Source organism: uncultured Zoogloea sp., from assembly GCF_937894855.1.
GTDB lineage: Bacteria > Pseudomonadota > Gammaproteobacteria > Burkholderiales > Rhodocyclaceae > Zoogloea > Zoogloea oryzae.
Genome location: NZ_CALAYQ010000207.1, coordinates 1 through 55,285, shown reverse-complemented (window position 1 = coordinate 55,285; position 55,285 = coordinate 1). Strand labels below are relative to the sequence as shown.

Annotated in this window: 54 protein-coding genes and 1 pseudogene; 21 read left to right on the top strand and 34 right to left on the bottom strand. The window is 69.0% G+C overall.

Annotated elements, in window-relative coordinates:
- Positions 1–44 precede the first annotated feature (44 nt).
- The 5 genes and pseudogenes from Q0672_RS22480 (at position 45) to Q0672_RS22460 (ending at position 5,192) form a co-directional block, all read left to right on the top strand.
- Positions 45–1,295 (top strand): hypothetical protein, encoded by a 1,251-nt coding sequence (locus tag Q0672_RS22480; RefSeq protein WP_298626237.1) that lies wholly within the window; start codon positions 45–47, stop codon positions 1,293–1,295.
- A 64-nt stretch (positions 1,296–1,359) separates the two neighbouring features.
- Positions 1,360–2,859, top strand: coding sequence for a YifB family Mg chelatase-like AAA ATPase (locus tag Q0672_RS22475; protein ID WP_298626234.1), 1,500 nt, complete (start codon positions 1,360–1,362; stop codon positions 2,857–2,859).
- A gap of 27 nt (positions 2,860–2,886) precedes the next feature.
- Positions 2,887–3,282 carry a hypothetical protein gene (locus Q0672_RS22470; RefSeq protein WP_298626232.1) on the top strand — a complete coding sequence of 132 codons (396 nt, stop codon included), beginning with the start codon at positions 2,887–2,889 and terminating at the stop codon, positions 3,280–3,282.
- A 48-nt stretch (positions 3,283–3,330) separates the two neighbouring features.
- Positions 3,331–4,533: pseudogene (locus tag Q0672_RS22465) on the top strand (multidrug effflux MFS transporter); the annotation flags it as partial.
- Complete coding sequence (locus tag Q0672_RS22460; RefSeq protein ID WP_298626229.1) at positions 4,530–5,192, top strand: hypothetical protein; 663 nt, start codon at positions 4,530–4,532, stop codon at positions 5,190–5,192. The pseudogene Q0672_RS22465 and the gene Q0672_RS22460, both read left to right, overlap by 4 nt.
- A gap of 51 nt (positions 5,193–5,243) precedes the next feature.
- On the opposite strand, the gene Q0672_RS22455 is transcribed toward Q0672_RS22460, so the two are convergent.
- A complete protein-coding gene (locus Q0672_RS22455) occupies positions 5,244–5,789 on the bottom strand; it encodes an NUDIX hydrolase (RefSeq protein ID WP_298626226.1) in 546 nt (181 codons plus the stop codon).
- A gap of 96 nt (positions 5,790–5,885) precedes the next feature.
- Here Q0672_RS22455 and Q0672_RS22450 point away from each other — a divergent pair, with 96 nt between their 5' ends.
- Both Q0672_RS22450 and Q0672_RS22445 read left to right on the top strand, forming a co-directional pair.
- A complete protein-coding gene (locus Q0672_RS22450; RefSeq protein ID WP_298626223.1) occupies positions 5,886–6,596 on the top strand; it encodes a hypothetical protein in 711 nt (236 codons plus the stop codon).
- A gap of 97 nt (positions 6,597–6,693) precedes the next feature.
- A complete protein-coding gene (locus tag Q0672_RS22445; RefSeq protein ID WP_298626220.1) occupies positions 6,694–7,644 on the top strand; it encodes a hypothetical protein in 951 nt (316 codons plus the stop codon).
- A 39-nt stretch (positions 7,645–7,683) separates the two neighbouring features.
- Here Q0672_RS22445 and Q0672_RS22440 read toward each other — a convergent pair whose 3' ends face one another.
- From Q0672_RS22440 to Q0672_RS22405, 8 genes are all read right to left on the bottom strand, one after another.
- Positions 7,684–8,223, bottom strand: a complete 540-nt coding sequence (locus tag Q0672_RS22440) for a putative metalloprotease CJM1_0395 family protein (protein ID WP_298626217.1) — start codon at positions 8,221–8,223, stop codon at positions 7,684–7,686.
- A gap of 30 nt (positions 8,224–8,253) precedes the next feature.
- A complete protein-coding gene (locus Q0672_RS22435) occupies positions 8,254–8,907 on the bottom strand; it encodes a hypothetical protein (RefSeq protein ID WP_298626214.1) in 654 nt (217 codons plus the stop codon).
- A gap of 210 nt (positions 8,908–9,117) precedes the next feature.
- The gene (locus Q0672_RS22430) at positions 9,118–9,837 is read right to left on the bottom strand and encodes an ABC transporter ATP-binding protein (RefSeq protein ID WP_298626211.1); all 720 of its coding nucleotides are present in this window, start codon (positions 9,835–9,837) and stop codon (positions 9,118–9,120) included.
- Positions 9,834–10,622, bottom strand: a complete 789-nt coding sequence (locus Q0672_RS22425) for an ABC transporter ATP-binding protein (protein WP_298626207.1) — start codon at positions 10,620–10,622, stop codon at positions 9,834–9,836. The genes Q0672_RS22430 and Q0672_RS22425 overlap by 4 nt, the downstream gene beginning before the upstream one ends.
- The gene (locus Q0672_RS22420; RefSeq protein WP_153160592.1) at positions 10,619–11,719 is read right to left on the bottom strand and encodes an ABC transporter ATP-binding protein; all 1,101 of its coding nucleotides are present in this window, start codon (positions 11,717–11,719) and stop codon (positions 10,619–10,621) included. Before Q0672_RS22420 ends, Q0672_RS22425 begins: the two co-directional genes overlap by 4 nt.
- A 14-nt stretch (positions 11,720–11,733) precedes the next feature.
- A complete protein-coding gene (locus tag Q0672_RS22415; RefSeq protein ID WP_298626202.1) occupies positions 11,734–12,666 on the bottom strand; it encodes a branched-chain amino acid ABC transporter permease in 933 nt (310 codons plus the stop codon).
- Positions 12,667–12,780: 114 nt separating this feature from the next.
- Positions 12,781–13,893 (bottom strand): branched-chain amino acid ABC transporter substrate-binding protein, encoded by a 1,113-nt coding sequence (locus Q0672_RS22410; RefSeq protein ID WP_298626199.1) that lies wholly within the window; start codon positions 13,891–13,893, stop codon positions 12,781–12,783.
- Between the two features lie 93 nt (positions 13,894–13,986).
- Entirely contained in the window at positions 13,987–15,111 is a 1,125-nt protein-coding gene (locus Q0672_RS22405; protein WP_298626196.1) for a branched-chain amino acid ABC transporter substrate-binding protein, read from the bottom strand.
- Positions 15,112–15,217: 106 nt separating this feature from the next.
- On the opposite strand from Q0672_RS22405, the gene bamE reads away from it, so the two are divergent.
- The 7 genes from bamE to Q0672_RS22370 all read left to right on the top strand — a co-directional run bounded on the left by bamE (position 15,218) and on the right by Q0672_RS22370 (position 23,162).
- Positions 15,218–15,703, top strand: coding sequence for an outer membrane protein assembly factor BamE (bamE, locus tag Q0672_RS22400; protein WP_298626192.1), 486 nt, complete (start codon positions 15,218–15,220; stop codon positions 15,701–15,703).
- Between the two features lie 230 nt (positions 15,704–15,933).
- Positions 15,934–17,454 (top strand): aldehyde dehydrogenase family protein, encoded by a 1,521-nt coding sequence (locus Q0672_RS22395; protein ID WP_153160596.1) that lies wholly within the window; start codon positions 15,934–15,936, stop codon positions 17,452–17,454.
- 86 nt (positions 17,455–17,540) lie between these two features.
- Positions 17,541–17,909 (top strand): DUF779 domain-containing protein, encoded by a 369-nt coding sequence (locus Q0672_RS22390; protein ID WP_298626189.1) that lies wholly within the window; start codon positions 17,541–17,543, stop codon positions 17,907–17,909.
- Positions 17,910–18,085: 176 nt separating this feature from the next.
- A complete protein-coding gene (locus Q0672_RS22385; protein ID WP_298626186.1) occupies positions 18,086–19,027 on the top strand; it encodes an NADH:ubiquinone oxidoreductase in 942 nt (313 codons plus the stop codon).
- Positions 19,028–19,034: 7 nt separating this feature from the next.
- The gene (locus tag Q0672_RS22380) at positions 19,035–20,570 is read left to right on the top strand and encodes a nickel-dependent hydrogenase large subunit (RefSeq protein WP_298626183.1); all 1,536 of its coding nucleotides are present in this window, start codon (positions 19,035–19,037) and stop codon (positions 20,568–20,570) included.
- The gene (locus Q0672_RS22375) at positions 20,560–21,090 is read left to right on the top strand and encodes a hydrogenase maturation protease (RefSeq protein WP_298626180.1); all 531 of its coding nucleotides are present in this window, start codon (positions 20,560–20,562) and stop codon (positions 21,088–21,090) included. The genes Q0672_RS22380 and Q0672_RS22375 overlap by 11 nt, the downstream gene beginning before the upstream one ends.
- The gene (locus Q0672_RS22370; RefSeq protein ID WP_298626177.1) at positions 21,087–23,162 is read left to right on the top strand and encodes an ATP-binding protein; all 2,076 of its coding nucleotides are present in this window, start codon (positions 21,087–21,089) and stop codon (positions 23,160–23,162) included. The genes Q0672_RS22375 and Q0672_RS22370 overlap by 4 nt, the downstream gene beginning before the upstream one ends.
- An 8-nt stretch (positions 23,163–23,170) precedes the next feature.
- Here the strand turns inward: Q0672_RS22370 and Q0672_RS22365 are convergent, their stop codons facing one another.
- From Q0672_RS22365 to Q0672_RS22355, 3 genes are read right to left on the bottom strand one after another with little or no spacing between them, the layout of a single operon-like run.
- Positions 23,171–23,494, bottom strand: coding sequence for a DUF2149 domain-containing protein (locus tag Q0672_RS22365; protein ID WP_228111802.1), 324 nt, complete (start codon positions 23,492–23,494; stop codon positions 23,171–23,173).
- The gene (locus tag Q0672_RS22360) at positions 23,491–24,009 is read right to left on the bottom strand and encodes a MotA/TolQ/ExbB proton channel family protein (protein WP_153160602.1); all 519 of its coding nucleotides are present in this window, start codon (positions 24,007–24,009) and stop codon (positions 23,491–23,493) included. The genes Q0672_RS22365 and Q0672_RS22360 overlap by 4 nt, the downstream gene beginning before the upstream one ends.
- A 3-nt stretch (positions 24,010–24,012) precedes the next feature.
- Positions 24,013–24,954, bottom strand: coding sequence for a hypothetical protein (locus Q0672_RS22355; protein ID WP_298626169.1), 942 nt, complete (start codon positions 24,952–24,954; stop codon positions 24,013–24,015).
- Positions 24,955–25,203: 249 nt separating this feature from the next.
- Between Q0672_RS22355 and Q0672_RS22350 the strand changes: the two genes are divergently transcribed.
- Positions 25,204–25,656: a regulator gene (locus tag Q0672_RS22350; RefSeq protein WP_298626166.1), complete on the top strand. Its 453-nt coding sequence runs from the start codon at positions 25,204–25,206 to the stop codon at positions 25,654–25,656.
- Between the two features lie 6 nt (positions 25,657–25,662).
- Here Q0672_RS22350 and Q0672_RS22345 read toward each other — a convergent pair whose 3' ends face one another.
- The 3 genes from Q0672_RS22345 to Q0672_RS22335 all read right to left on the bottom strand — a co-directional run bounded on the left by Q0672_RS22345 (position 25,663) and on the right by Q0672_RS22335 (position 28,849).
- Positions 25,663–26,298 carry a response regulator transcription factor gene (locus Q0672_RS22345; RefSeq protein ID WP_298626163.1) on the bottom strand — a complete coding sequence of 212 codons (636 nt, stop codon included), beginning with the start codon at positions 26,296–26,298 and terminating at the stop codon, positions 25,663–25,665.
- Positions 26,291–27,688, bottom strand: a complete 1,398-nt coding sequence (locus tag Q0672_RS22340; RefSeq protein ID WP_298626161.1) for an ATP-binding protein — start codon at positions 27,686–27,688, stop codon at positions 26,291–26,293. Before Q0672_RS22340 ends, Q0672_RS22345 begins: the two co-directional genes overlap by 8 nt.
- A 135-nt stretch (positions 27,689–27,823) precedes the next feature.
- Entirely contained in the window at positions 27,824–28,849 is a 1,026-nt protein-coding gene (locus Q0672_RS22335) for a PEP-CTERM sorting domain-containing protein (protein ID WP_298626159.1), read from the bottom strand.
- Positions 28,850–29,046: 197 nt separating this feature from the next.
- Between Q0672_RS22335 and Q0672_RS22330 the strand changes: the two genes are divergently transcribed.
- Together Q0672_RS22330 and Q0672_RS22325 are read left to right on the top strand one after the other, a co-directional pair.
- On the top strand, positions 29,047–30,531 hold the full coding sequence (locus Q0672_RS22330; protein WP_298626157.1) for a YdiU family protein: 1,485 nt from the start codon (positions 29,047–29,049) through the stop codon (positions 30,529–30,531).
- 189 nt (positions 30,532–30,720) lie between these two features.
- Positions 30,721–33,072 (top strand): PAS domain S-box protein, encoded by a 2,352-nt coding sequence (locus tag Q0672_RS22325; RefSeq protein WP_298626155.1) that lies wholly within the window; start codon positions 30,721–30,723, stop codon positions 33,070–33,072.
- A 9-nt stretch (positions 33,073–33,081) separates the two neighbouring features.
- Here Q0672_RS22325 and Q0672_RS22320 read toward each other — a convergent pair whose 3' ends face one another.
- The 4 genes from Q0672_RS22320 to Q0672_RS22305 form a co-directional block, all read right to left on the bottom strand.
- Positions 33,082–33,570: a hypothetical protein gene (locus Q0672_RS22320; RefSeq protein ID WP_298626153.1), complete on the bottom strand. Its 489-nt coding sequence runs from the start codon at positions 33,568–33,570 to the stop codon at positions 33,082–33,084.
- Positions 33,567–34,562, bottom strand: a complete 996-nt coding sequence (locus Q0672_RS22315) for a 4Fe-4S binding protein (RefSeq protein WP_298626151.1) — start codon at positions 34,560–34,562, stop codon at positions 33,567–33,569. The genes Q0672_RS22320 and Q0672_RS22315 overlap by 4 nt, the downstream gene beginning before the upstream one ends.
- A complete protein-coding gene (locus tag Q0672_RS22310; protein ID WP_298626148.1) occupies positions 34,559–34,951 on the bottom strand; it encodes a hypothetical protein in 393 nt (130 codons plus the stop codon). Before Q0672_RS22310 ends, Q0672_RS22315 begins: the two co-directional genes overlap by 4 nt.
- A gap of 72 nt (positions 34,952–35,023) precedes the next feature.
- Positions 35,024–35,533, bottom strand: coding sequence for a hypothetical protein (locus Q0672_RS22305; protein WP_298626145.1), 510 nt, complete (start codon positions 35,531–35,533; stop codon positions 35,024–35,026).
- Positions 35,534–35,702: 169 nt separating this feature from the next.
- Here Q0672_RS22305 and Q0672_RS22300 point away from each other — a divergent pair, with 169 nt between their 5' ends.
- Positions 35,703–35,999 carry a DUF2502 domain-containing protein gene (locus tag Q0672_RS22300; protein ID WP_298626142.1) on the top strand — a complete coding sequence of 99 codons (297 nt, stop codon included), beginning with the start codon at positions 35,703–35,705 and terminating at the stop codon, positions 35,997–35,999.
- On the opposite strand, the gene Q0672_RS22295 is transcribed toward Q0672_RS22300, so the two are convergent.
- From Q0672_RS22295 to Q0672_RS22250, 10 genes are all read right to left on the bottom strand, one after another.
- Positions 35,996–37,063: an ADP-ribosylglycohydrolase family protein gene (locus tag Q0672_RS22295; RefSeq protein WP_298626139.1), complete on the bottom strand. Its 1,068-nt coding sequence runs from the start codon at positions 37,061–37,063 to the stop codon at positions 35,996–35,998. The two genes, Q0672_RS22300 and Q0672_RS22295, sit on opposite strands and share 4 nt — an antisense overlap.
- Positions 37,064–37,086: 23 nt before the next feature.
- Positions 37,087–38,163, bottom strand: a complete 1,077-nt coding sequence (locus Q0672_RS22290; protein WP_298626136.1) for a PHB depolymerase family esterase — start codon at positions 38,161–38,163, stop codon at positions 37,087–37,089.
- Between the two features lie 157 nt (positions 38,164–38,320).
- On the bottom strand, positions 38,321–38,899 hold the full coding sequence (gene phaP, locus Q0672_RS22285; protein WP_153160617.1) for a TIGR01841 family phasin: 579 nt from the start codon (positions 38,897–38,899) through the stop codon (positions 38,321–38,323).
- 145 nt (positions 38,900–39,044) lie between these two features.
- Complete coding sequence (locus tag Q0672_RS22280) at positions 39,045–39,365, bottom strand: hypothetical protein (RefSeq protein ID WP_298626131.1); 321 nt, start codon at positions 39,363–39,365, stop codon at positions 39,045–39,047.
- Positions 39,366–39,369: 4 nt separating this feature from the next.
- Positions 39,370–39,945, bottom strand: coding sequence for a flavin reductase family protein (locus tag Q0672_RS22275; protein WP_298626128.1), 576 nt, complete (start codon positions 39,943–39,945; stop codon positions 39,370–39,372).
- 90 nt (positions 39,946–40,035) lie between these two features.
- Positions 40,036–40,386: an adenosylmethionine decarboxylase gene (gene speD, locus Q0672_RS22270; protein ID WP_153160620.1), complete on the bottom strand. Its 351-nt coding sequence runs from the start codon at positions 40,384–40,386 to the stop codon at positions 40,036–40,038.
- Complete coding sequence (locus Q0672_RS22265) at positions 40,383–40,523, bottom strand: hypothetical protein (protein WP_194271155.1); 141 nt, start codon at positions 40,521–40,523, stop codon at positions 40,383–40,385. The genes speD and Q0672_RS22265 overlap by 4 nt, the downstream gene beginning before the upstream one ends.
- Before the next feature lie 14 nt (positions 40,524–40,537).
- Positions 40,538–41,980, bottom strand: coding sequence for a DUF4178 domain-containing protein (locus tag Q0672_RS22260; RefSeq protein ID WP_298626122.1), 1,443 nt, complete (start codon positions 41,978–41,980; stop codon positions 40,538–40,540).
- Positions 41,981–42,038: 58 nt separating this feature from the next.
- Positions 42,039–43,055, bottom strand: a complete 1,017-nt coding sequence (locus Q0672_RS22255) for an SPFH domain-containing protein (RefSeq protein WP_298626118.1) — start codon at positions 43,053–43,055, stop codon at positions 42,039–42,041.
- 28 nt (positions 43,056–43,083) lie between these two features.
- Positions 43,084–43,470, bottom strand: coding sequence for a DUF350 domain-containing protein (locus Q0672_RS22250; RefSeq protein WP_298626114.1), 387 nt, complete (start codon positions 43,468–43,470; stop codon positions 43,084–43,086).
- An 82-nt stretch (positions 43,471–43,552) separates the two neighbouring features.
- Here Q0672_RS22250 and Q0672_RS22245 point away from each other — a divergent pair, with 82 nt between their 5' ends.
- Complete coding sequence (locus Q0672_RS22245) at positions 43,553–45,094, top strand: polyamine aminopropyltransferase (RefSeq protein ID WP_298626111.1); 1,542 nt, start codon at positions 43,553–43,555, stop codon at positions 45,092–45,094.
- Entirely contained in the window at positions 45,094–46,707 is a 1,614-nt protein-coding gene (locus Q0672_RS22240) for an NAD(P)/FAD-dependent oxidoreductase (protein WP_298626108.1), read from the top strand. The genes Q0672_RS22245 and Q0672_RS22240 overlap by 1 nt, the downstream gene beginning before the upstream one ends.
- 16 nt (positions 46,708–46,723) lie before the next feature.
- Here Q0672_RS22240 and Q0672_RS22235 read toward each other — a convergent pair whose 3' ends face one another.
- The 4 genes from Q0672_RS22235 to Q0672_RS22220 all read right to left on the bottom strand — a co-directional run bounded on the left by Q0672_RS22235 (position 46,724) and on the right by Q0672_RS22220 (position 52,316).
- Entirely contained in the window at positions 46,724–47,143 is a 420-nt protein-coding gene (locus Q0672_RS22235) for a hypothetical protein (protein WP_153160626.1), read from the bottom strand.
- Positions 47,144–47,152: 9 nt separating this feature from the next.
- Entirely contained in the window at positions 47,153–48,436 is a 1,284-nt protein-coding gene (locus tag Q0672_RS22230) for a hypothetical protein (RefSeq protein WP_298626104.1), read from the bottom strand.
- A 264-nt stretch (positions 48,437–48,700) separates the two neighbouring features.
- On the bottom strand, positions 48,701–51,634 hold the full coding sequence (locus Q0672_RS22225) for a response regulator (RefSeq protein ID WP_298626101.1): 2,934 nt from the start codon (positions 51,632–51,634) through the stop codon (positions 48,701–48,703).
- Positions 51,635–51,665: 31 nt separating this feature from the next.
- Entirely contained in the window at positions 51,666–52,316 is a 651-nt protein-coding gene (locus Q0672_RS22220) for a hypothetical protein (protein WP_153160629.1), read from the bottom strand.
- 168 nt (positions 52,317–52,484) lie between these two features.
- Between Q0672_RS22220 and Q0672_RS22215 the strand changes: the two genes are divergently transcribed.
- A complete protein-coding gene (locus tag Q0672_RS22215; protein WP_298626098.1) occupies positions 52,485–54,617 on the top strand; it encodes an EAL domain-containing protein in 2,133 nt (710 codons plus the stop codon).
- A 15-nt stretch (positions 54,618–54,632) separates the two neighbouring features.
- Here the strand turns inward: Q0672_RS22215 and Q0672_RS22210 are convergent.
- Positions 54,633–55,285 (bottom strand): ATP-binding cassette domain-containing protein (locus Q0672_RS22210; protein WP_298626095.1); only part of this gene is annotated, 653 nt, incomplete at its 5' end.

Here is a 55,285-nt window from a genome sequence, read left to right as displayed (position 1 = left end):
ACACCACAGCTACCCTGCCCGCCCCACCACCGCTCCCCGACGCCATGGTTCACCGCATCCGCTCCGGCCTCCTGATCCTCGCTGCCGCGTTGGGCCTCTCCGGCTGCGCCAGCGTCGGCCCCACCGCCCTCGACGACACCCGGCTGCAATACAACGAGGTGGTCAAGCGCACCACCGAGCAGCAGCTGCTGCTCAACATCGTGCGCCTGCGCTACACCGACACGCCCAGCAGCCTCGGCGTGTCGGGCATCGCCGCGCAGTTCGAGCGCAGCCAGAGCGTCGGCCTGCTGCCCTTCTTCACCGCGGTGGGGGGCGACGCCAGCCGGGGCAGCTTCACCGCGGTCCTGCCCCAGGCCCAGATCATGGGTGCGGACCGCCCCACCTTCAGCCTCACCCCGCTGGACGACCAGGAATTCACCCGCAAGCTGTTCACCCCGCTGCCCCTCGACGGGGTGATCTACCTCGCCAAGACCACCTGGCCCATCTCCAAGGTCTTCCGGCTCTATCTCGAAAACCTCAACTGGGTGCCCAACGCCCAGACCGCCAGCGGCCCCACCCCGCGGGAGGCGCCGCCGGTGAGCGATTTCCTGCGCGGCGTGGCAGCCCTGCAGACCTTGCAGGACCGGGGCGCCATCGTCTTCGGCCTCACCGAGCAGATCGACCAGGTGGGCGGCAACCTGCCGTCGGGCGTGGTGTCGGCCACCGACCTCATCGAAGCCAGCAAGAACGGCCTCGAATACCGCCCGGCCAGCAACGGACGCGGCTGGCAACTGGTCCGCCGCAGCACCGTGCCCGTGCTGCGCCTTGATCCGGACGCGCTCAGCACCCCCGAGATGCGTACCTTCGAAGAGGCCTTCCACCTGCGCCCCGGCGTCACCGAGCTGCGCATCACCCAGGAAGCCCTCACCCCCTTCCGCTCCGCCCTGCCGAAAGACGGCGTCGCCAGCCTCGACCTGGAAACCCGCTCCCTGCTGCAGGCGCTGTACTACGTGAGCCACGGCGTGGATGTGCCCGCCGAACACCGAGCCCGCGGTCTCGCCACCATCACCCGCGACGCCGCCGGCCGCGAATACGACTGGAACGAGGTGATGCGCGATCTCTTCCACGTGCGCACCAGCCCCGAGCGCCCCAACCATGCCCACGTGGCCGTGCAGTACAAGGGCCAGTGGTTCTACGTGGAAGAATCCGACCAGGACACCAAATCCACCTTCTCGCTGCTGGTCGAGCTATCCCGCCTCGAACTCGCCGGCAAGACCGGCCCCGGCCCGCAGCTCACCCTGCCGATCGGGCGCTGAGGCCCACCTGTAGAAATCCACAGCCCCAGGCGATACACTTCGCATTTTTAATGCGGAAGACATCATGAGCCTGGCCGTTCTTGCCAGCCGCGCCCTCGTCGGCCTGCAGGCACCCGAAGTGTGCGTCGAGGTGCATCTGGCCAACGGCCTGCCGGCCTTCACGCTGGTGGGCCTGCCCGACGTGGAAGTGCGCGAAGCCCGCGACCGGGTCCGCGCCGCCCTCCAGACAGGGCAATTCGAGTTTCCCCAGCGTCGGATCACGGTCAACCTCGCCCCGGCGGATCTACCCAAGGAAGGCGGCTGCTTCGATCTCCCCATCGCCCTGGGCATCCTCGCCGCCTCCGGGCAGATCCCCGCCGACAAGCTCGACCACTACGAATTCGCCGGTGAGCTCTCCCTCACCGGCGAGCTGCGCCCGGTGCGCGGCGCCCTGGCGCTGGCCCGGCAGGCCGCCGAGCGCGGACACATCCTGATCCTGCCCGCCGCCAACGCCCCCGAAGCCGCGCTGGTGAATGGCGTCACGATCCTCCCGGCCGCCAGCCTGCTGGCGGTGGTCGCCCACCTGTGCGGGCACACGGTCATCGAGCCTTACGCCGGCGCCCCCCTCGTCCAGGCCCCGGACTACCCGGATCTTGCCGACGTGAAAGGCCAGAGCCAGGCCCGCCGCGCCCTCGAAGTCGCCGCCAGCGGGCAGCATTCGCTGCTGTTCTACGGCCCGCCGGGCACCGGCAAGTCGATGCTCGCCCAGCGCCTGCCCGGCCTGCTGCCGCCCATGGGCGACGCCGAGGCGCTCGAGAGCGCGGCGGTGCAATCGGTCGAGGGCAGCTTCCGCCCCGAGCGCTGGCGGCAGCGCCCGATGCGGGCGCCGCACCACTCTGCATCCGCGGCGGCGCTGGTGGGCGGTGGCAGCACGCCGCGGCCCGGCGAGATCAGCCTCGCCCACCACGGCGTGCTGTTCCTCGACGAACTCCCCGAGTTCGACCGGCGCGTCCTCGAAGCCCTGCGCGAGCCCCTCGAAACCGGCCACATCACCATCTCCCGCGCCGGGCGTCGCGCAGAATTCCCAAGCCGGTTCCAGCTAATCTGCGCCATGAATCCTTGCCCCTGCGGCTATCACGGCCACCCGGACGGCCGCTGCCGGTGCACGCCAGACCAGATCGCCCGCTACCGGGGCAAGCTCTCCGGCCCGCTGCTCGATCGCATCGACCTGCTCCTCGAGGTGCCCACCCTGCCGGTAGCCGACCTGCAGGGCGCACCGGCAGGCGAAAGCTCGGCGGCAGTGCGCGCCCGGGTCGCCAGGAGCCGCGCCATCCAGCACGCCCGCCAGGGCAAGCCCAACGCCCTGCTGGCCGGCGCGGAGATCGACCAGTGGTGCCAACCGGACGAAAACGGTGTCAAACTGTTGCGAACGGCCATCGAACGCCTGCGTCTCTCGGCACGCGGTTACCATCGAATCCTCAAAGTCGCGCGTACAATCGCAGACATGAGCGAGGCCGAGGTCATCCAGGCCGCCCATGTGGCCGAAGCCATCCAGAGCCGCCGCGGCCTCACCGCTTTCATCTGATCAAATCCATCAAGCAGGAGTCTCCCCGTGGCATCCACCCCGTCCGCCGGCGCGCCCCGCGCCAAGAACTGGTTTCTGTGGTTCGTCGGCTTCGTCGTCGCCCTCGTCGCCCTGGCCGCCGCCTACACCTGGCTGGTGCTCAGCTGGGGCTATTCCTCGGGTGAACGCGCCGGTTACGTGCAGAAGTTTTCCCAGAAGGGCTGGCTGTGCAAGACCTGGGAAGGCGAACTGGCGATCGTCGCGATCCCCGGCAGCATGCCCGAGATCTTCAAGTTCACCGTGCGTGACGACAAGGTTGCCGCCGAGATCAACACCGTGATGGGCAAGCGCGTCGCCATCAGCTACGACCAGCACCTGGGCATCCCCTCCACCTGCTTCGGCGAGACCGGCTACTACGTGAGCAAGGTCCACGCCGTCGAGTAGGAACCCCGCCCCCTACGGGGTGTCGAATCGCACCCCGCCCCGGAACACCTCTCCATGCCCTATGTCCAGCTGGCGGCGCTGCTTGCAGCGCTCGCCACCGTCGGTCCATTCTCGATCGACACCTACCTCCCGGCCCTGCACGCCATCGGCGCCGACCTGGGCGCCACCACCGTCCAGACCCAGCAGACCCTCACCGCCTACATGCTGCCGATGGCGCTGATGGTGCTGTGGCACGGCGCTCTCTCCGACGCCTACGGGCGCAAGCGGGTGATCGTGGTGTCGATGCTGCTGTTCACCCTGGCCTCGGTGCTATGCGTGTTCGCCGGCAGCATCGAGATGCTGCTGGTGGGCCGGGCGCTGCAGGGCATCAGCGCCGGCGCCGGCATGGTGGTGGGCCGCGCGGTGGTGCGCGACCTGCACGACGGCCCCGCCGCCCAGCGCCTGATGAGCCACGTGAGCATGGCCTTCGCCCTCGGGCCGGCCATCGCCCCCATCCTCGGCGGCTGGATCTTCAGCGCCTTCGGCTGGCGCGCGGTGTTCGTCTTCCTCGCCCTGCTGGGCCTCGTGCTGGCGGCGCTCACGGTCTGGAAGCTCGACGAGACCCATCCGCCGGAAGCCCGCCACCCGCTGCATCCCGGCCCCCTGGCGCGGCGCTACTGGGGCGTGTTCACCTCGCCCGGCTTCCTGCTCCTCACCTTTGCGGTGAGCTACAACTTCAACGGTTTCTTCCTGTACGTGCTGTCTGCGCCGGTGTTCCTGATCCAGCACCTGGGGCTGCCGGAAACCGGCTTCGGCTGGTTCTTCATCCCCACCGTGAGCGGCATGATGGCAGGCTCGGCCCTGTCTGCCCGGCTGGCCGGCGCGCTATCCCCGGCCCGGACGATCGCCCTGGCGCTGGGCATCATGATCCTCGCCGCAGCCATCAATCTCGCCGTCACCAGTCTGATGGCGCCGGGCCTGCCCCAGTCGGTGCTGCCCATCATGCTGTACACCTTCGGCATGGCCATCGGCATGCCCAGCCTGACCCTCCTCGCGCTGGATCACTTCCCCACCCACCGGGGCCTCGCCTCCAGCTGCCAGAGCTTCCTGCAGATGCTGGTCAGCTCCATCACCGCCGGCCTCGTGGCCCCCGCCCTGTGGGATTCGGTGGGCAGCCTCGCCACCGGCATGCTGGCCAACCTCGCCGTCGGCCTGGGCTGTGCCGGGCTGTGGTGGGCCCTGTACCACCGCCGCGGAGGCCAGCCCGCATGAACTGGGCCGAGAGCATCGACCTGTACTGCGAGCGCACCGGCCCCGGCCTGTGGGCGGAGCCCTTAAACGCCCTCACCAACCTCGCTTTCCTCGCCGTGGCCGCCATCCTGTGGCGGCGGGCCGGGCGTAACGCGCCCTTCGACCTGCGCCTGCTGATCGGCCTGATCGCCGCCGTGGGCGTGGGCAGCGGGGTTTTCCACACGGTGGCGACCCGCGGCACCGCCATCCTCGACATCGGCTTCATCGCGATCTTCGTGGTGGCCTATTACCAGCGCTTCCAGGTGCGCGTGCTTGGCCGCAGCACCGCCGCCGCCTGGGCCGGCGTCGGCCTCTTCCTGATGCTGACCGGCGGCTTCGTCGCCGCCACCCGGCTGCTGCCACCCCTGCCCCTGAACGGCTCCGACATCTACCTGCCGCCTTTCGTGCTGCTGCTGGCCTGTGCGGCCCGGGCCCGACCACGGGCGCCAGCCGTCGCCCGCTGGCTGACGATGGCCTCCGCCCTCTTCGTGGTGAGCCTCACCTGCCGGGCGGTGGACCAGCTGGTGTGCGCCGCGTGGCCGGTGGGCACGCATCTGGGCTGGCATCTGGTGAATGCTGCGATGCTCTACTGCTGCATGGCCGGGCTGCTCGCCGCCCCCCGCTACCGCCGCTTCGGCTGAACACAAACAGGGCGCCCGAAAGCGCCCCGTCAAAGCAGCCACCGCAACGAATCAGCCCTTGCCCAGCTCCCGCTCGGCCCAGAACAGCGCGGTGATCGTCTTGCCGTCGGTGATGCGGCCGTCGAACACCGCGGCCCGCGCCTCGTCCAGCGTCAGATAGACGATCTCCAGAAACTCCCCCTCATCCCAGGCGTGGCCCACGTGCTTGAGGCCGGTGGCGAGGAAGATCTCGATGCGCTCGTTCGAGTAGCCGATGCACGGGTGCATCACGCCCAGGTGACGCCAGTCGTCGCCCTCGTAGCCGGTTTCCTCCTGCAGTTCGCGCCGCGCGCAGGCCAGGATGTCCTCGTCCGGATCGAGCTTGCCGGCCGGCAACTCGAGGAAGGCCCGGTGCAGCGGATAGCGAAACTGCCGCTCGAAGATCAGCCGGCCGTCGTCACACACCGGAATCACCAACACCGCGCCCGGATGCTTGATGTACTCGCGCACGCCGCTCTTGCCGTCGGGCAGGCGCACCTCGTCGCGAAAGACGTTCAGCAGGCGGCCCTGGAAGACCGGTTCGGAGGTGAGTTGTTCTTCGTGCAGTGGATCGTTCATGCCGGAGGCTCCGGGTAATGGCAAAGGGTGGAAGGATGGCACCCGTCCGCCATCGTGACCAGCCCCCGGGGCCGTCTCCGGCATAATCGCGGCATCGTGACCGCCACCCTGCCTCCCGCCCTCCCGACGCTGCGCGACCAGCTCCTCGACCCCACCGGCGGGCTGGTCTATCACCTGCGCGCGGCGCGCCACCGCCGTCGCCTGTGGGCGCCCTTTCATGCCACCGTGGCCGGCTGGCTGGGCAGCTGGCAGCCCGGACGGCAACAACTGGTGATCGTCGGCCCCAACGCCGGCTACGCCCTGCCGGAAGGCTTTCTCGCCCGCTTTGACCGCGTCACGGCGCTGGAGCCCGACCCCATCGCCCGCTGGCTGCTTGCCCGCCGGCCCGACGCTGGCCGGCTCGTCTTCGACCGCCTCGACTGCCTGACGACGCCCGACGGCCTGGCGCGGCTGGCGGCGCGATTTCCCGATGCGGCGGTCCTGTTCTCCAACGTCCTCGGCCAGCTCGACGCCCCCGGTGAAAGCTGGGCCGAACTGCTCGCCCGCCATCTGCCCGCGCACCCTTGGGCGAGCTACCACGACGTGATCTCGACCACCACGCCGCCCACCCGCGACACACCCTGCACGGTGACGGACGACGCAACGCTGGCCGACGTGATCGCTCGGTTCTGGACGGGGGGTGAGCTTGCGGTGACGGACCACGCCACCTTCCGCCTGGGCGGCGCCGGTCCGCGGCGCTACGCGGTGTGGCCGATCACCCCGCGGCGCTGGCATCTGGTGGAATGGGCGGAGCACGCCCCCGCCTGAAGCGCCGTTCATAAACTATGCAACGCCACTGCAGATCGGTTTGGTGAAACAATCCAGGGCTGCCTCCACCGCTCTGCTACGAAGCCCGCTCACCGCCATGACCAAGAAAACCGCATTCCTGCGCGCACTGTTCGCGCTCCTGGCCTGTCTCTCCGGGCTCGCCCACGCCGGCGAGTGGATCGCCGACGCAAACCAGTGCCAGGTCTGGAACCCCTTCCCCGCCCCCGGCGAAACCGTCGTGTGGAGCGGCGAATGCAAGAACGGCCGGATCTCCGGCCCCGGCACCCTGACCTGGTCCCGGAACGGCAGGTTCAGCTCGCGGGAAGACGGCAACTTCATCGACGGGAAACTTCAGGGTGAAGGCTCGGACACCCTCGCCAACGGCGACAGCTACGAGGGCGATTACGTCGACACCATGTTCCAGGGCTTCGGCGTCTTCAAGAACGCCTGCTGCGGCCCGAACAGCTGTCCCGACAGCTGCGTGAAGCGGGGCTGGTGGCAGGACGGCAGGCTTCAGCACGCCTGCGCGTCGCGGGAGGCCTGCCAGAAGATCGTGAAGCTGGAAAACCTCGTCCGCAAGGCCGAACGGGAACTTCGCTGCGACGATGCCCAGAAGCTCGACCAGGAACTCAAGGCCCTCGCCCGCGGCGTGCTGGACTACGCCAGCTGCGCCAGGGAGCGCCAGTTCAACCAGACCCTGAAAAGCAGCGATCCCCAGGAGATGTACCTGGCTGCCGGCCGCTACGAATCCGACGGCGACCGGGGTCGGGCCAAAGCGGTCTATCGGCGGATGGTCGATCGTTTTCCGAAGCATGCGATGGCCATCAAGGCCACCGACCGGCTGACCCGCCTGGCCGACGTGGAGTCGGTGGAGGCCTCCAACCAGAACGCCATCAACCGGATGGAAGATGCCCAGCGCGAGGCCCGCAGCGCCTCCTACAACCAGTGCCTGAACCGCTACTCCGCGTGTCAGAGCAGTTGCGACGGCCTGCGGGATTCGTCCTCGCGGAACAGCTGCCGGAGCGGCTGCGCCTCCTGTTCGCGCTGACGTTACCCGCGCGCTGACGGCACCGGAGCGCGCGACCGCTCAGGCGTAAGTATCGACGCGGCTGCCGCTGCCCGCACCGGCGCTGGTGATGGCCGCGTAGCTGGCGGCGAGGCCGCTGGCGTTGGCGGAAATTTCATTGTCCTGCGCATCGCCCGAAGGCTCGGCGGACGACATCTCCATCCGCGCCTCCATCGCCATCCGGTCGGCCTGGCTGGCGACCTGCCGATCCTGCGCCGACGGGTCGGCCGGCGCGAGGGCGGCGGAGCGGATGCGTTCGGCCCGGGCGAGGGTTTCTTCCGGCGTGCGGCCCTGGGAGACATCGATGCCCACCTCGCCACCGACGGCGTAGCGCTTGCCGTCCGGGCCGGTCTCGTAGGTAAAGCTGGCACCGTGGGTGATGAGCCCCGAACCGGCGGCCATGTGGGCCGATTCGTGGGCGCGGACGACCCGGTCGCGGGCCTGCAGGCGATTGACGACCTGCTGATCGGACTCGGACAGGGCCGATCCCGCCGCCTGTCCGGCGGCGCCTGTGGAACGCAGGGTGGGGGCCGAAGTAGCCCCGAGCGCGGAAACCGACATGCGTGGGAGGGAAATGCGCGTTACTGGCGCTTAAAGCCTAGACCGAAAAAAGCGCTTCGTCAGCTTTGCGCCCGCGATATTTCGCCGGGCACCCGTGCCCATGCGCCGCCGCGACAAGGCCAGCAGCCCCATGCCCAGCAGCAGCAGCGTGCCAATCGCCGGCTCGGTGACGGCAACGACCACTGGCGTCTGGGTGCCGGAAAAACGGCCCGCCCCGGTAAAGCCAAGGCCGGTGACAAAGGCGGTCGGGTCGGCCGGATCAAGCCCGGCGGAGACCTCGATGCCGGTCACCTGGAAGCGATCCACGCCGGCCGCGCCGAAATCGTAGGCCATGCCCCCGGCCAGATTGCCCGCCAGTAGCTGCAGCGCGCCAGCGGAATCGAAACCGAAGAGGTCATACAGGCCGTCGCCGATGCCGGCGGGCAGCAGCACCGAGCGAAAGTTGGGGTCGCCGGCGCCGGTGGCGTAGGTGTAGCCCACCGCCACGTAGGGGTCGATGTAGAAGGTTGCGCCGGGAACGACGGCCACATCGAAGCGAAAGCTGCCGTCGGCAACGGCCACCGGCAGGTGCACCGCCGGCCCGACCACGACGGACAGCGCCGGCAGCGGGGCCATGAAGACAAGGGCGAGGACCGCCGGACGGAGCAGGCGGAAGATCGGGTTGAGGGCGTTGAGGAGCGTCATGCACTGATCCGCTATTGTTGTCGTTTTCTGACATCCGCATGAAAGTTACGGGGGTCAGATCAACATCAAGCAATTTGCGCACCAAAGCGTGAAAAACCTGACACAGCGCGGCATACAGTTTTACACCGACACCCAAAATGGGCGTCGGTGTAAAAAATCCTGACAGCATCCACGGCCATCGGCGAGACCCGCCGGCGGCGCTGGACGGCGCTACACCTCGCCCAGATACGCGGCGCGCACCTTCGGATCGGCCAGCAGCGCATCGCCCGAACCAGTGAGGGTGATGTGGCCGGATTCCATCACGTAGGCACGTTGGGAGAACTCCAGCGCAAGGTTGGCGTTCTGTTCCACCAGCAGGATGGTCACGCCCTCGGCGGCCACGGAGCTGATCACCTCGAAGATCTTCTCGACTACCAGCGGCGCAAGACCCATGGACGGTTCGTCGAGGAGCAGCAGCTTGGGCCGCGACAGCAGCGCCCGGCCGATGGCGACCATCTGCTGCTCGCCGCCGGAGAGCGTGCCCGCCACCTGCTGGAGCCGCTCCTTGACCCGCGGCAGCATGGTGAACACGCGCTCCAGGTCGGCCTCGACGGCGTCGTCGTCGCGCCGGCAGTAGGCGCCCATGCGCAGGTTTTCTTCGACGGTGAGACGGGTGAAGATGCCGCGGCCTTCGGGCACCAGCGCGAGGCCCTGGCGCAGGCGCTTGTGGGCGGGCAGCTTTTCGATGCGCTGGCCGGCATATAGCAGCTCACCGCCGGCGATCGGCAGGGTGCCGGCGATGGCGTTGAGGGTGGTCGTCTTGCCCGCGCCGTTGGCGCCGATCAGGGAGACGAGCTCACCGGTGGCGAGTTCCAGGTCGATGCCTTTGACCGCCTCGATGGCGCCGTAGGCGATGCGCAGGTCGCGCAGTTGCAGGATAGGAGCACTCATGCCGCCGCCCCCGCCTTGGCGGTGCCTTGGCCGCCCAGGTAGGCGGCGATCACGGCGTCGTTCTGCTGGACCATGGCCGGCACGTCTTCGGCGATCTTCTTGCCGAAATCGAGCACGGCGAGGCGGTCGCACAGGCCCATCACCAGCTTCACGTCGTGCTCGATGAGCAGCACGGTCACGCCGTCGTGGCGGATGGTCTGGACGAGTTCGCGGAGCTTGGCGGTTTCGGTGGCGTTCATGCCGGCGGCGGGTTCGTCGAGGGCCAGCAGCTGCGGCTCGGTGGCCAGCGCGCGGGCGATCTCGAGGCGGCGCTGATCGCCGTAGGAGAGGTTCTTGGACACGGTGTCGGCAAAGCGCTCGATGCCCACGTAGCGGAGCAGTTCGAAGGCGCGTTCGGTGATCAGATGTTCCTCTTCCTTCGCCTGTCGGGTCTGCAGCAGGATCGAGAAGGGGTTGGCGCGGGAGCGGATGTGGTGGCCGGCCATCACGTTTTCCAGCGCGGTCATCTCGCGGAACAGACGGATGTTCTGGAAGGTGCGCGCGATGCCGGCGGCCACCACCAGGTGCGGCTTGCCGGTGGGCAGCTCGGTGCCGTTGAAGACCAGCTCGCCTTCTTCGGGCACGTAGGCGCCGGTGAGCACGTTGAAGAAGGTGGTCTTGCCGGCGCCGTTGGGGCCGATGAGGCCGTACACCTCGCCCTTGCGGATGGTCAGCGACACGTCGGACAGCGCGGTGAGGCCGCCGAAGCGCTTGGTGATGTTCCTGGCTTCGAGGAGGGTGATCACGCCTTGCCCTCCTTGCCCACGACGAGTTCGGGCTTCGAGTAGCGGCTGTGGGCGGGGATCAGGCCTGACGGGCGCAGCAGCATCATGAAGATCATCGCCAGGGACAGCAGCAGCATGCGCAGCACTTCGGGATCGAGGATGACCTTGTCGAAGACCGCCTGCTGCACCGGCACCGCCACGTAGCGCAGCACCTCGGGCAGCGCGGTGAGCGCCAGCGCCCCGACGATCACGCCGGCCAGGTTGCCCATGCCACCGAAGACGATCATCGTGAGCACCGCGATGGATTCCATCAGAGAGAAGCTCTCGGGCGACACGAAGCCCTGAAAGGCCGCGAACAGCCCGCCCGACACGCCGCCAAAGGTGGCGCCGAGCGAGAAGGCCAGCAGCTTCATGTTGCGGGTGTTGATGCCGATCGCCTTGGCCGCCAGTTCGTCGTCGCGGATCGCCGCCCACGCCCGGCCCACCCGCGACACCTGCAGACGCTGCACCAGCAGCACCGACAGCGCCACGAAGGCCAGGAACACGTAGTAGTACAGGAACAGCGAGTTGATGGTGATCTCGTCGCCCACCTTGAGGGGCTTCGAGATGTCCCAGCCGAACAGCACCAGCGGGTCGATCATGTTGATGCCCTGGGGCCCGTTGGTAATGTTGATCGGGTGGTTCAGGTTGTTCATGAAGATCCGCACGATCTCGCCGAAGCCCAGGGTGACGATGGCGAGGTAGTCGCCCCGCAGGCGCAGCGTGGGCAGGCCCAGGATGATCCCTGCCAGCGCCGCAAACGCCGCCCCCATCGGCAGCACCAGCCAGAAGGGCAGATGCAGCTCGAAGTGCGGCGAGGCGAGGAAGGCGAAGGTGTAGGCGCCCACCGCGTAGAAGGCGATGTAGCCCAGGTCGAGCAGGCCGGCAAAGCCCACCACGAGGTTGAGGCCGATCGCCAGCATCACGTAGAGCATGGCGAAATCGAGGATGCGCACCCAGGTCTTGCCGAACAGCATGGCGATGAGCGGCGCGCCGAAGGCGATGGCGAGCACCACCCAGCGGGCTGCCGCCGGGTTGCGCTTGCCGAGATACGGAATGGCGAGGGCGAGTTCGTTCATGGTGACAGTGGTCCTCAGGCGCGGTCGGCCACGCGTTCGCCGAGCAGGCCGGTGGGCCGGAAGATCAGCACGATGCCGAGGATGAGGAAGGCGAAGATGTCCTGGTAGCTGGAGTTGAGGAAGCCGAAGCTCATGTCCTCGATGTAGCCGGCGCCGATGGATTCCACCAGCCCCAGCACGATGCCGCCCAGCATCGCCCCGGCCAGGTTGCCGATGCCGCCCAGCACCGCCGCGGTGAAGGCCTTGAGGCCGGGCATGAAGCCCATCGCGTAGTGGGCGATGCCGTAGTTGGACGAGTACATCACGCCCGCCACCGCGGCCAGCGCCGAACCGATCACGAAGGTGGCGGCGATGATCTTGTTGGTGTCGACGCCCATCAGGCTGGCGACCCGGTGGTTCTCGGCGGTTGCGCGCATGGCGCGGCCGAGGCGCGTCTTGTTGACCAGCAGCACCAGCCCGATCATCAGCACCGCCGATACCACGAGGATGACGATCTGCACCGGGGTGATGAATACGCCGGCCACCGGCTCGATGGGCGTGGTGGAAACCAGCTGCGGGAAGGTGTGGTAGTTGCGGCCCCAGATGATCATCGCGAGGGTCTGGAGCAGGAAGGACACGCCGATGGCGGTGATCAGCGGGGCCAGCCGCGGCGCGTTGCGCAGGCGACGGTAAGCGGTGCGCTCGACGGTGTAGCCGAGGATCATGCACACCACGACCGAGATGCCGAGCCCGGCGAGCAGCGTGGGCACCAGGCCGAGCTCCGGATAGTGGGTCTGCAGCAGGCTGATGGCTTCGAGGGCCACCAGCGCGCCGACCATCAGTACGTCGCCATGGGCAAAGTTGATGAGGCCGAGGATGCCGTAGACCATCGTGTAGCCGAGGGCGATCAGCGCATACACGCTGCCGACCACGAGGCCGTTCACGGTTTGCTGGAGGAGGGTTTCCATGGACGATGCGACCCGGAGAGGATGGAGAAGCAGGAGGGCGATTGTAGTCCGGCGGCAATCAGGCGATGCCGCCGGGCCGGAGCGCGCCGAGGCCGCTCCGGCAGGGAACGCGTTTTACTGCACCGGCTCCCACTTGCCGCCCTTGAACTGATAGACGGTGACGGCGCCATCCTTGATGTCGCCCTTGGCGTCGAAGGCGACCGTGCCGATCACGCCGGGGAAGTTGACCTTGCCGATGGCCGGAGCGTACTTGGCCGGGTCGGACGAGTTGGCGGCCTTCATGGCCTCGATGATGGCCGAGGCGGCGTCGTAGGCGTAGGGCGCGTAGATCTGCACGTCGGCGTTGAAGCGCTTCTTGAAGCGGGCGTTGAAATCCTTGCCGCCCGGCATCTTGTCCAGCGGCAGGCCCGGCTGAGTGCAGTAGGCGTTGGGGCCGATGGCGTCGCCAGCCAGCTTGATGATCTCGCCGGTACAGCCGCCGTCGCCGGTGATGAACTTGGCGTTGATGCCCAGCTGCTTGATCTGCTTGAGCATCGGGCCGCCCTGGGTGTCCATGCCGCTATAGACGATCACGTCCGGCATCTTGCCCTTGATGCGGGTGAGGATGGCGAGGAAATCGGTGGCCTTGTCGCTGGTGAATTCGCGGGTGACCACGGTGCCGCCGCTGGCCTTGACGGCCTTGTCCACCTCGTCGGCGAGGCCCTGACCGTAGGCGGTGCGGTCGTCGATGATGGCAACCTTCTTGCCCAGGGTGGTGGCCGCGTACTTGCCGATGCCCAGCCCCTGCTGCACGTCGTTGGCGATGGTGCGGAAGGTGGCCTTGAAGTTCTGCTGGGTGAGCTTGGGGTTGGTCGAGGCCGGCGAGACCTGCGGAACACCGCCTTCGTTGTAGATGCGCGAGGCGGGGATGGAGGCGCCGGAGTTGAGGTGGCCGACCACGCCCTTCACGCCCGCATCCACCAGACGCTGGGCCACGGTGGTGGCGGTCTTCGGGTCGGCCGCATCATCTTCGGCCATCACTTCGAACTTCACCTTCTTGCCGCCCAGGGTCACGCCCTTGGCGTTGTATTCCTCGACGGCGAGGCGCACGCCGTTCTCGATGTCCTTGCCCAGGTGCGACTGGGTGCCGGTGAGCGGCGCGGCGGTGCCGAGCTTGACGACTTCCTGGGCCTGCACGGCGGATGCACCAAGACCGAGCACGGCAAGGGCGACAAGGGTGATTTTCATGCGGTTTTCTCCTCTGGAGGGTTCAGGCAAGGCGTTTCAAGCAAATTTGGCGCCACGCGCGCGGCGCCGTGTCGATCGTTTTGGCGCCGGACGTCAGGGCCGGACTTCCCACTTGCCGGCATTGAACTGGTAGAGCGCCACGCCGCCTTCACGCACGTCGCCGTTGGCGTCGAAGGCGATGTTGCCGGTGACGCCCTTGAAGGCCACCTTCTGCATCAGGGGCAGGTACTTGGCGGGCTCGGCCGAGTTGGCGAGCTTCATGGCCTCGATGAGGGCGCTGGCGGCGTCGTAGCTGTAGGGCGCATAGAGCTGCACCGGCACGTTGAAGCGCTTGGTGAAGCGCTCGTTGAAGGCCTTGCCGGCGGGCATCTTGTCCATCGGGATGCCGGCCTGGGTGCAATACACGTCGCTGCTCATGGCGGCGCCGGCGATCTTGATCATCTCGGCGGTGCACGCACCATCGCCTCCCAGATACTTGGCGGTGATGCCCAGCTGCTTCATCTGCTTGAGGAGCGGCGCGCCCTGGGCGTCCATGCCGCCGTAGAAGATGGCATCGGGCCTGGCGGCCTTGAGCTTGGTGAGGATGGCCGCGAAGTCGGTGGCCTTGTCGTTGGTGAATTCACGCCCCACCGGCTTCACGCCGCGCTGCTTGAGGCTGTCCACCAGCGCGTCGGCGAGGCCCTGGCCGTAGGCGGTGCGGTCGTCGATCACCGCGATGCGCTCGGCCTTCAGCACATCAACGGCAAAGCGGGCCATCGCGTTGCCCTGCTGGAGATCGTTGGCGATGACCCGGTAGGTGGTCTTGAAGCCCTGGCGGGTCAGCTTGGGGGTGGTGGACGACGGCGTGACCGCGGGCACACCGCCCTGCTCGTAGATGCGCGAGGCGGGGATGGCTGCGCCAGAGGTCACGTGGCCGACCACACCCTTCACGCCGGCATCCACCAGACGCTGGGCAACGGTGGTGGCGGTGCGCGGATCGGCCTGGTCGTCCTCGGCCATCAGCTCGAAGCGGACTTTCTGGCCGCCGAGGGTCACGCCCTTGGCGTTGGCATCCTCCAGCGCCAGCTGGGCGCCGAACTGCTCGTCCTTGCCCACATGGGAAATGGGGCCGGTGAGGGGGCCGGCAAAACCGATCTTCACCACCACGTCGGCGAGCACCGCGGTGCTCGCGGCCATCGTCACGCCGGCCACGGCCAGCATCGTCACGGAGCGTTTCACCTGTTCATCCTCCACAAAGGGTGTTCATGCCAGAATGGGCTGATTGTAACCAAGCCCGGCCATTTTGGCGGGTTGCCGCCACCTCGATACCGCTGGAGACCCTCCGATGCATAAACTGCTGTCTTTCCTTCTTGGCGCCCTGGCCCTCGTCGGGCTCGCGGGCTGCGACGCGGTCAACATGAAAGACCTCAAACCCGGCGTTTCCACCGGCTACGACGTGCGCGACAAGTTCGGCACGCCCGGCATCGAATGGCGCAACGACGATGGCAGCGTGACCTGGGAATACACCCGCCAGCCCCAGGGCACCGAATGCTTCATGATCACCGTGGGGCCGGACAACATCCTGCGCAGCATCGAGAACGTGCTCACCCCTGCCAACTTCGCCCGCATCCAGCCCGGCTGGACCAAGGACCAGGTGCGCCGCCTGCTGGGCAAGCCGCGCTCGGTGCAGAAGTTCGCCCTCAAGAAGGAAGAAGTGTGGGACTGGCGCCTGCCGCCGGAAATCAGTGTCGACGTCTTCTTCAACGTCCACTTCGACGAGGCCGGCGTGGTCACCGGCACCAGCCGTTCGACCGAACAAAAGAGCAGTTGAACCCGGGCAGGTGCTCCAGCGTGCACATGGCATGGAGCACCTGTTCAGATACTGGACACCCTGATGCACAGTTCGCGGCGCTGCAGCATTTTTCCGCCTTTCACCCAAGCGGCTGATAAACAAGACTTTTGACCGCATAGGCCGACTTGATTGCCTGCTGGCACGCGCCCTGCTGAATAGACGTCAACGCTGCACGAAGCGTTTTCGATCAAATTCAGGAGGAGACTTCCATGCTGTATGCACTGCCCGGTTCTGCTGACGCCAAGGTTCAATACAAGTCCCGCTACGACAACTTCATCGGCGGCAAGTGGGTTGCCCCGGTCAAGGGCGAGTACTTCGACGTCATCACCCCGATCACCGGCAAGCCCTACACCCAGGCCGCCCGCTCCGGTGCCGAAGACGTGGAACTGGCCCTGGACGCCGCCCACGCTGCCGCCGACAAGTTCGGCCGCACTCCGGCTGCCGAGCGTGCCAACCTCCTCCTGAAGATCGCCGACCGCCTCGAAGCCAACATCGAGAAGCTCGCCTACGCGGAGACCGTCGATAACGGCAAGGCCATCCGCGAAACCCTGAACGCCGACATCCCCCTGGCTGTCGACCACTTCCGCTACTTCGCCGGCTGCCTGCGCGCCCAGGAAGGTGGCATCTCCGAGATCGACGAGAACACCGTCGCCTACCACTTCCACGAGCCCCTGGGCGTCGTCGGCCAGATCATCCCCTGGAACTTCCCGATCCTGATGGCCGCCTGGAAGCTGGCCCCCGCCATCGGCGCTGGCAACTGCGTGGTCCTGAAGCCCGCCGAATCCACCCCGATCTCGATCCTGATCCTGACCGAGCTAATCGCCGACCTGCTGCCGCCGGGCGTGCTGAACATCGTCAATGGCTACGGCCGTGAAGCCGGCATGCCGCTGGCCACCAGCCGCCGCATCGCCAAGATCGCCTTCACCGGCTCCACCGCCACCGGCCGCGTGATCGCCCAGGCCGCTGCCACCAGCCTGATCCCCGCCACCCTCGAGCTGGGCGGCAAGTCCCCCAACATCTTCTTCGAGGACATCATGGCCGCCGACGACGCCTTCCTCGACAAGGCTGTCGAAGGCATGGTGCTGTTCGCCTTCAACCAGGGCGAAGTGTGCACCTGCCCGTCCCGCGCCCTGATCCAGGAATCGATCTACGACCGCTTCATGGAAAAGGTCATGGCCCGCGTCAAGGCCATCAAGCAGCTCAGCCCCCTCGACACCGACAGCATGATGGGCGCCCAGGCTTCCCAGGATCAGCTCAACAAGATCATGGCCTACATGGAAATCGGTCGTCAGGAAGGCGCCCAGTGCCTGACCGGCGGCGACCGCACCCACATGGACGGCGATCTGGCCGGCGGCTACTACATCCAGCCGACCCTGTTCAAGGGCCACAACAAGATGCGCGTCTTCCAGGAAGAGATCTTCGGGCCGGTGCTGGCCGTGACCACCTTCAAGGACGAAGCCGAAGCCCTCGAGATCGCCAACGACACCCCGTACGGCCTCGGCGCCGGCGTGTGGAGCCGTGACGGCAGCCGCGCCTACCGCATGGGCCGCAACATCAAGGCCGGCCGCGTGTGGACCAACTGCTACCACGCCTACCCGGCCCACGCCACCTTCGGCGGCTACAAGGAATCCGGCATCGGTCGCGAAACCCACAAGATGATGCTCGACCACTACCAGCAGACCAAGAACCTGCTGGTCAGCTACAGCCCGAACGCCCTCGGCTTCTTCTGATGTGTTTGTGTCGTCCCTGTTGTAAGTAAGGCAAGGTGTTGCGGGGCGGGAGGAATCCCGTCCCGCTTTTTTCTTGGAGGAGCCCCATGACACCGAGAATCATTGCCACCGACGCCGCCCTCGCCTTCATCAACGAGCTGCGCGGTGAATTCGGCCCCCTGATGTTCGTGCTCTCCGGCGGCTGCTGTGACGGCAGCGTGCCCAACTGCTACAAGCTCGGCGAGGTCATCCCCGGCCAGACCATGCTCCTGCTCGGCGAAGTGGGCGGCGCCCCCTTCTACCTGGGTCATCAGGAGTTCGCCTACTACGGTTCATCCCAGCTCACCCTCGACGTGCGGCCCGGCGGCGGCGGGGATTTCTCCCTCGACTGCGGCAAGGGACGTGCCTTCGTCACCCGCTCGCGGCTGTTCAGCGACGAGGAGCTTGCCGCCGCGGCGCCGGTTTCGGGCGGATAAACCACGCCCGACATTGCCCGGCGCCCGCTTCGCGTATATCTTTTTGTATAGACAACCTAAAGCTGCAGCGATTGGCTGACGTAACAAACGTCGAGCCCGGCCGTTGCAATCCGAAGGTCGGCTCGTCCGCGACCATCCCGGCGCGGGCAACACTCCAGCCCCGGCGGAACTCGAAGATGGCAACCCTTCTCTGGCTTCAGACTGGCGCATGCAGCGGCGACACCATGTCGCTCCTGAACGCCGACAGCCCATCGGTCGAGAGCCTCGTCCGTAGCGGCAGCCTCGACATCCTGTGGCACCCGTCCCTCAGCGCCAAGCCGGCCGGCGCCCTGGGCGAGCTGATCGCCGCCATCGAGGCCGGCACCCAGAGCCTCGACATCCTGTGCGTCGAAGGCAGCATGATCACCGGCCCCTACGGCACCGGCATGTTCGACAGCTACCGGGGTCGCGCCAAGATCGACATCACCCGCGCGCTGGCCGCGCGGGCGCGCCACGTGGTGGCGGTGGGAACCTGCTCGGCCTTCGGCGGCATCCCCGCCGCGCCGCCCAACCCCACCGACTGCACCGGCCTGCAGTTCGACCGCGAACAGCCCGGCGGAATGCTCCCGCCCGAATGGCGCTCGACATCCGGCAACCCGGTCATCAACCTGGCCGGCTGCCCGGTGCATCCCAACACCATCACCCGCAGCCTCGCGCTGCTGGCCCAGGACCAGCCCCTCGAGCTGGATTTCCTCAACCGCCCCCGCGCCTTTTTCAGCAGCACGGTGCACCAGGGCTGCACCCGCAACGAATACCACGAGTACGACATCGAGGAAAAAGACTTCGGCGGCCGCGGCTGCCTGTTCTTCAACCTCGGCTGCCAGGGCCCCAACACCCTCGCCAACTGCAACAGTGATCTATGGAACCGGCGCAGCAGCAAGACCCGCGCCGGCGTGCCCTGCTTCGGCTGCACCTCACCAGGCTTCCCGCGGGATGGCGACCTGTTCCGCACCGAAAAGATCGGCGCCGTGCCGGTGGCCCTGCCCCTGGGCGTCTCCCGTGCCCACTACATGGCCTACAAGAACCTCGCCCACGCCGCTGCGCCGCTGCGCATCAAGAACCGGGACATGGAGACCTGACCCCACCATGGCCCGCACCACCCTCAACGTCGATCTCAACCGCGTCGAAGGCGACCTGGAGTTCCAGGTGGACCTGGACGGCAACCGCATCGTCGACGCCCGCTGCGTCGGCACCCTGTTCCGCGGCTTCGAGCAGCTCCTGATCGGCCGCGCCCCCAAGGACGGCCTCGTCATCACCCCGCGGGTGTGCGGCATCTGCGGCACGGCCCACCTGTACACCGCGGCCCTCGCGCTGGAGCGCCTCGCCCAGCTGCCGGTGCCGCCCCAGGCCACGCTGATTCGCAACCTGTGCCTGATGGCCGAGAACGTCCAGAGCGACCTGCGCCAGAGCTTCCTGTTCTTCACGCCGGATTTCATCCATCCGCGCTACGCCGGCCAGCGCCTCTACCCGGACATCGAAGCCGCCTTCGCGCCCCTCAAGGGCAAGGTGGTGCGCTCCACCCTGGCGGTGTCCCGCAAGGTGGTCGAGCTGGTGGCAATCTTCGGCGGGCAGTGGCCCCACTCGTCGTACATGCTGCCCGGTGGCGTCACCCGCGGCGCCTCCGCCCGCGACCTGATCGACTGCCAGGACATCGTCGATCAGGCCATCGAGTGGTACGAGCAGGACGCCATCGGCGACAGCCTCGACAACTGGCTGGCCCTCGACAGCAGCGACGCCTTTTTCAGCTGGCTCGAAGCCGACGCCCACGCCGCCAGCGCCATCGGCCTCCTCACCCGCTTCGCCCGCGCCATCGGTCTTCAGAAGATCGGCGGCGGCGCCCGCCACTTCCTGTCAGCCGGCGCCTGGCACGACCCGCAGCGCTGGGCCCCGCCCTACACCGACGGCGCAACCCTGATGCCCGCCGGCATCTACCACGCCGACGGGGCCCGCCTCGAAGCCTTCGACCAGGCCCTCGTCAACGAGCACGTCCGCCACGCCTGGTATCGCCCCTACCCCGGCGGCCGCCACCCCTTTGCGGGGGAGACGGTGCCCGACTACCAGCCCGACACCGACCGCTACACCTGGGCCAAGGCCCCGCGTTACGGCGATCTGGTCGTCGAGACCGGCCCGCTGGCCGAGCTCCTCACCGGCGGCGACGCCCTGGTGGCCAGCCTGCTCGCCCTCGAAGGCCCCAACACCTGGCTGCGCCAGTTCGCCCGCCTGCGCCGCACCGCCCACACCCTGCACTGGATGAAGCACCATCTGGCCGACCTTGCCGGCCTGATCGGCACGCCCCACTACATCCCGCCCCCGGCCGACGCCTTCCAGAATGGCGAAGGCTACGGTTTCGTGCAGGCCGCCCGCGGCACCCTCGGCCACTGGCTGCAGATCGAAGACGGCCGCATCAGCCGCTACCAGATCGTCACCCCCACCGCCTGGAACGCCTCGCCGAAAGACAGCGCCGGCCGCCACGGGCACTGGGAGGAGAGCGTGATCGGCGTCGAGCTGGCCGACCCCGCCGACCCGATCGAGATCGGCCACATCGTCCGCTCCCACGACCCGTGCCTGGTGTGCACGGTGCATTTCGTCGGCAGCGGGGAGCGCCATCGCTATGGCGTCTGACCTCCCCCGAGAGGGACGGGGCCTTGCGCCCCGCTCCATTCACGTCATCTGCTTCGGCAACGAGCTGCACGGCGACGACGGCTTCGGCAACGAGCTGCACGGCGACGACGGCTTCGGCCCCGCAGTGCACGCCCGCCTCGCCGCCGCTCCGCTCCCGGCCGGGGTGCGCCTGATGCGCGCCGACCTGGCCGGGCTCTCCGCCATCGGCTGCTTTGAAGGCTGCGCCGAAGCCATCATCGTCGACGCCGTCGCCGGCTTCGGCCCGCCGGGCTCGCTGCACGAACTCGACGCCGACGACTTCGCCGACGCCGCCGCCCGCGACGAAGCCCCGGCCGGCTTCCACGGCGCCGGGGTTGGCGGGCTGCTCCGGCTGCTGCCCGCCGCCCTCGACCACCTGCCGGCGATCCGCCTGGTGGGCGTCGAGGCCGGCCAAATAGCTGCCTTCTCGCCGGGGCTGTCGGCCCCCGTGGCCGACGCGGTGGACGCCGCCGCCACCCGCATCCGGGCGCTGTGGTCATGACCCACACCGACGCCATCCCGATCCGCAACCTGCGCGAGGTCGTCGGCCGGCCAGACCGCCTGTGCGGCGTCGTCGCCCTGCCCGGGCACAACACGCCACTGCACATCCTGGTCGTCCAGCGCAACGATGGCTGGGTCGCCCTGCCCGCTGCCTGCCCCCACGAAGGCCACCGCCTCGACCACAGCCCCGAAGACAGCGACGGCCGCCTGATCTGCCCGGCCCACGGCCTGCAGGTCGAGACCGCCGACGAGAACGCCATCCTCCAGGTGCGTCAGGTGGGCGATGATTTCTGCATCGTGACGACCGACAGCAGCGCCATCACGCACCCCACCCGGGGCGAGGTCGCCCGCCTGCGCATGGAGGTCGAAGCCCTCCGCCAGGCCAACGCCACCCTCGAACAGCAGATCACGGCCGTCACCGGCATGATGGACGCCATGGTGGACGAGGTCAGCGCCAAGTCCCGCCTGCTCGAACAGCAGAGCGCCGAGCAGGTGCGCCTGAGCAGCTTCATCACCAACGTGATGGACACCATGGACAGCCTGCTGCTGGTAATCGACCGCTTCGGGCTCATCAGCCGCGCCAACGCCGCCGTCCGCCGCAGCCTGGGCATCAACCCGACCAAGCTCATCGGCGTCTCGCCCGACACCCTGCTCGCCGACGAGACCCTGGCCGGGCTGCGCGCAGCGTCCCCCAGCTTCGGCCCCGGCACGGTACTGTTCCGCACCATCCTGCAGCAGGGCAGCGTCGAGATGGAGACCTGCCTCGAGAGCCGGCTGCCCGGCATGGGCACGCGCCACTACATCCTGCGTGCCGCGCCCCTCCACGACCGCAGTGGCAAGCTCGAAGGCGTGGTCATCGTCGGTTCCGACATCACCACCCTGCGCCTGCGCGAGCAGGCCCTGAAGGACAGCGAGCAGCGCTTCCGCGACTACTCCGAAGTCTCATCCGACTGGTACTGGGAAACCGACGCCGACATGCGTTTCACCAGCTACATCGGCCGCGGCCCCGAGGGGCACACCATGATCGATCTGGTGCGCGGGCGACGGCGCGAGGAGTTCGCCGCCCCGGAAGATCTGGCCGACACCGAAAAGTGGGCCCGCTTCCACGCCGCGATCGCCGCCCGGCAGGAGTTCCGTGATTTCGAGTACCGCGTCCACCACCCGGTGAAGCTCATCAGCTGGCTGAGCCTGTCCGGCCTGCCGGTCATCTCGCCGGAAGGCGAGTTCCTGGGCTATCGGGGCACCTCCAAGGACATCTCGGCGCGCAAGGCCATCGAGGCCGAGCTGCGCAGCCACCGGGATCACCTCTCCGAACTGGTCGCTGCCCAGACCGCCGATCTCGTCTCCGCCAAGGAAGCCGCCGAGCGGGCCAGCCAGCTCAAGAGCGAGTTCCTGGCCAACATGTCCCACGAGTTCCGCACCCCGCTCCACGGCATCATGTCCTACGCGCGGCTGGGCGAAACCCGCACCGGCCAGGTGCCCAACGAGAAGCTCATCAACTACTTCCAGCGCATCCACCAGAGCGGCTCGCGCCTCGCCGATCTGGTGAACGACCTCCTCGACCTGGCCAAGCTCGAAGCCCGCCGGATCAACTTTGCGCTGCACCCGGGCGACATTGCGGTGGTCGTCGACCGCGTCCATGCGGATCTGGGGGCGCTGTTCAAGCAGCACGGGCTCAATTTCGCCATCGACCGCCAGACCCGCAACACCGTCGCCCGCATCGACCCCCAGCAGCTCCACCACGCGGTGCAGAACCTGCTCTCCAACGCCATCAAGTTCTCGCCGCCGGGCGGCACCATCACCGTCACCTACCGGGATTGCATGCTCGGCAAGCGCGAGGCGGTCGCCTTCAGCGTGCGCGACCAGGGCGTCGGCATTCCGACCGGCGAAGAGCAGCAGATCTTCGAGAAGTTCGTCCAGAGCAGCGCCACCAAGACCGGCGCCGGCGGCACCGGGCTCGGGCTGGCGATCACCAGCGAGATCGTCCGCGGCCACGACGGCAGCATCAACGCCCGCAACCACCCGGACGGCGGCGCGGTGTTCGAGATCCGCATCCCGCGCAGCGCCGAATAAGCCCGGCGCTACTCCGGCACGTACACCAGCCCGCCGTCGGGCATCCGGTAGGCGCTGCCGGCGCGCACCCCGCCCGCCGCCGACTGGCTCGCCCCGTCGCCGCGGAAGTGCTCGATCTTCCGGCCCTCCTTCACCACCACCTCCATGCCCGGCGTGCCCGGGTTGCGGACCACCGTCACCCGCTCGTCGGTGAAGGGGTTGAGCGGGTTCTTCGCCACCGCCAGCAACAGCGCCGCGATGAGCACCAGAAACACGTCGATCAGGTTCACCACCGACAGCAGCGGGTCGTCCCCGTCGGCATCTTCCGTCAGCCGGCGCCGCAGGCCGCTCATCGCGCCACCTCGGCGGCCATGGCGGACGGGCGCAACGCCAGATCGCCCTTCTCGATGGCCAGCAGGTCGTCGGCGTACCAGCGCCGGCGTACGTGGCCGACCCAGTAGGTCAGCGCCGCCGCGATCAACGCCAGGATCACCGCCGAGAAGGCCACCGTCAGGCTGCGCGACACGTCACCCAGATCGCCCTCACCCAGCGCCTTGAGGGCCGGGCCCATGGGGATCATCGTCGCCACCAGCCCCAGCATCGGCGCCATCCGGGTGGCGATGCGCACCAGCTCCAGCCGGGCCACGGCGATGGACTCCAGCTCGGCCGGCTGCAGGCGCGGGTCAGCCCGGCGGGCCAGGGCCAGCTCGAAGCCCGCCGCCACGCCCGCCCGGCGCTGGACCATCTGCCACAGAAAGGCGCCCAGCGCGTAGAAGGCGTACAGGAAGAGCAAGCCGATGGCGGCGAGCACCGGGATCAGGAACAGCTGGCTGGCCTCGTACATCAGGCCGTCGATGGAAGGGGGCATGGTTCAGGCTCCGGAAAGGACAGGGGAAGGGGCGACGCGCCGGCCCCGCAGGGCCTGCCCGAGGGCGCCGGCGGCAAAGGCGGTGAGCAGCACCGCCAGCAGGCCGGCGGCGGGTTGCGATGGGGCGGGCACGGCGGGCGAAGCCACCGGCTCGAGGCGCAGGCCGGCGGGTAGAGGCGGCGGGGCCGGATCGACGACAGGCCGGGCTTGGTCAGGCGCATCCGCCGGCGGCAGCGCTGGCGCGGCAACGGGGGGCAAGGCCGGCGTCTGGCTGAGCCGACGGGCCAGCGGCGCCGCCGGGCCCATGCGCTCCACCGGCCGCGCGGCCTGCTCCTGCAGTTCGCCCGGCAAGGGGCTGGCTTGCACCGGCGGCGGCACGCCCACGCCGCGGGTCGAGCCGTCCCGGTCGCCCACGTGGTAGCCGGTACGCAGGAATTCGATGGCGTCGGGGTTGCCCTCCGCCGCAGCGGCCTCGAACCACCGGCGGGCAGCGGCCTCGTCCTTCGGCACGCCCTTGCCCTCGTGCAGCGCACTGGCGTAGTGGAGCTTGCCCAGCACCGCGTAGGGCGAATCGCCGGATTCGGCGGCGCGACGCATCAGCTCGGCCGCGCCGGCCAGATCGCGGGGGATTTCGGCGCCATCCTGGAGCATCAGCGCCTTCCAGATCATTGCGCCGATGTAGCCGGCGGCGATGCAGCGGTCGAAGATCTTCATCGCCGTCGCGTGGTCGCCGCACTTCTCAAACAGGTAGCCCTTGCTGCACACCATCAGGCTGGCGGGCTGGTCGGCGAGGTATTCCAGGGTCTGGTCGCCCACCACATGGGCGAGGTCGGTGGGCTCGCCGGTCTGAGGCACCGGGCCGCCGCAGAACAGGTTGCCCGCCGCGGCCGCCGCGCCAGAGGCACACATCAGGGCCACAACAGCGGCCCTCTTCAGATCGAGCATGGTGGTTTCCGTCGGTTGCGGACAGGGCCACCGGGCACCCGTCTCCCGACCCACTCTAGGGCCGCGCCGGCGGGCGGTCTGCGGCATCCTGCCCTGGATCAAACGGGCAATTTGCCCGACCCCGGCCGCCCGCCAGAAACGGGCGCAATGCCCGGCACCCGGCGGGCAGATTGACCTCGGCGAGCCCGCACCAGGCAGGGTTTACTGGCAGCCGCCAACCGGCCAGACCCCATCACCCCAGGAGACCCCATGCCCCACGCCTTCAACACCGACGCCATCCGCTGGCAGCCCTTCGGCGACTTTCCCCACTTTGCGTATTCGATCCTGCAGGTGGACCTGCCGCGCCGCATCGCCGACGTGCTGTTCCGCTTCGACGCCGGCCAGCAGATCGTCCTGCACCGCCACAAAGCCCTCAACCACACCTTCGTGATCCGCGGCGAGCACCGGCTCTACGAGATGGACGGCCGCCTGCGCGAGGTGCGCCCCAGCGGCAGCTACACCGTCTCGCCCGCCAGCGAAGCGCCCCACCGGGAAGGCGGCGGCGCGGAGGACGCGATCGTGCTGTTCAGCATGCGGCCGCTGCCGGGCGAGATCCTCTACGAGATCCTCGACGACGCCGGCCAGACCATCGCCGAGCTGACGCTGGAAACCCTGCAGGCGCTGTTCGAGGCCCAGCAGGCCGCCGAGGCCGCGCCCGCCTGAACCGCCTCAGATCAGCCCGAGGCGCAGCGCCAGCCGGGTCAGCTCGATGTCGCTGCGCACACCCAGCTTGCTCTTGATCTGGTAGTGGCAGTTCTGCACCGTCTTGGCCGAGATCGACAGGCGCGTGCCGATCTCCTCCGGCCCCAGCCCATCGAGCAAGAGGCGCAGGATCTCGAACTCCCGCGGGGCCAGCTCGGCGAGCGGCTCCCGCGGGCGGTCGATGAGGGCCAGGGCCAGCTCCGGCGCGATGTCCGGGCTGATCACCTGACGTCGCGCCGCCACCTGATACACCGCGTTCACCAGCACCTCGGGCGGGCTGCTCTTGGTCACGTAGCCCAGGGCGCCGGCCCGCAGGGCCTGGGTGGCGAAGAGCGGCTCGCGGTGCATCGAGAACACCAGGATGCGTGCCCCGGCGTCCCGCTGGAGCAGACGCCGGATCAGCTCGACCCCGCCCATGTCGGGCAGGCTCAGGTCGAGCACCACCACGTCGGGCCCGTGGATGCGGAAGCGGTCCATCGCCTCCCGGGCGGTGGCCGCCTCGGCCACGATGGCCAGATCGGGCCGGGTTTCCAGCAGGCGGCGGTAGCCCTCGCGCACCACCGCGTGGTCGTCCACCAGCAGCAGGCGGGTCTGTTCAAGCATCATCGTGCTCCGTGGCCAGCAGCGCTTCGGGCGGAAAATCCGCCCGCACCCGCATCCCGCGGGGCGCCAGGGGTTCGAGGGCGAAGCGCCCGCCCAGTGCCTCGACGCGCTCGCGCATGCCCAGCACGCCCAGGCCGCTACCGGGGCTCGGCGGGGCATCGCCGTCGCCGTCGTCCTCCACCCGCAGCCGGCAGCCGGCGCCGTCGCGCTCAAGGCTCACCGCCACCCGGCCGGGCGTGCCGTGGCGCAGGGCGTTGGTGAGGCTCTCCTGCACGATGCGGTACAGGCTCACGGTCAGATCAGCGGGCAGCGCGTCGATCTCGCCTTCCACCACCAGCGCAAAATCGCAGCCGGGCTCACGCCGCCGCCAGCCGGCCACCAGCTGATCCAGCGCGGCAGCGAGGCCGAACTCTTCCAGCCCCACCGGCCGCAGCTGGTGCAGGATGCCCTGCAGGCTTTCCATCATGTGCCCGGTCACCGCCGACACCGCCCGGGCCGCCGGCAGCAGCGTGGGGTCGGTCGATTCGGCCCGCGCGGCGATGAAGGCCGCCTCGGCCCCCACCGACGCCAGGCACTGGCCGAACTCGTCGTGCAGCTCGCGGGCCAGCCGGCGGCGCTCCTCCTCGCGCACCGCCAGCAGGCGCTGGGCCAGCTGGCGCTGGGCGGCGAGAGTCTTCTGGAGCTGCTCGGCCAGGTGGTCGAAGCCGGCGGCGATGCGGCGCAGCTCGATCAGCCGCGGGCGCGGCATCCGCGCCGACAGGTCGCCGGCCTCCATCCGCCCGAGCACCGCCAGGATCTGGTCGGCCGGGCGCAGGGCGCGGCGCACCGGGCGGTAGATCAGCAGGTTGAGGAGCAGGATCGCCAGGCTCATGCCCAGCACGGTGCGGATCTGCACCCACGCGGCGTGGCCCTCGCTGTCCAGATCCGGCGTGACGACGAACTCGCCCACCTTGACGCCCGGGTACTGGCCGATCACCCCGCGATAGGCGAGATCCGGGCCGATCAAGCGCTCCAGCAGCCAGCGCACCGGGGCCGGCGCCGCGCCGTCTTCGTGGAAGCAGCGATTCACCACCGGACGTTTGTAAAGGTCTTCCACCGCCACGCAGATGCCCAGCAGCGGGCCGATGCCATCCAGCGACGACAGGGAGAGGCCGTCCAGGCTGCGCCGGAAGGCGTCACGCAGTTGGTCCGCCTCGCCGGCGATCAGCCGCTCGACGGTGACGCCGGAGCGGGAGATATGGCCCCGGATGCGCTCCCGCGTCTGGTGGAGCACCACCACGGTGGCCAGCACGCCGATGGCCAGCGCAAAGAGGCTCACCCGCAGGAGCAGGTGGTGTTTGAGATCCACCGCGGCCGGGGCGGCGGGCGGTGCGGGCGGGCGATCGGTCATGCAGGCAGAAGGGGGATGAGGACACCGCCCCGCCGTGGGCGGCAGGGCGTCATGCGCCCCGCAGATTACCCCATCCCCGCCGGGCAATTTGCCCGGATCGCCACGGCGGCGCGGCCTGCCGTGGCGTGGCGTCGATCAGCGACGGCGGCGCAGCAGGCCGCCCACGCCCAGCGCGCCCAGCAGCAGCGCCAGGCTGCCGGGCTCCGGCGCCTCATGCACCGAGAAGGCGGTGGCGTCGGGGCTGGAGAAGTTCAGCGCAAACGGGTCGCCGTTATAGAGCGAGACGCCGGCGAGGTGGAAGGTAGCCTTGTCGTCGGCCAGGCAGAACCAGCCGTTGTCGCGGTTGGTGCCGGGATCGCCGCAGCGCACGCCCACGGTGTAGGCCACGAAGGGGTCGATACCCAGCACGAAGTCGTTGTCGAAGCTGTTCACCAGCTTGATGTCGGTGAAATCGAAGGTCCAGTTGCCCCGCTCCGGCAGATACATGTAGAGGTCGCGGGCTGCGCCGTTTACGTCGAAATAGACGTTTTGCGACAAGACCGTACCGTTCTGGCTGGTGGCCTTGAGCACCGTCGACACCGCCTGCGGGGTGAATTTCAGGTTCTCCTGGATCTTCAGATCCACCCCGGCCTTCACGCTGCCGATGCCGATGTTGGCGCCCACGCCGGGCGAGGCGAAGGTCATCACGTCGCTGGCAGTGGTGACCTGATCGAGGGCCGGCCCGGTGGCCAGCGTGCCACTCAGGGAGTAATTGGCACAGATGATGCATACATCGCTACCAATCGCATGGGCGATCACATTGAGGCTGGCGCCGATCGACGACGTGAGCGACTGCCCGGCCGTGCCGTTGAAAGCAAAGGTGCCGCGCCACACCTCGCTGTCGCCACCGGCCCAGTTCATGTACGAACCGCTGATGGTGCCGGCGTAGGCGCCGGAAATCGTGCCCGTGCTGGCCGACACCGCGTACGAAATGCCCAGCCCGTCCGAACCGAACATGCGCGACGAACTGAAGCTCGCCGACGAGCCGCCGGGCCCCCAGAAGCTCTGGCTGGCGGCGTTGAAGACGAGATTCTGGCTGTAGCTGACGACGGTGGCGTGGGCAGCCGGCGCAACAGCGGCGCCGGCCAGCAGCGCGGCTGCCGTCCAGGATTTGAAAGACATGGTGAGACCCCCTGAAGCGTGTTGTTTTATCGACATGGCAGACCGCGACGCAAGCGCTGCCTGCGAAGCCCAGCCTATCCGACAAAGGGTTCCAGATCGGTTACACCCGGCTACCATCCGCCCCGGGCGGAACAAAGCCCCGGGCGCGCCAGTCCGACCCGCATACTTCAAATAACAATCATTCCCCCAACACGATCATGCCGACCCTCGAAACCCTGCCCTTCGACAACGCCTTCGCCCGGCTGCCGGACGCCTTCTACACCCGGCTGCCGCCCACCCCGTTGCCCGATCCCTACCTCGTCGCCGCCAGCCCCGCCGCCGCCGCGCTGATACAGCTCGACCCCGCCGAGTTCGCCCGGCCCGAGTTTGCCCAGATCTTTGCCGGCAACCAGCTGCTGCCGGGCAGCGAGCCCCTGGCCGCGGTGTATTCCGGCCACCAGTTCGGGATGTGGGCCGGCCAGCTGGGCGACGGCCGCGCCCACCTCCTGGGCGAAGTCGCCGGCGCAGGCAGCGGCTGGGAGATCCAGCTGAAGGGCGCCGGTCAGACGCCCTACTCGCGCTTTGCCGACGGCCGCGCGGTGCTGCGCTCGAGCATCCGCGAGTTCCTGTGCTCCGAGGCGATGGCCGCGCTGGGCATCCCCACCACCCGCGCCCTGTGCGTGGTGGGCTCCAACGAGCCGGTGCGCCGCGAGACCATCGAGACCGCCGCGGTGGTCACCCGCCTCGCGCCGAGCTTCATCCGCTTCGGCTCCTTCGAGCACTGGGCCGCCCGCAAGCGCACCGACGAACTCCGCCAGCTGGCCGACTACGTGATCGACCGCTTCCGCCCCGAATGCCGCGACGCCGCCAACCCCTACGCCGCGCTGCTGGCCGATGTGGCCCGGCGCACCGCCAGCCTGATGGCCCAGTGGCAGACCGTGGGCTTCATGCACGGGGTGATGAACACCGACAACATGTCCATCCTCGGCCTCACGCTCGACTACGGCCCCTTCGGCTTCATGGACGCCTTCGACGCCGGCCACATCTGCAACCACTCCGACGACCACGGCCGCTACAGCTACCGCGCCCAGCCCCAGATCGGCCACTGGAACCTCTACGCCCTGGGCCACGCCCTGTCGTCGCTGGTGGGCGAGCGGGCCGACGTGCAGGCCGCCATCGAGGACAACTACACCACCACCTTCGAGGCCACCTTCATGGCCCGGGTGCGCGCCAAGCTGGGCTTTGCCGATGCGTTGCCCGGCGACGAGGATTTCGTCGGCGAGACCTTCGGCCTGCTCCAGCGCCTGCGCATCGACTTCACCCAGTTCTTCCGCTTCCTGTCGGCCCTGCCGGCCGAGGTGGACGACGCCCACCGCGCCGCCACCGACGCCCCGCTGCGCGACATCGTGATCGACCGCTTCGCGCTGGACGCGTGGATCGACCTGTGGCGCGCGCGACTCAAGGCCGAAGGCCGGCCTGACGCCGAACGCCAGGCCGCCATGCGGGCCGTCAATCCCAAGTACGTGCTGCGCAACTGGATCGCCGAATCCGCCATCCGCGCCGCCCAGGCGGGGGATTTCAGCGAGACGGCCACGGTGCTTGCCTGCCTGTCGAAGCCCTTCGACGAGCAGCCTGATTTCGAGCGCTTCGCCGCCCCGCCGCCGGATTGGGCGGGGAGCCTGTCGGTGAGCTGTTCGAGCTGAAAACGCGCGCTGGCGCGGCTCACCGCCGCCAGCGCTCATGACCGGCGAATGACCGTCTGCACCAGGCGTGCGGACGGCATGAAAGGAGGCGTTTCACGCTTCGTGCAGCACGGCACGAATTGTAAAAAATCGGGTCAGATTTGCGTGGGCGGTGCCGTAAAGCCTGCCTGTCCCGATCGGAGCCTCCCCATGCCCCACGCGCCGCCGGCCCACATCGCGTCGGCCCTTTTCGTCCATAGCCCGGAAGCGCTCGTCTGCTGTCGCCAGGGGGGCGAGGTCGTCGCGGCCAACGAGGCAGCGTGCCGGCTGCTGGGCTACGCGACGGACGCATTGCTCGGGCGCAATGTTGCCGAGCTGTGCGACCTGCCCCAAGCCGGGCTCGACACCGCCACCGAAGGGGCCCGCTGGCAGGGTGAGTTCCGCTGCCGGCGCGCCGGCAACGCCGACTTCATCGCCGAATTCCACGCCAGCGCCTTCCAGACCGACGACGCGGGGCTCTGGATCTGCCTCGCCCTGCGCGACATCACGCGCCAGCGCACCGCCGAACAGCAGCTGCGCGCCAGCGACGAGCGCCACGCGCGGGTGCTTGAAGGGAGCAACCAGGGCTTCCGGGAATGGAACCTCAAGACCGGGGCCTTCGAGGTGAGCGCCCGCTACGAGTCGATGCTCGGCTTCGAGCTGGGCGAGCGCACGCTGGCGGTGGAGGCGTGGCCCAAGGCGGTACACCCGGATGATTTTCCGACGGCCGTAGCATCCATCGAGCGCCACCTCCAGGGCCTGGCGCCCTTTCACGAAGCCGAGCTGCGCTGCCTGACCAAGGACGGCAGCTGGAAGTGGATCCTGACCAAGGGCCGCGTCATCGAGTGGGACACCGATGGCTCACCGCTGCTGATGGCCGGCACCCACTCCGACATTTCCGAGCGCAAGCAGGTCGAAGCCGAGCTCGACCGCCATCGCAACCACCTCGAAGACCTCGTGCGCCAGCGCAGCGCCGAGATCGACGTGCTCTACAACCAGGCACCCTGCGGCTACCACTCCATCGACGCGCAAGGCCAGTTCGTCGCCATCAACGACACCGGGCTGCGGATGCTCGGCTACCGCCGCGACGAGGTGATCGGCAAACTCAACATCCGCGACGTCCTGGCGCCCCACGAGATCCCCCGCTTCGAGCGGCAGTTTGCCGAGTTCAAGGAAACCGGGCGGATCACCGACGTGGAGATCGACGTCCTGCGCAAGGATCGCAGCATGCTGCCCGTGCGGATCAGTGCCGAACTGATCCGCAACGCCGACGGCAGTTACGCCTTCAGCAGCACCACGATGAGCGACAACCGCGAGCGCAAGGCCCTGGACGCCCACATCGCCGCCCTCTACGCCGAGCTGCAGCGTCGCGCCGCCGAGGCCGAGGCCGCCAGCCAGGCCAAAAGCATCTTCCTGGCCAACATGAGCCACGAGATCCGCACCCCGCTCAACGCCATCATCGGCATGACCCACCTGCTGCATCGCACCCCGCTCGACGCCCGCCAGGCGGCCCAGCTCGGCAAGATCGACGCCGCCGGCCGCCACCTGCTGCAGGTCATCAACGACATCCTCGACATCTCCAAGATCGAGGCCGACCGGCTGCAGCTCGAACAGACCCCCCTGAACCCGGCCTCGCTGCTGCACGAGGCGGCCGCGCTGATGGAAAGCCGCGCGACCGAGAAATCCCTGCGCCTCGTCGTGGAGGCGCCGCCTGAGCCGCAACACCTGGTGGGCGATCCGACCCGCCTGCGCCAGGCGCTGCTCAACTTCGTCAGCAACGCCATCAAGTTCACCGACAGCGGCAGCGTCACCCTGCGCCTCGGCATCGCCGCCGACAGTGCCGAGGACGTGCTGCTGCGCTTCGAGGTGGAGGACACCGGCCCGGGCATTGCCCCGACGGTACTGGCCAGCCTGTTCAACACCTTCGAGCAGGGCGACAACACCACCACCCGCAAGCACGGCGGCACCGGCCTCGGCCTCGTCATCGCACGCCGCCTGGCCCAGTTGATGGGCGGAGACGCCGGCGCCACATCAACGCCGGGCGTCGGCAGCGTGTTCTGGTTAACCGCCCGTCTGAAGAAAGCCGTCGGCCCGGCAGCTCAGCCGGAACCCGAGGCCGACAACTTCGAGGCGCTGCTGGTAGGCGCCCTGCAGGGCGCGCACGTACTGCTCGCCGAGGACGACCCGGTGAACCAGGAGATCGCCCGCGAGCTGCTGGGCGAGCTTGGGCTGTCGGTGGATGTGGCCAGCGACGGCGCCGAAGCGGTCAGGATGGCCGCGGCGAGCGACTACGCGCTGATCCTGATGGACATGCAGATGCCGAAGATGGACGGACTCGCCGCCACCCGCGCCATCCGCGCCACCCCCAGAGGGCAACAGGTGCCGATCGTCGCCATGACCGCCAACGCCTTCGCCGAGGATCGCCAGCGCTGCACCGAGGCCGGCATGAACGACTTCCTCTCCAAGCCCGTCGAACCGGCGCTGCTCTACGCCACGGTGATCCGCTGGCTGCGCCAGCACTGAAACCGGCGCTCAGAACACCCAGCCGCCGTGGCTCCCGGCCACGGCGCCGACCACCACGATCAGGCTGACGGTCAGCAGCACCACATGCGCGCGCTGAATGCGCGCCATCGTGCCCAGCGGATCGCGGCGGGCGTGGGTCTGGAAGAGCTTGTGGAGCACGAAGGGCTCCAGCACGAAGAGCATCAGCGCAAAGATCGTCCACACCGCCACCATCCCGTGCATCCACCACCAGCCGGCGAAGTCGGCAAAGCGGCTCCAGGCGTCCAGCCGCCACGTCAGCCACAGGCCCGATGCGCCGGCCAGCAGCACACTCCAGCGGGCGATGGCGGCGAATCGGTGCTCCAGGCGTTCGAAGAGCTCCAGCTGGCTGGCCGCCTCGACCTGGGCCCGGCAAGCGGGGATCAGCACCATCGTCACGAAGGCCACGCCACCAATCCACAGCAGCACCGCCAGCACGTGCAGCGCCCGGGCGATGGCAAAGTCGTTGAAGCCAGTCACGGGGATTTCCTCTCCGGTTTCGGTGCGGCAAACGCCGCTTCGTTGTGACGCGCCGCCTCGCCGCTCACCCACTGGAGCAGCGGGCCGCGGGGGTTGTCCTGCTGGGTAGTCTCGCAGGCGCTCACGCACTGGGCGCATTGGGTGCAGGTGAACATCGTGCGCTTGATGTTGCGCGGCTTGAGGCGCATCGGGCAGACGTGGTCGCAGGCGCTGTAGCAGCTGGCGCAGTCGGCCGCCCGGTCGCGCTCGAAGCCGACCACCATCGCCTCCCGGTTGCCCATCCACGCCAGGCTCTGGAACATCCCCACCGCGCAGGCGTAGCGGCAGAACAGGTGGCGGGCGAAGAGAAACTCCGCCGACAGCACCACGGTGCCGGCGGTGATGAAGATGAACTCGTTGCGCGTCGGCGTGCCGGCCAGCAGGTGGCCATACACCTGGAAGGGCGGCAGCAGGTAGGTGAGCAGCACCACCGCCCACACGAAGGCAAAGCCCACCGCCAGGGGCACGGTGATGAACCACCAGCGGCTGTCGTAGCGCACCGGGCGGCCGTCGGGCTCGCGGGGCGGGAGCTGACGCGACTCCCACACGCTGGGCTTGCCGGTGGCCCGGCGCATGTAGGCGTTGATCGTCTCGACCACCGAGAAATGCGGGCACAGCCAGCCGCAGTACAGCCGCCCCCACTTCCACGACACCCAGATCAGCACCCCGCCGGCGACGAGGATGGGCAGCAGCACCCGGCCGATCACCCGCCCCACGGCGCCCAAAGCGTCGATGCGGCCGGCGGAGAAATCCTCCAGCCCGGCGTGCCATTCAAAGCCCAGCAGCCACGCGTGGCCAGCCACCAGGTCGTAGCGCAGCAGGTTGAACACCGGCGCCAGGACGAACAACACGAAGAACCCGGCCTGGGCCCAGCGCCGCAGCCGCTGACGGCCACCGTCGGGCGGCGCGGCGGCGGTGCCGACCAGCTTGATGGGGATTACCCGTGCGTTCATGCCGCAGGCCCGATGAGCGGAAAACGGAAGGGCTTGCCGGCCAGCGCCTTGGCGAGGCCAATGGCGCCGCAGAAGATCAGCGTGGAATGGCAGGTGGTGAAATACAGGATCACGATGATCCAGGTGTGGGGTGAGTCGTAGCCACCCGCCAGGATGATGGCGGCGTTGGCCACAACCAGCAGCGCGCCGGCCCACAGGCTGGCCGCCACCGTCTGGCGCAGGTGATTGCGGGCCAGCTCCGGCGCCCGCTGGCGCTCCCGGAACCACAGCACGAGCAGCGCCACGAAGGCGATGCCGGGGATGATCATCAGGTTGGTGAGGTAAAGCGCCTCCGCGGCGACGGCGATCTCGCGGCCGGGGGTGTTGAAATCAAGGCTGGGATCATCCATGGCAGGCCCAGCTTAGTGCGCGGCGGCCGGCGCGTAATTGATGCACCGCAAGACCGGCCAGCACGCCGGCGCTCAGATCACCTCGAGCAGCTTGCCGCGCAGGTGCTCGGCCTCGCGGCGGCCGTCGCGGGAGCTGACGATGGCGTAGTACCACTCGTCGAAGAGGGCGCGCAGGTCGGCCTGGTTGCGGGCGGCCTCGATGCGATCTTGTAGGGAGCTCGTGCCCAGCGCACCGACGAAGGCGTTGAGGGTGTTGAGCATGAAGTTGCGGGCCTTCTGCAGGCGCACCGGATCGTCGCCCGGCGGGTGCAGCCGGAAGGTCGTCATCGACGGCATGACCACCGGCGCCTCGTGGGCCCGTCCGCTCGGCCCGGCCACGCCGGCCATCTCGATGTAGCCTTCTTCTTCGAGCAGGCCCAGGGTGTGCTGGAGGTCGTCGTACTGGAGCATGTCGCGCAGTTCGGCAACCGTGCGTTTGCCATCCACGAATATCAGCACCCGACGCACGCGCGGACTGAGCCCCCCGGCCCGGCTGGTGATCTCGGCGTGACCGCGCTCGGTCTTGGTAAAAATGACGGCCATGCTGTCTGTCTCCCCGTGTCCCGTGGTGCCGGGTGGTGATTGCTTTTTTCGGGACATTGTAACGATGTCATGCCGATGCGGGCAGCCGCCCTTTCAGATTGTCGTCACCGGGCAGAACCGCCCGCCGGGCCGTATAGTCGGGGGGTCTTCCTCATCCTGCGAGCTGCTCATGCGTCCGATCCTCTGTCTGCCCTTCCTGCTTGTCGCCACGCTGGCCGCTGCGCCAGCCTCGGCCATCGACGTCGACCTGTCGATCCGCGCCCCCGGCGTGTCGCTCTACATCGGCGACCGCAACCGGGACGGCCGTTACTGGGACGGCGACCGCTGGCGCGACGAGGCCTGGTGGCACGACAACTGCCATCGCTACGAGGGCCGCAAGAACTTCCGCGGCCGCTGCGAACCCCACCCGGGCCGTGGCAACGAAGGCCACTGCCCGCCGGGTCAGGCCAAGAAGGGCCGCTGCTAGACCGCCAGGGCCAGCCGCTCGGCGAGCCCCACCAGCTCGTCCGAGCGGGCAAGGCCGGTCACGAAGCGCCGGGGAATCCCCGACAGCCCCGCCTGGGCCCCCGCCAGCGCACCGGCGAGCATCGCCCGGGCGAGGTTCTGCCCGCCGCCATTGACCGCGTGGAGCACCGTCGATTCAAAGTCGCCCGCAAAGCGCGCCGCCAGGTAATACGCCGCCGGAAACTGGTGATACACCGCGCAGGGCATGCCATACACCAGCGAGGCCTTCCACGCGGGCTCGATGCGCACGCCGGGGTCGAGCGCGGCGCGGGCGATGTTGGACGGGCCCAGCAGCGCGTCCGGCGACGGGAAGCGCCCCAGGGTGGGGGCTTCGGCGCCGGTCGGGGCCTGCAGGTTGCCGCTGGTCACCGCATGAAAGGGCAGCTCGCCAGATTTGACCCGCGCCATCAGCTTGCCCGACAGCTCGCCGTCGAGGATGTGGCCTTCCACCAGCATCCCGAGCACCGCGCCGAAGGCGACGGTCATCGCCAGCACCGTGCCGTCGGTCTGGGTGAGCGCCGTGTTGCGGGTGACCGCCGACGCCAGTTCGGCCGGCTGGCGGGCGTAGCGCACCGCGATGGCGAGGATGCGCTCGGCGGCTTCGGTGGTGTCAGCGTTGCCGCCGCAGGCGCCCCACGGCTGGCCGTCGACGACGCGCTTGCGCCAGGCTTCGCGGATCGACTGGCTGGTGTAGCCGCCGGGGCCGGCCATGGGCGTGCCGTCGATCTGCGGAAAGAATTCGGTTTCGAGGCGCTGGCAGAAATCCGCCTCGTCGTAGCCGCCGCGCTCCACCAGCGAGCGCAGGGTGAGCTCCAGCAGGATGCCGGCCTGGGACGGGTCGCCGGCCTTGAGCCCGGCGTGGTAGCGGCCGGGCCTGGGATCGGTGTAGCCGGTGATCCACTCGCCGAAGTCGGCGCGCAGCTCGTCGAGGTTGTAATACCAGTGGGGCCCGAGGGCGAGGGCATCGCCGATGAAGGCGCCCAGCAGGGCACCGGCGGCGCGGTCTTGGAGGCGGTCGGCAGGCATGGCGGTCTCCGGCTGAAAGCAGGTCAGAGCCGCGGCGCAGCCCCTTGTTCCATCGTAGCCGCGAAAAACGTCCATGCCAGGCGCAAGGCGTCCGGCCCCGTGGGGTCGGAAAACGCCTGCCCGGATGCGCCGCCGCTCCACGCATGGCCGAGGCCGCGCACCCGCAGCAGTCGCACGTAGGGCCGGCGGCCGGTCTTCCAGTCGTGGCGGACCATCGCCCGCCGGGTGCCGCGCTTCACTTCGTCTTCCTGCTCACGCGGGGTCACGCCGTCGGGCAGCAGGTCGACCCACAGGCCGGCAGCAGCGCGGGCGCTCTCGAAGGACACCACCGGGTCCAGGTCGCCGTGGATCAGCACCAGCGGCGGCAGGCGCCGACCGGCCAGACGCTGGGCGATGGCGTCCACATCAGGCGAGCGCCGCCCGCGCATCGACTGCCCGGCCTGCAGCGGGGTGCTGGCGCTGTGGGGCGCCGCGCCGGAATGGCTGCCGACCGCGGTGAAGCGCTCGGGGTGGCGCAGGGCCAGGGTCATGGACATCGCCCCGCCGGCCGACAGGCCGAGGGCGAACAGCGGGCCGGCGATGCGCGGGTTGGCGGCCACCGCGTGATCGACGATGGCCATCAGCAGCTGGGTTTCGAGCCCGACCCGGGCTTCGCTGCCGAACCAGTTCCAGCAGCGCTGGGGGTTGGCCTCCTGGGCCTGCTCGGGCATCAGCACCGCAAAACCGCGGGATTTGGCCGTGACCGCCGCCCGGGTTACCGCCGCGAAGGCCGCCGTGTCCTGGGCGCAGCCGTGGAGGAGGAGCAGCAGCGGCAAGGGCTTGCGGGCACTGCCGCCGGTGGGGATGAACAGCCGGTAGCGCCGCATCGCCAGCGGCCCGAGCCCCCAGCGGCCGTCGAACCAGCGCCCGCCGGTGATCGGTTTGGGGGCGTCGGTGGGGGTGGCGACGGCGCGGAGCATCCGCCCGGCCTGCTCGGCCAGTTCGCCGCCGGACTTCATGCCCTGCTTCGCCGCGGCCTGGCCGATGCGGGTCGATTGGCGCATGCCGGCGCGGGTCATCTTGAAAAAGGCAGAAACCAGCGGTGACTTGCGACGACCCATCAGAGGACTCCCGAAACGCGCGCCGGCCCGATGCCGTGCTCGCCATGTTCAACCGGAACCCGCCAATGAAAAAGGCCCCGAAGGGCCTTTTTCATCGACTGCTTTTCAGCTTCATTCCACGCCGCGGCTATGACCCCGCGGCCGACTGGCTTGATGCTCAGGCAACCTTCAGCGCGGACACGGCAGCCTTGGTGCCCTTTTCAACGCTCTCGACGGCCACTTCGGCAGCCTTCTCGACGCTGGCCTGGGCGGCAGCAGCAACCTGCTTGGCGGCCTTGGAGGCGCCTTCGTAGGCGGAGTTGGCGTTGGCCAGGGCGGTCTTCACGGCCTTGACGGCAGCTTCGGAGCCGGCCGGGGCGTTCTTGAAGAGGCCTTCCAGGGCGGTGTCGAAGTTCTTGCCCAGGGCAGCGGCTTCGGCTTCGACCAGCTTGGTCAGCTCTTCCTGGGTGTCGCCACCGATCACGGAGAGGCTACGGCCGTAGGCCACGCTCTTTTCGACAGCCGGGGTCACGGCGCCCAGGTTCAGGGCGGCCAGGGCCTTCGGGTCCTTGGCGGAGATGATGGCCTTGGAGAAGGCGACGCTGTCGTCAAAGGCGGTGCGGGCGGTGGCCAGGTTCAGGGTGGACACGCGCTCGACGGCGGTGAACACGGCGGCAACGAAAGCGGAAGCGCTGGTCAGGCTGGCTTCGGCGTTGGTCTTGGCGGCGGCGGCAAGGGTTTCGGGGGTAACGGCCATGATGATCTCCTCAAGTTTGGGTTGGGCTTGCGATCACCGAACTGATTTCGGTATGGCTTCATGTTGCACCGCAGCAAAAACTTTTGCAAGCACTTTTTGTTGCGGTGCACAAATATTTTCAGCCGCCCGAAAAACCCCTCATCCGCTACTCCGCCAGCAGATCGTCGCGCAGCTTGCGCAGGCCCTCAGGCATGGTCAGGGTGGTCATGTCCCAGCCCTCGGCAGCCAGTACGTCCACGAGACAGGCTTCCATTTCGGCGTGGGTGCGCTGCACGGATTCCATGATCCGGGCGTGGACGCCGAAATCCTCGCTGCGCATCGCCCGGCAGCTGGTCTGGTAGCGGTACAACTCGCGCAGACCGAGGATGTGCTGGGCCACCTGACCAGGGCAGGCGCACTGGTAAATCATCGCCTGATCAATGATATGGGCGAGTTGTGAATTCTCGAAGACAACGGTCAGATCCATCTCATCACTCCTTGGCGTCGAAGGCTTCGCCGGTCGAGAAGAACGCGCCGCCAGCAATATAGTGAAGACTACGCAGCGCGTCGCCGCCGGATTCGAAATGCCAGCGCCCGTCGGAATACACCGCCGGGTCGGCCCAGGCGGCCACCACCTCGCCGAGGAAGAGATCGTAGGTGCGCTGGATGTGCGGCTCGTCGATCACCCGGCATTCGAGCCAGCCGATGCAGCCGGCAGGCAGCGGCGCCGCCACCTTCGAGGCCGGCAGCACATCCAGCCCGAGGGCGGCAAACTTGTCCCCATCCGGGCAATCCCGGCCGGACTGCGAGCCCGCCGCCACCACCTTGTCGGCAATCGCCCGCGTTGGCACCGCCAGCACGAACTCGCCGGAGGCGTCGATCAGCTCGCGGCTGAAAGTGCTGCGGTCGATCACCACCGCCACCTTGGGCGGGTCGAAATCCACCGGCATGCTCCACGCCGCCGCCATCACGTTGCGCTGGCTGCCGTGGGCCGACGACACCAGCACGGTGGGGCCGTGGTTGAGGAGGCGATAGGACTCGGGCAGGGGAACGGGCGTAGGGGTCATGGGGGCCGCCTTGCGTTTGGACAGGCGCCCATTCTAAATGAGTCGACGGGCCGTTTCGGCACCGCGCAGCCCATGCGGGCCACCGGCGTATCAGCCCCGCGCCACGTCCCGTCGCACGCAGCTCGCCGGGGCCAGGGCGGCCTCGATCACGTCCACCGCCAGCTCGGGCCGGGCGCTGCCGCACATGAAGACATCCACCGCCGCAAAGCCGTGCTCGGGCCAGGTGTGGATGCTGAGGTGGGATTCGGCCAGGAGCAGCACGCCGGTGACGCCGAGGCCCGGGCCGAAGGGGTGGAAGTGGCCGCCGAGCACGGTGCCGCCGGCGGCTCGGGCGGCGTCGCGGAGCAGGGTTTCGAGGGCGGCGGGGTCGGTGAGGCGCTCGGCGGCGACGCCGGTGAGATCGGCCAGCAGGTGGCGACCCCGGGGCAGGTGGGCGCTCACTTGTGGCCGCCTCCACCGGACGACCAGCTGCCGCCGGAGGAGCCGGAGCTGCTGCTCCAGCTCCGGCCGCTGCTGTTCGACTGGCCGCCAAGGTTGATCATGGTGACCACCACGACCACCAGGATGGCGTAAATCATGTAACCCACCCGCTTCATGAGTCGCCGCCGAACTTGTCGCTGAACAGGGGCGCCCACAAGAGGACCAGCCCGATCACCACCACGAACATCACGCCGCCGCCCCGGCCGAACATGGCGATGGGCAGGTTGAGGAGCAGGAGGCCCGCCGAGAAGCTGGCAGCCAGACCGTAAAGCGCCTCGGCGGGGACGTGGGCGGTGTCGGCCTTGCCGACGCTGGCAACGGCCGCAGCGGCCAGGGCCGGCTTGCCGAACCACGCGCCGATGCTCGCCGCCGTGACGCGCTGGGAAAGAGACCAGGTGATCTCGGCCGGCGTGCGTTCGCTGGTGAGGGTGCCGCGGCTGCCGACGTATTCGGTGACGCTGACCTTGTCGCCCACCTTCACCCGCCAGTTGAAGGCGCCGGCGGCGTAGGTGACCTCGGCGGTGTAGCTGTCCATGCGGGTGTAGGCGGCGTCGGCAAGGCGCACGGCGCTGGCCGAGACGGACTCGGGAAATACGTCAAGCACCTTGACCTTATCCCAGCCGGTGGCGGATTCCACCAGCCACAGAAAGCCGGCCGTCTCGCTGAAGAGCAGGTATTCCGTCCAGCCCTCGCCGGTGCCGGTGGTCTGCCGGCGCATCAGGCCGATGAGGGCGTAGCGGGCACCGTCGATGGTGGCGGCGTCGCCCAGGGCCAGGGTGGTGTGGGCGAGTGCTTCGCGGCGGACGGCCTGCATCACCTCGACGGTGCCGGTGCTGGCGTCGGACACCGTGCCGCAGGCCGGGCAGTTGAGGTGGGCCGCCACCGCCGGGCGCCAGCTGATCGACGCGCCGCACGCCGGGCATTCGAGGCTGGCCGCCTTGCCGGGCAGCTTGCCGGCGCTGGCGGCGATCTCGGTGGGGCTGCGCAGCAACTGACACTTGAGGTCGGCCACCGTCACCGCCTTGCCGGCGTAGCGGCGCGGGGTGTCGCCTTCGGAGTAATCCAGGGTGAGGAAGCGGTGGGCCTGGCGGTAGTCGGCCACCTTGGCCTCCCAGCCCTCGCCCACGCGGAAGGGCAGCTCGCCCTCGCCGCCGGTGCAGCGGGCGGTGCGCAGATCGGACGCGGTGTAGCTCACGCCGTCCCAGCGGTACAGCCCGCCCGGGACGATCTGGCCGAAGGGCGGCGCATCGCCGGCGAGGCCGGTGTCGAGGGTGACGGCGTACTGGCCGGAGGCGTCCGACAGCCAGCCGGTGCCGCCGTCGTCGAAGAGGATGTACCACTCGTTCCAGAAGCCCGCGTCGTAGCGCAGCTGGATGCGCCCCACCACGCCAAAGCGCCGCCCGGCGTAGATGCCGGACGTTGTGATGCGGATCGGCGAGTAGTCCTCCAGCGTGGCCGACATCTTGCCGGCGTCACGCACCGCATCGCCGTCGCGCAGCAGGGTGCTGCGGCAGTACTCGCACACAGCCATCGCCGAGGTGGGCGAGCGGAACACAACTTCGGCCCCGCAACTGGGGCAGGCGAGCTTGAACACGGTCAGGGCGGGCGGTGGGTCAGCCGATCAGCTTCTTCAGGATCTCGGCCTTCGCCGAATCGTAGTCGGCCTGGGTGACGAGGCCCTTGTCGAGGAGCGCCTTGAGCTTGGCGAGGCGCGCTTCGGGGTCGTCGCCGGCCGGCGCAGCAGCAGGCACCGGAGCAGCAGCCGGCGCCTGGCTTCCGCGCAGGGCGTCCATCATCACCTGGCCCATGCCCACGCCTGCCGCCAGCCCTGCCCCCACGCCGGCGATGCCGCCTTCGTTCTGGGCGGCCAGGGGCATCGAAGTGGCCACCTGATACTGGGTGTACCTGCCCATGTCGCCCACCATGCCCATGGAGATGCGGGTGTCGATGGCCTTTTGCAGCTCTTCGGGCAGCGAGATGTTCTCGACCGCGAAGTTGTCGAGCGCGAGACCGTAGCGCTCGAAGGTGGGCAGCATCGCCTCGCGCATCTTGTCGGCCAGCAGGATCTGGTTGGCCGCCATGTCGAGGAAGGGCAGCTCCGAGCCGCCCAGGGTGGCGCTCATGGTGGCAACCACCAGATTGCGCAGCTGCTGCTCGAGCTCGTCGACGGTGTAGCTCGCCCGGGTGCCGCTGATCTCGGTGAAGAAGTGCTTCGGATCGACCAGCTTGTACGAATACATGCCGAAGGCGCGCAGCCGCACCATGCCGAAATCCTTGTCGCGGATGGTGATCGGCTGCGGCGTGCCCCACTTGCGGCCCAGCTGCAGGCGGGTGCTGAAGAAGTACACGTCCGACTTGAAGGGCGACTCGAAGAGCTTGTCCCAGTTTTTAAGATTGGTGAGCAGCGGGATGGTCTGGGTGGTGAGGGTGTAGCGCCCCGGCCCGAAGACATCCGCCACCTTGCCCTCATTGACGAACACCGCCATCTGCGAATCCCGCACGGTAAGGCTGGCGCCGTACTGGATCTCGAAATCCTCCATCGGGTAACGCCACGCCAGCGTGCCGTCGGAATCCTCGTTCCACTGGAGGACGTCGATGAACTGCTTCTTGATGAATGATCCGAGGCTCATGGTTTCTCCTGCTGGATGAAAGGCGGTTTCAGGACATGCACGCTGCGTTGATGATGCCCACCACCAGCGACACGATGCCGGCGGTGGCGCCGGCGGCCACGTTGTTGCCGGCGAGCTGGTCGGGCAGCCGCGGGAAGGCCCGGGCGAGCACCGCGTAGGTGACGACCTGCACCGTAAGGCCGGCGCCGCACCACATCATGAAAAGCGGGTAGCTGTCGTTGTGGAGGATGCTCGACGCGACGGTGAGCGAGAAGCCGATCACCGCGCCGCCCAGCGACAGGGCCGGCGCCACGAAGCCCTGGCGGATCAGCGCCAGCTCGTGGAAGGGCGTGACCGCCATGTAGATGCCAGCGAACGCGGCAACCATCGCGAGGCCCGAAGTGAGGTGCAGGAAGTAACTGATCAGCGCGTCCATGGCCCGAGTCCGAATCTGCAAGCGGGGCATTTAGCCAGCATTTCTGATGCCCGGCAAGCGCATTCCGGGTAGAGTCCGCGCCATGCCAGACGCCCGCCCCACCCCCGCTGCCGCCACCGATCGCCTGCTGATCCTGTCGGTGTTCGTCGTCGCCTCCTGCGGGCTCGCCTACGAGCTGATCGCCGGGGCGCTGTCGAGCTACCTGCTGGGCGATTCGGTGCTGCAGTTCTCGTCGATCATTGGCTGCTACCTGTTCGCGATGGGCGTCGGCTCGCACCTGTCCAAATACGTGCGCGACGAGGACGCGCTGGCTCGCTTCATCGACATCGAGCTGCTGGTGGGCATCGTCGGCGGGGTGTCGGCCACGCTGCTGTTCCTGCTCTTTGCGTGGATGTCGGCGCCCTTCCGCACCGTGCTGTACGCGCTGGTGTTTGCCCTGGGCGTGCTGGTGGGGATGGAGATTCCGCTGGTGATGCGGGTGCTCCACAACCGGCAGGCGCAGTTCTCCGAGCTGGTGAGCCGGGTGCTCACCTTTGATTACCTGGGCGCGCTGGTGGTTTCGCTGCTGTTTCCGCTGGTGCTGGCGCCCAAACTGGGGCTGTCACGCACGGGTTTCCTGTTCGGGATGGCCAACGCCGCGGTGGCGCTGTGGACGCTGTGGCACTACCGCGCCGAGGTGCCCGGCGCCCGCGGCCGCTTCACCCGCGGCGTGCTGGCGATGGCCTTTCTGGCGATCGGGCTGGCGGCCTCGGAGCACCTCACCCGCTGGGCCGAGCGCGGGCTGTTCGGCGACGAGGTGATCTACGCCACCACCACGCCCTACCAGCGCATCGTCGTCACCCGCTGGAAGGACGACACGCGCCTGCACATCAACGGCAACCTGCAGTTTTCCAGCCGCGACGAGCACCGCTACCACGAGGCGCTGGTGCATCCGGCACTGGCGACGATGCCGTGGGCGCGGCGGGTGCTGGTGCTGGGCGGCGGCGATGGGCTGGCGGTGCGCGAGATCCTGCGCTACCCGCACATCGAGCACATCACGCTGGTGGACCTGGACCCGGCGATGACCGATCTCTTCACCCGCAACGCGTATCTTGCCGAGCTCAACGGCGGCGCACTCTCCGATCCGCGTGTCACGGTCATCAACGCCGACGCCGGCCAGTGGCTGGATGAAAACGCCGGGGTGTTCGACCTGATCGTCGCGGACTTTCCCGATCCGTCCAACTTCGGCCTCGGCAAGCTCTACTCGGTGCCCATCTACCGGCTGATGGCCAAGCACCTGTCGGCAAACGGCGCGCTGGTGGTGCAGTCCACCTCGCCATGGTTTGCGCCCAAGAGCTTCTGGTGCATCGACGCGACGCTGCGCGAGGCCGGCTTCGTCACCCAGCCCTACCACGCCTACGTGCCGTCGTTTGGCGAGTGGGGCTTCAACCTCGCCACCCGCCGGCCGGGCTTCGTGCCGCCGGAAAGCTACCCGGTGCCCACCCGCTTCCTCGACGCCGACACCACCCGGGCGATGTTCCGCTTTCCGCCCGACATGCGCCCGCCGGCCGTCGAGCCCAACCACCTCAACAGCCAGACCCTGGTGCATTACTTCGAACAGGACTGGCGCAACGTGGTGCGCTGATGGACCGCCGCCGGTGGATCCAGGCCGGGCTCGCCGCCGGCGCCCTCGCCACCCTGCCCGGCTGCCGGCAGCTGCGCGACTTCGGCATCCCGATCACGGTGCTGCGCCCCGGCATGGACGCAGGCCACGCCCTGCGCGACGCCACCGCCCTGCCCGCCCCGACGCGGGAGATCCGCTGCGGCGTGGCGATCCTCGGCAGCGGCATCGCCGGGCTCAGCGCCGCCTGGCGGCTGGCGAAGGAAGGCGTTGACGACTTTCTGCTGGTGGAAGGCCCGGAGCCCCTTGGCAACGCCGCTGGCGGCGAGATGATGAGCCCCACCGGCCCGATCCCGCACCCCCGCGGCGCCCACTACCTGCCGCTGCCGTCGATGGAATCCGCCACCGTGCGGGAGATCCTCTTCGAGCAGGGCGTGATCGAGGCCGACCCGTTTGCCGAGCGCCCGCGCTTTGCCGAGACGGCGCTGGTGCACGCCCCGGACGAGCGCCTGCTGTTTGGCGGGCAGTGGCACGAGGGTCTGCTGCCCACCGACGCCGTCGGGCCTGTCGAGGCCGCCCAGCACCGGCGCTTTCTGGCCTTTGTTGCCGAACTCACCCATCGCCGCGGCGGCGACGGCAAGCGGCTGTTCTGCGTGCCGGTGGTGGAATCCAGCCACGATGCAGACTGGCAACGCCTGGATGGCGTGCCCTTCCGCGACTGGCTCATCGCCCAGGGCTACACCTCGCCCACGCTCCACGCCTGGCTCGACTACGTGTGCCGGGACGAATACGGCGCGGGGTCGGATCGCGTGTCGGCGTGGTTCGGGCTGCACTACTTTGCCAGCCGCGGCGGCCATGCCGCCAACGCCGCCGACGGCGCGCTGCTCACCTGGCCCGACGGCCTCGCCGGGATCGCCCGCGGCCTGCTGGCCCGAGTGCCCGCCGAACGCCGGCTACCCGGCCACGCGCTGCGCGTGGACGAGACCCGCAACGGGGTGGCGATCCTGTGCCTCACGCTCGCCGGCATCGTCCGCATCCACGCCCGCCGCGCCATCTGCGCGATGCCGCTGCATGTGGCGGCGCATGTTGTGCCGATGATCCGCGAACGGGGCTTCGACCCGGCCCGCCATCTGCCGCCCCAGGCCCCGTGGCTGGTGGCGAACTTCCTGCTGGACGGCTTCCCGCAGGAATCCGACGACGAGCCGCTGGCCTGGGACAACGTGATCCACGCCAGCCCGGGCCTCGGCTGGGTGGTCGCCACCCATCAGCTGATCCGCGCCGCGCGGCCGGCCCACACGGTGTTCACCACCTACCGGGCGCTGGCCGATGCCTCACCCACCGACGCCCGCCAGCGCCTCGCCACCGCGAGCGCCGACGAGTTGCTCGACCTCGCTGGCGTCGACCTGCGCGCGGCCTATGGCGAGCTGGAACTGTGGCGGCGCACCCGTGCGGTGGAGATCACCGTGCGCGGCCACGGCATGGCCACACCGGTGCCGGGCAGCCTCGCCAACGCCGGGCTCGCGGCGCTGCGGGCCGCGGACGGACCGGTGCTGTTTGCCCATGCGGATCTGTCGGGCTATTCGGTGTTCGAGGAGGCGGTGTGGTGGGGCGAGCAGGCGGCGCGGAAGGCCCTGTGAGCGGCTGCCAGCCCCCTCAGCGCGCCACCACGTTCATGCCGGGCGTCACGTCGGCTTCGTCGATGTAGCCCACGGCGCCGGGCCTGGTGGATACCAGCCGGATCACGTCGGCGGTGGAGGCCACCTCCAGCGGCGGCACGCCCTTGCCCACGTAGCGGCGCACCGTCCAGTAGGCGGTGTAGCGGGCCTCGTCGCGGCTCAGCCAGCGGGAGAGAAAGCGGCTGCGCACGGGGCTGTCGGGGGGCAGGTCGAGGGGCATGATGCGCTGGTCGCCCACCTCGACGATCTTGCCGGTGTAGATGCGCTCGACCGCCATCCGGTCGAGGCGCGGCACCGACGGATGGCCGATCAGCACCACATTGCCTGCCGCCCGGAGCGGCACCGGGCCAACCCCGGCAAAGAGGCCCACGACAAAGAGCAGGAGTCGTTTCAGCATCGTCTCCCCTCAGAACGAAAAGCTGTAGGAGAGGGAGAAGACATCCAGCTGACGGCTACCTTCGGGGGAGCCCTCCGGCACGTCGAGGAAGGCGGACTTGCGGCCGACATGGGTGCGCTGCCATTCGGCCTTGAGTACCTGCCCACTGGCGAGGGCGTAGCTCGTGCCCACCGCCCAGGTGCGCTGGTCGGAGAGGATCACCGTGTCGGCGCCCCAGATCTGGCTGGCGTTGAGCAGGGCGGCGTCCGGCACGCTGTCGGGAACCCGGCTGCCATTGAGCTTGGCGTAGAGCTTGCGGGCGCGGGACGACGAACGCAGGCTCGCGGCATAGACGTAGGGCGTCCATGCGCCGGTCGGGCGTAGCAGGGAAAGATAGCCGCCCCAGGCGTCGGTGCCGGCGGCCTGATCCACCCGCTCGCCCCACCGCAGCACGCCCTCGCCCACCGCCCGGAAGCCTCCCGGCAGTTCGTTCTCGAAGCCGACGCTGACGATCTGGGAGCGGATGCGGTCGCGCATCACCACCCCGGGGCCAGGCAGGGCGTTGCTGGTCTGGTAGTAGCCGGTGCCCGGGGCGATGGGCACGTAGGGGTACTCCTTGCCGAAGCGCATGGTGTCGAGCCGGGCATCCCAGGCCAGCACGCCCAGGCGGTAGCGGTTGTCGCCCCGGCGGACGGTAAGCACGGTGCCGACAAGCCCGCCGTGGATGCCCTCGTACCACGCGACAGGCCCATCCGAGCCCGGCCGGTTGCGCACATAAACACGCGCCGACGTGCGGGACCAGCCGGCAAAGCCATCCAGATCCACCTCCAGCGCGCCGGGCGTCCAGTGGCCGCTGGCCGAGACGCCGTAGAAATCCCAGGAAGGCAGGATCGCGTAGATCTCCACCGGCAGACGGGCGAAGGGGAAGGTCGCGCCCACGTCGATGTTCTCGGCGTAGAGCAGCACCGGCAGGCGCATCTTGCCGGCCTGGATGGTCAGCGCATTGTCGGGCCGCCACGAAAGGAAGGCCCACGGCAGGCGCAGGTTCACTTCCTCGTCGCTGTTGCCGGCCGGCGCCAGGCGGGCCTGGACGGTGGCGCCGAGCTCGGGGGTCAGCGCGGCATCGATCTGGGCGCCGAGCAGGGAGTCGCGCGCCAGCGTGCCATCGCTGTCGACGGCACGCTGGTAACGGTGCTCGTCGGTGGATCGGGCGTAGCCGATGGTTCCGAAGGCCGAGTAGCGTACATCCTGGGCGGCGGACGCCTGGGCCAGCAGGGCCAGGCCGACACACAGGATTCGAAGGAGAAGACTCATCGCGGAAGAATGTGGGCATCCCTGGCCAGGCGCCGGGATCGCGGCACATTCTCTCCCGAGGCGCCGGGACGGTTGGCAACAAACTGTCACGAAAAGCCTCACGGCATAAAACGGCACCGTGAGCGGACAGCATGGCCCTGACCGTCGATGAAGCGCGGGTTGGTCACGCGGTGATCGGGCCGGGCAGCCCGGCGCGGGCGGCCGGCAGCCGCCACGCCCCCGTCAGACGCTTCCCGGGGGGGACGTCTGATCGGGCAACGCGGGCTACGGGTCGGTCTCGCCGACATCGGGCAGCAGCACCTTGCCCAGGCCTTCGACGAGGGGCCGCATCTGGTTCTCGAGCTCGGCCAGGGCGGTCGTCGCGCGGAGCGGGTCGCCCGCCCGGGCGGCGGCCTCGAGCCGGCCGGACATCATCGAGATCCCGTTCATGCCGAGCAGGCCGGCCCGGCCCTTGAGGGTGTGCGACGACAGCGCCACCGCCGCCCAGTCCCGCGCCGCCACGTCCTTGCGCAGGGCCTCCGGACCGTCGGCGAACTGGGCGCGGAACTTGGCGAGCAGGCGCGGGTAGAGGGTCGGGCTGATCCCGGTGTCGTTGATCGCGCAGTTGGGGTCGAGCCCGGGCACCGCTTCGAGCCCCATCAGCGCCGGGCCGCCGGCGGGCACCGGCGTCGGCGCCGGTGCGAACTCGGGCCGGTAATGCCGGCTCAGCACGTCGAACAGTTCGGGCAGCTCGTAGGGCTTGTTGAGGCAGCCGTTCATGCCCAGGGCGAGGCAGTGCTCCAGCACGCTGCGCCCCCGGTGGGCCGACAGGGCATACACCGGCAGATCGCCGAGTTCGGGCCGGGCGCGGATCTGGCGGATGGCCTCGTAGCCGTCCATCACCGGCATCTGCAGGTCCATCAGCACCAGGGCGTAGTAATCCGGCGCCTCGGCGCCCAGCTGGGCGAGGGCGTCGCGGCCGTCGGCGGCGGTGTCCACCTCGACACCCCAGCGGCCCAGCAGCGCCACCGCCACGTCGCGGCTGGTGGCGTTGTCCTCGACGAGCAGCACGCGCATCCCGTCCAGGGCGCCGGTGGCCACGCTGCCGCCCGCCTCCTTCGTCTGCAGGCCCAGCACGACGCCACACAGCTGGCGCAGGGTGCCGGGCAGGAGCGGGCGGTCGCAGAAGTGCAGGCCGCCGGGGCGCAGCTCGGCCACATCCTCGCCGAGGGTCCGCGGCACCGACATCAGGGCGATGTGGGCGGGCACCAGCTCGGGCTGCTCACCGAGGGCGCGCATGATGGCGCCGCCGTCGAGATCGGGCAGCGACCAGTCGAGGAACATCAGGTCGTAGGGTCGATCCGTGGCCCGCGCGGCGCGCAGGCAGGCCATCACCTCGCTGCCGCTGCTGACCGCTTCCACATCGTCGATGCCTTCGATGTTGAGCAGGTCGATGAGGGCCAGCCGGGCCTCGGGGTAATCCTCGGCGATCAGCACGCGCATCGGCGGCAGGGGCGGCAGCGGGCTCGCCGGCTCGTCGCCGTCGCGGGTCAGGGGGATCTGGATCTGGAAGCGGCTGCCGGCGCGCGGCGCGCTCTGCACGCGGATCTCGCCGCCCATCGCCTCGACCAGCCGGCGGACGATGGCGAGCCCCAGCCCGGTGCCGCCGTACTGGCGGGTGGTGGCGCCGTCGGCCTGGACGAAGTCGTCGAAGAGGAACTCGATCTGCTCGGGCCGCATGCCGATGCCGGTATCTTCAACGGTGAGGCTGACCAGATGCCGACCGTCGTCCGCCAGCTTGCCGTCTATGCATAGCGACACATGGCCGGAAGGGGTGAACTTGACCGCGTTGGAGAGCAGGTTGGCGAGCACCTGACCGATGCGCAGGGGGTCGCCCCTCAGGCGCTGACGGAGCAGCCCGGCACTGGCAGGGCGGACATCGAAGAGCAGCTCGACGCCCTTCTCGAGGGCCGTGCGCTCCACCAGCAGGAAGGCGTTGGCAACCACCTGCTCGAGCCGGAAGGGGATGTCTTCCAGCTCCAGCCGGCCGGCTTCGATCTTGGAAAAATCGAGGATGTCGTTGAGGGTGTCGAGCAGCGTGCGGCCGGCGATGCGGATCTTGCTGACGTAGTCGCGCTGGCGGGGGGAGAGCCGGCTGTGGAGGATCAGCTCGGCCATGCCGATCACCGCGTTGAGCGGGGTGCGGATCTCGTGGCTCATGTTGGCCAGGAACATCGACTTGGCCTGGGTGGCCTGCTCGGCGCGGGCGCGGGCCTCGACCAGCTCCTGGCGGATGTGCTCGCGGTCGAGGATGTCGCTCTCGATGGAGCCCGCCATCGAGTTGAAGGTGTCGCGCAGGGTGCGGATCTCCGCCACGCCGGCCACGTCGGGGATGCGCGCGTCGTACTCGCCGCGGGCCAGCCGGTCGGTGGCGGCGCACATGTCCTCGATGGGCTGGAGCACCCGCCGGCGCACCGTGAAGAAGCCCCGCACCACGAGCAGCGCGGTCACCACCATGCCGATGATCGCCGTCACGATCCAGTCGCGCAGGCGGGCCCGGGCGTCGCTCACGGCCGCGCCGGTCCGGCGGTCGACCCGGCCCTTGAGTTCGGCCACCGCCTGGGCCATGCGGGCACGCAGGATGTCGTATTCGCGGTTATGGACGAACTTGACCGCCAGCTCGGGGTGGGGGACGCCTTCCGACACGAAGGAGTCGGCCTTGGGGTCGTAGAGCCCCTGGGTGGCGGCAAAGGCCACCTGCTCGTGGACCTTCAGCGCCTCGGCCTCGGACAGCACCTGCTGAAGGGCTTCGAGCTCGGTGCCGTCGAAGCCCAGGGAAATCATCCGAGCCCGCAGGGAAACCCCTGTCCCGGGCGGGCGCTGGACGAAAGGCGTGGTGCCGGCGATGACCCGGTCCCAGTAGGTGGTGGGGTCGTCATCGACAACCAGCGGCCGCTCGCCTTCGCGGATCGCCAGGATGGCGTAGTAGTACTTGAGGTAGCTCGTCTCGCCGGTGACCACGTAGCTGCGCACGAGACGGCTGAGCATTTCCATCTCGCGCCGCAGGTCATCAACCTGGCGCAGGGCGTCGGCACGGTTCTGCTGCACCGCCTGGACCTTGTCGAAGGCCGCCAGGGCGAGCAGCGAGATCGATCCGTTGATCCCCAGGATCAACAGCAGCACGACCGAGAAGATGAGCGAGAGCTTGGAGAGCTTCATTGGCAAATGCCAGCTTACACCGCCACCACCCTCAGGCAGTTGCAGCAACCCGGCGCCGTCGCACACTTTCACTGAGCAGATCGAGGACGCAATAGAACGCCCCGGCCGCCAGCGGCGGATTGCTCACCGGCCAGCCCAGCCCGGGCAGCGTCGCCCGCCAGGCCCAGTTGCCGAGCCAGGTGCCCCACAACTCCATGACCAGCGACAGCAGGAACATCGTCGCGTAAAGCCGCGGCGCCGGCCCCCAGCGCAGACAGGCCAGAAAGATCAGCAGGAGCGGCGGCCCGAGCCAGTCCACGCCGCCCAGCGCCAGCGCGCTGACGCCCGCCACCGCCAGCCACGCGGTGGCCGTGAGGAGCCGCCCGGGCAGGCGATCGGCGAGGTACAGGCCCAGCCAGTAGAGCAGCACATGCCCCGGCGGCACGAACAGCGGCAGGTTGCCGAGGCGGTAGTCGTAGAGCCCCCAGACCAGCGACAGCACCACCTCGCCCGCGGTGGCGATCACCAGGCAGGCCAGCAGACGCGTGCGCTGGGCCGGATGCGCCACCACCAGCAGCGCGCACAGGGCCCACACCCAGACGCTCACCAGCGGCTGGCCCCACGCGCCGCCAAAGCGATCCGCCACCAGCCCGAAGGCAATGGTGAGCGCGGAGAGCAGCGCAAGGATCGAAGGTTGCGGCATGGGGCTTACAGTCGGTGCGGAATGCGCGATGATACCGGGCAGGCGCCCATAGAGGCGCCGACAGTCGATCCGCCCGCCCGGCGCCGCCGCAAGGCCCGGGCAGGACACCCGAGGACGCCCCATGCCGATGTCCGCTCCTGCCTCACCCCGCTGCCGCATGCCCACGCCATGACTGACGCGGACCGCCCCGGCGCGGGTGACCATCCCTGGGCCCCGGCGGTCCGGCGGGGCTTTCTGCTGACCCTGCCGCTGGTGCTGAGCGGCGCCGTCGCCCTGCTCGTCCTCAACCTGCCGATCCCCGGTTACCAGGCCGCGATGGACGGCTGGTGGGGGCCCGACTGGCGCGCTGCCGTGCAGTCCGCCTGGCAGGCCAGCCTGGGGCTGCTGTCGATCGCCGTGGTGTTCGCCACCAGCCATGCGCTGGCGGCGCTTGTCGCGGCCCGGCAGCGCACCGACACAAGCCCGGTGGCGGTGGCCCTGATCGCCCTGTGCTGCTACTTCATCCTGGTCCTGCCGGGCAAGGGCCTGCTCTCCAGCGAGCTGGCGGTGCCGCGGGGGGTGTTCCTGTCGGTGCTGGTGGGCATCGCCGCCACCGAGCTCTTCCTGCGCCTGCGGCGCGTGCGCGGGCTCGACCTGTCCATGCTGGCCGAGGCGGACTCGGAACTCCCGGCGGTGCTCAAGTCCGTCCTCCCCGGCATGCTCACCATCGGGCTGTTCTGCGTGATCCAGCACGCCCTGATCGCGCCCTACGCCCAGTCGGCCGACGCCATCGGCGACCGGGCGCTGGGCTGGCTGTTCGGGCTGTCGGACAGCGCCCTGCTGCGCACCGTGCTGTTCACCGTGCTGGCCCACCTGCTGTGGTTCGTCGGCGTGCACGGCAACAACGCGCTGGAGCTGTTCTACCGCGACCACCTCTTCCCGGCCAGCGAAGCCAACATCCACGCCCTGCAGGCCGGGCAGGTGCCGCCGGAGATCATCACCAACGCCTTCGTGGATGCCTTCGTGCTGCTGGGCGGGTCGGGCGCCACGATCGGCCTGCTGATCCCGCTGCTGGCCGTCACCCGCGGCAGCCGTCGGCGCCTGAGCTGGCTGGCGGCACCGACGGCCCTGTTCAACATCAACGAGATCCTGATCTTCGGCCTGCCCATCGTCTTCAACCCGACGCTGCTGCTGCCCTTCCTGCTGGCGCCGCTGGCGAGCCTGCTGGTCGCCTGGGGTGCGGTGGCCGCCGGCCTCGTCCCGCCCAACGCCGGCCACGTGCCGTGGGCCACGCCGCTGCTGCTCAACGCCTGGCTCACCGCCGATTCGTGGCGGGGGGTTGCGCTGCAGCTGGTCAACATCGGGCTCTCGGTGGCGATCTACCTGCCCTTCGTGCGCCGCAACGACCGCCTCCAGCGCGCCCGCACCCGGGCCACCTTCGCGCGGCTGATCAGCTCGATGCAGGGGATTCTGGTTCAGCCGGGCCAGCAGCTGCTGGGTCGCACCGACGAGATCGGCAGCCTGGCGCGGAGCCTGGCGGCTCGGCTCGACCAGGATCTGCGCAGCGGCCGCATCCATCTGGCCTACCAGCCCAAGCTCGACCAGGCCGGGCGGGTCACCGGCGTCGAGGCCCTGCTGCGCTGGGATCACCCGCTGCTGGGCGGCGTGCCGGCCCACGTGGCGGTGGCGATCATCGAGGATGCGGGCAAGATCAACGAGGTGGGCGACCGGGTGCTCGAGATGGCCTGCCGGCAGCTGCAGCAGTGGCGCGAGACCGGCCTTTCCGGCATCGAGATGGCGGTGAATGTCTCGCCCCTGCAGCTCGAAGACCCGGCCTTCGCGGCGCGGGTCGAGCGCTGCCTCACGCGCCACCGGCTGGCGCCCGGGGCATTGGAGATCGAGATCACCGAAGGCCATCTGGTGAGCAGCACCGAAACCTCGGCGCACAACCTGTCAGCCCTGGGCGCGCTGGGCGTCAAGCTGGCGATGGACGATTTCGGGATGGGCTACAGCTCGCTGCTGTACATGCGGCGCTTCCGCATCGACGCGATCAAGCTGGATGGATCGCTGACGCGGGAGGTGCTGAACAACGCCAGCTGCCGCGAGATCATCGCCAGCGTCGGCCAGCTGTGCCGGAGCCAGGATGTGCGGCTGGTGGCCGAGTACGTGGAGACCCAGGCCCAGCGCGATCTGCTGGCGAGCCTGGGGTGCGACGGTTTCCAGGGCTGGCTGTACAGCCCGGCGGTGAGCCCGGAAGCCTGCCGCGCCTACATCGAGGCGCAGCGGACGACGACCCGGCCGGAAAGCCGCGCCGTCGTCTGAAACCTGCCGACAGGCTTACTCGATGCCCTGGCTGGCGAGATATTCCTCGTAGGTGCCGCGGTAATCGACGATGTCGCCGGGGCCACGGATCTCGAGGATGCGGGTGGCGATGGACGACACGAACGCCCGGTCGTGGGAGACGAAGAACAGCGTGCCGCTGAAATCCGCGATGCCCGAGTTGAGGGATTCGATGGATTCCATGTCCATGTGGTTGGTGGGCTCATCCAGCAGCAGCACGTTCTTGCGCTGGAGCATCAGCTTGCCGAACAGCATCCGGCCCTGTTCGCCGCCCGAGATCACCTTGACCGACTTCTTCACGTCGTCGCCCTTGAAGAGCAGCCGGCCCAGCGTGCCGCGGATCAGGGTTTCGGCGTCGTCGCCTTCGTAGCCACCTTCGCGCACGTAGCCGCTGATCCAGTCGGTGAGGTTCTCGCCGCTGGCGAAGTCATCGGCGTGATCCTGGGCGTAATAGCCGAGCTTGGCCTTCTCGGCCCACTTGACGGTGCCGAACTGGGGCGCCAGGCCGTGCAGGCCGGGGCCGACCAGCAGCTTGAGCAGGGTCGTCTTGCCGATGCCGTTCTCGCCGATGATCGCGATGCGGTCGTTGGCGTCCGCGGTGAAGGTGAAGTTCTTGATGATCGGGTTGGCCGGATCGTAGCCGAAGGTGA

Coding starts and splice junctions, on each gene's coding strand:
- Q0672_RS22480 (WP_298626237.1), top strand. CDS start 45: ATGGTTCACCGCATCCGCTCCGGCCTCCTGATCCTCGCTGCCGCGTTG.
- Q0672_RS22475 (WP_298626234.1), top strand. CDS start 1,360: ATGAGCCTGGCCGTTCTTGCCAGCCGCGCCCTCGTCGGCCTGCAGGCA.
- Q0672_RS22460 (WP_298626229.1), top strand. CDS start 4,530: ATGAACTGGGCCGAGAGCATCGACCTGTACTGCGAGCGCACCGGCCCC.
- Q0672_RS22455 (WP_298626226.1), bottom strand. CDS start 5,789: ATGAACGATCCACTGCACGAAGAACAACTCACCTCCGAACCGGTCTTC.
- Q0672_RS22445 (WP_298626220.1), top strand. CDS start 6,694: ATGACCAAGAAAACCGCATTCCTGCGCGCACTGTTCGCGCTCCTGGCC.
- Q0672_RS22440 (WP_298626217.1), bottom strand. CDS start 8,223: ATGTCGGTTTCCGCGCTCGGGGCTACTTCGGCCCCCACCCTGCGTTCC.
- Q0672_RS22435 (WP_298626214.1), bottom strand. CDS start 8,907: ATGACGCTCCTCAACGCCCTCAACCCGATCTTCCGCCTGCTCCGTCCG.
- Q0672_RS22430 (WP_298626211.1), bottom strand. CDS start 9,837: ATGAGTGCTCCTATCCTGCAACTGCGCGACCTGCGCATCGCCTACGGC.
- Q0672_RS22420 (WP_153160592.1), bottom strand. CDS start 11,719: ATGAACGAACTCGCCCTCGCCATTCCGTATCTCGGCAAGCGCAACCCG.
- Q0672_RS22415 (WP_298626202.1), bottom strand. CDS start 12,666: ATGGAAACCCTCCTCCAGCAAACCGTGAACGGCCTCGTGGTCGGCAGC.
- Q0672_RS22410 (WP_298626199.1), bottom strand. CDS start 13,893: ATGAAAATCACCCTTGTCGCCCTTGCCGTGCTCGGTCTTGGTGCATCC.
- bamE (WP_298626192.1), top strand. CDS start 15,218: ATGCATAAACTGCTGTCTTTCCTTCTTGGCGCCCTGGCCCTCGTCGGG.
- Q0672_RS22395 (WP_153160596.1), top strand. CDS start 15,934: ATGCTGTATGCACTGCCCGGTTCTGCTGACGCCAAGGTTCAATACAAG.
- Q0672_RS22390 (WP_298626189.1), top strand. CDS start 17,541: ATGACACCGAGAATCATTGCCACCGACGCCGCCCTCGCCTTCATCAAC.
- Q0672_RS22385 (WP_298626186.1), top strand. CDS start 18,086: ATGGCAACCCTTCTCTGGCTTCAGACTGGCGCATGCAGCGGCGACACC.
- Q0672_RS22380 (WP_298626183.1), top strand. CDS start 19,035: ATGGCCCGCACCACCCTCAACGTCGATCTCAACCGCGTCGAAGGCGAC.
- Q0672_RS22375 (WP_298626180.1), top strand. CDS start 20,560: ATGGCGTCTGACCTCCCCCGAGAGGGACGGGGCCTTGCGCCCCGCTCC.
- Q0672_RS22370 (WP_298626177.1), top strand. CDS start 21,087: ATGACCCACACCGACGCCATCCCGATCCGCAACCTGCGCGAGGTCGTC.
- Q0672_RS22365 (WP_228111802.1), bottom strand. CDS start 23,494: ATGAGCGGCCTGCGGCGCCGGCTGACGGAAGATGCCGACGGGGACGAC.
- Q0672_RS22360 (WP_153160602.1), bottom strand. CDS start 24,009: ATGCCCCCTTCCATCGACGGCCTGATGTACGAGGCCAGCCAGCTGTTC.
- Q0672_RS22355 (WP_298626169.1), bottom strand. CDS start 24,954: ATGCTCGATCTGAAGAGGGCCGCTGTTGTGGCCCTGATGTGTGCCTCT.
- Q0672_RS22350 (WP_298626166.1), top strand. CDS start 25,204: ATGCCCCACGCCTTCAACACCGACGCCATCCGCTGGCAGCCCTTCGGC.
- Q0672_RS22345 (WP_298626163.1), bottom strand. CDS start 26,298: ATGCTTGAACAGACCCGCCTGCTGCTGGTGGACGACCACGCGGTGGTG.
- Q0672_RS22340 (WP_298626161.1), bottom strand. CDS start 27,688: ATGACCGATCGCCCGCCCGCACCGCCCGCCGCCCCGGCCGCGGTGGAT.
- Q0672_RS22335 (WP_298626159.1), bottom strand. CDS start 28,849: ATGTCTTTCAAATCCTGGACGGCAGCCGCGCTGCTGGCCGGCGCCGCT.
- Q0672_RS22330 (WP_298626157.1), top strand. CDS start 29,047: ATGCCGACCCTCGAAACCCTGCCCTTCGACAACGCCTTCGCCCGGCTG.
- Q0672_RS22325 (WP_298626155.1), top strand. CDS start 30,721: ATGCCCCACGCGCCGCCGGCCCACATCGCGTCGGCCCTTTTCGTCCAT.
- Q0672_RS22315 (WP_298626151.1), bottom strand. CDS start 34,562: ATGAACGCACGGGTAATCCCCATCAAGCTGGTCGGCACCGCCGCCGCG.
- Q0672_RS22310 (WP_298626148.1), bottom strand. CDS start 34,951: ATGGATGATCCCAGCCTTGATTTCAACACCCCCGGCCGCGAGATCGCC.
- Q0672_RS22305 (WP_298626145.1), bottom strand. CDS start 35,533: ATGGCCGTCATTTTTACCAAGACCGAGCGCGGTCACGCCGAGATCACC.
- Q0672_RS22300 (WP_298626142.1), top strand. CDS start 35,703: ATGCGTCCGATCCTCTGTCTGCCCTTCCTGCTTGTCGCCACGCTGGCC.
- Q0672_RS22295 (WP_298626139.1), bottom strand. CDS start 37,063: ATGCCTGCCGACCGCCTCCAAGACCGCGCCGCCGGTGCCCTGCTGGGC.
- Q0672_RS22290 (WP_298626136.1), bottom strand. CDS start 38,163: ATGGGTCGTCGCAAGTCACCGCTGGTTTCTGCCTTTTTCAAGATGACC.
- phaP (WP_153160617.1), bottom strand. CDS start 38,899: ATGGCCGTTACCCCCGAAACCCTTGCCGCCGCCGCCAAGACCAACGCC.
- Q0672_RS22280 (WP_298626131.1), bottom strand. CDS start 39,365: ATGGATCTGACCGTTGTCTTCGAGAATTCACAACTCGCCCATATCATT.
- Q0672_RS22275 (WP_298626128.1), bottom strand. CDS start 39,945: ATGACCCCTACGCCCGTTCCCCTGCCCGAGTCCTATCGCCTCCTCAAC.
- Q0672_RS22265 (WP_194271155.1), bottom strand. CDS start 40,523: ATGATTTACGCCATCCTGGTGGTCGTGGTGGTCACCATGATCAACCTT.
- Q0672_RS22255 (WP_298626118.1), bottom strand. CDS start 43,055: ATGAGCCTCGGATCATTCATCAAGAAGCAGTTCATCGACGTCCTCCAG.
- Q0672_RS22250 (WP_298626114.1), bottom strand. CDS start 43,470: ATGGACGCGCTGATCAGTTACTTCCTGCACCTCACTTCGGGCCTCGCG.
- Q0672_RS22245 (WP_298626111.1), top strand. CDS start 43,553: ATGCCAGACGCCCGCCCCACCCCCGCTGCCGCCACCGATCGCCTGCTG.
- Q0672_RS22240 (WP_298626108.1), top strand. CDS start 45,094: ATGGACCGCCGCCGGTGGATCCAGGCCGGGCTCGCCGCCGGCGCCCTC.
- Q0672_RS22235 (WP_153160626.1), bottom strand. CDS start 47,143: ATGCTGAAACGACTCCTGCTCTTTGTCGTGGGCCTCTTTGCCGGGGTT.
- Q0672_RS22230 (WP_298626104.1), bottom strand. CDS start 48,436: ATGAGTCTTCTCCTTCGAATCCTGTGTGTCGGCCTGGCCCTGCTGGCC.
- Q0672_RS22225 (WP_298626101.1), bottom strand. CDS start 51,634: ATGAAGCTCTCCAAGCTCTCGCTCATCTTCTCGGTCGTGCTGCTGTTG.
- Q0672_RS22220 (WP_153160629.1), bottom strand. CDS start 52,316: ATGCCGCAACCTTCGATCCTTGCGCTGCTCTCCGCGCTCACCATTGCC.
- Q0672_RS22215 (WP_298626098.1), top strand. CDS start 52,485: ATGACTGACGCGGACCGCCCCGGCGCGGGTGACCATCCCTGGGCCCCG.